General features: G+C 37.5%; 50 protein-coding genes, 1 tRNA gene and 5 pseudogenes (1 of these 56 running past the window's edge). 24 read left to right on the top strand and 32 right to left on the bottom strand.

Annotated features, from left to right (window positions below):
* A protein-coding gene (locus QLH32_RS00270; protein WP_283267514.1) for a hypothetical protein crosses the window boundary here: on the top strand, positions 1 to 607 show its 3' portion. Its footprint begins 254 nt before the window's first position; the window shows 607 of its 861 coding nt (coding positions 255-861); its start codon lies off the left edge, out of view; its stop codon occupies positions 605 to 607.
* A gap of 170 nt (positions 608 to 777) precedes the next feature.
* Here QLH32_RS00270 and QLH32_RS00265 read toward each other — a convergent pair whose 3' ends face one another.
* The 9 genes from QLH32_RS00265 to QLH32_RS00225 form a co-directional block, all read right to left on the bottom strand.
* A complete protein-coding gene (locus QLH32_RS00265) occupies positions 778 to 1,392 on the bottom strand; it encodes a TetR/AcrR family transcriptional regulator (RefSeq protein WP_283267512.1) in 615 nt (204 codons plus the stop codon).
* A gap of 65 nt (positions 1,393 to 1,457) precedes the next feature.
* Positions 1,458 to 2,285, bottom strand: a complete 828-nt coding sequence (locus QLH32_RS00260) for a lysophospholipid acyltransferase family protein (RefSeq protein ID WP_283267510.1) — start codon at positions 2,283 to 2,285, stop codon at positions 1,458 to 1,460.
* Positions 2,286 to 2,387: 102 nt separating this feature from the next.
* On the bottom strand, positions 2,388 to 3,236 hold the full coding sequence (locus tag QLH32_RS00255; RefSeq protein ID WP_283267509.1) for an SDR family oxidoreductase: 849 nt from the start codon (positions 3,234 to 3,236) through the stop codon (positions 2,388 to 2,390).
* 4 nt (positions 3,237 to 3,240) lie between these two features.
* A complete protein-coding gene (gene dmpG / locus QLH32_RS00250) occupies positions 3,241 to 4,266 on the bottom strand; it encodes a 4-hydroxy-2-oxovalerate aldolase (protein WP_283267508.1) in 1,026 nt (341 codons plus the stop codon).
* A gap of 3 nt (positions 4,267 to 4,269) precedes the next feature.
* Positions 4,270 to 5,229 (bottom strand): acetaldehyde dehydrogenase (acetylating), encoded by a 960-nt coding sequence (locus QLH32_RS00245; protein ID WP_283267507.1) that lies wholly within the window; start codon positions 5,227 to 5,229, stop codon positions 4,270 to 4,272.
* Positions 5,230 to 5,238: 9 nt separating this feature from the next.
* Positions 5,239 to 6,018 (bottom strand): 2-keto-4-pentenoate hydratase, encoded by a 780-nt coding sequence (locus QLH32_RS00240; RefSeq protein WP_283267506.1) that lies wholly within the window; start codon positions 6,016 to 6,018, stop codon positions 5,239 to 5,241.
* Positions 6,015 to 7,751, bottom strand: a complete 1,737-nt coding sequence (gene mhpA, locus QLH32_RS00235; RefSeq protein WP_283267505.1) for a bifunctional 3-(3-hydroxy-phenyl)propionate/3-hydroxycinnamic acid hydroxylase MhpA — start codon at positions 7,749 to 7,751, stop codon at positions 6,015 to 6,017. The genes QLH32_RS00240 and mhpA overlap by 4 nt, the downstream gene beginning before the upstream one ends.
* Positions 7,752 to 7,768: 17 nt before the next feature.
* On the bottom strand, positions 7,769 to 8,773 hold the full coding sequence (locus tag QLH32_RS00230; protein ID WP_283267503.1) for a VOC family protein: 1,005 nt from the start codon (positions 8,771 to 8,773) through the stop codon (positions 7,769 to 7,771).
* 12 nt (positions 8,774 to 8,785) lie between these two features.
* A complete protein-coding gene (locus tag QLH32_RS00225) occupies positions 8,786 to 9,646 on the bottom strand; it encodes an alpha/beta fold hydrolase (RefSeq protein WP_283267502.1) in 861 nt (286 codons plus the stop codon).
* Positions 9,647 to 9,866: 220 nt separating this feature from the next.
* On the opposite strand from QLH32_RS00225, the gene QLH32_RS00220 reads away from it, so the two are divergent.
* Positions 9,867 to 11,150: an OmpP1/FadL family transporter gene (locus QLH32_RS00220; RefSeq protein WP_283267501.1), complete on the top strand. Its 1,284-nt coding sequence runs from the start codon at positions 9,867 to 9,869 to the stop codon at positions 11,148 to 11,150.
* A 51-nt stretch (positions 11,151 to 11,201) separates the two neighbouring features.
* On the opposite strand, the gene QLH32_RS00215 is transcribed toward QLH32_RS00220, so the two are convergent.
* Positions 11,202 to 11,666: a DUF2147 domain-containing protein gene (locus tag QLH32_RS00215; protein WP_283267500.1), complete on the bottom strand. Its 465-nt coding sequence runs from the start codon at positions 11,664 to 11,666 to the stop codon at positions 11,202 to 11,204.
* Positions 11,667 to 11,853: 187 nt separating this feature from the next.
* Here QLH32_RS00215 and QLH32_RS00210 point away from each other — a divergent pair, with 187 nt between their 5' ends.
* The 8 genes and pseudogenes from QLH32_RS00210 to QLH32_RS00175 all read left to right on the top strand — a co-directional run bounded on the left by QLH32_RS00210 (position 11,854) and on the right by QLH32_RS00175 (position 18,527).
* Positions 11,854 to 12,933 carry an amidohydrolase family protein gene (locus QLH32_RS00210; protein ID WP_283267499.1) on the top strand — a complete coding sequence of 360 codons (1,080 nt, stop codon included), beginning with the start codon at positions 11,854 to 11,856 and terminating at the stop codon, positions 12,931 to 12,933.
* 18 nt (positions 12,934 to 12,951) lie between these two features.
* Positions 12,952 to 13,905 carry a fumarylacetoacetate hydrolase family protein gene (locus QLH32_RS00205; RefSeq protein ID WP_283267498.1) on the top strand — a complete coding sequence of 318 codons (954 nt, stop codon included), beginning with the start codon at positions 12,952 to 12,954 and terminating at the stop codon, positions 13,903 to 13,905.
* Between the two features lie 33 nt (positions 13,906 to 13,938).
* Entirely contained in the window at positions 13,939 to 14,730 is a 792-nt protein-coding gene (locus QLH32_RS00200) for an enoyl-CoA hydratase (RefSeq protein WP_283267496.1), read from the top strand.
* Between the two features lie 27 nt (positions 14,731 to 14,757).
* Positions 14,758 to 15,195, top strand: a complete 438-nt coding sequence (locus QLH32_RS00195) for a DUF2147 domain-containing protein (protein WP_283267494.1) — start codon at positions 14,758 to 14,760, stop codon at positions 15,193 to 15,195.
* Between the two features lie 170 nt (positions 15,196 to 15,365).
* Positions 15,366 to 15,500 (top strand): annotated as a pseudogene (locus QLH32_RS00190) (transposase); the annotation flags it as partial.
* A gap of 340 nt (positions 15,501 to 15,840) precedes the next feature.
* Positions 15,841 to 16,991: pseudogene (locus QLH32_RS00185) on the top strand (IS3 family transposase).
* A gap of 17 nt (positions 16,992 to 17,008) precedes the next feature.
* Positions 17,009 to 17,080: pseudogene (locus QLH32_RS00180) on the top strand (site-specific integrase); the annotation flags it as partial.
* 178 nt (positions 17,081 to 17,258) lie between these two features.
* Entirely contained in the window at positions 17,259 to 18,527 is a 1,269-nt protein-coding gene (locus QLH32_RS00175; protein WP_283267492.1) for a tyrosine-type recombinase/integrase, read from the top strand.
* 66 nt (positions 18,528 to 18,593) lie between these two features.
* On the opposite strand, the gene QLH32_RS00170 is transcribed toward QLH32_RS00175, so the two are convergent.
* Positions 18,594 to 19,592, bottom strand: a complete 999-nt coding sequence (locus QLH32_RS00170) for a hypothetical protein (RefSeq protein ID WP_283267490.1) — start codon at positions 19,590 to 19,592, stop codon at positions 18,594 to 18,596.
* 284 nt (positions 19,593 to 19,876) lie between these two features.
* On the opposite strand from QLH32_RS00170, the pseudogene QLH32_RS00165 reads away from it, so the two are divergent.
* Both QLH32_RS00165 and QLH32_RS00160 read left to right on the top strand, forming a co-directional pair.
* Positions 19,877 to 20,074 (top strand): annotated as a pseudogene (locus QLH32_RS00165) (tyrosine-type recombinase/integrase); the annotation flags it as partial.
* Between the two features lie 369 nt (positions 20,075 to 20,443).
* Complete coding sequence (locus QLH32_RS00160; protein WP_283266581.1) at positions 20,444 to 21,313, top strand: IS982 family transposase; 870 nt, start codon at positions 20,444 to 20,446, stop codon at positions 21,311 to 21,313.
* Here the strand turns inward: QLH32_RS00160 and QLH32_RS00155 are convergent.
* From QLH32_RS00155 to QLH32_RS00135, 5 genes are all read right to left on the bottom strand, one after another.
* Positions 21,294 to 24,158 carry a DEAD/DEAH box helicase gene (locus QLH32_RS00155; protein ID WP_283267488.1) on the bottom strand — a complete coding sequence of 955 codons (2,865 nt, stop codon included), beginning with the start codon at positions 24,156 to 24,158 and terminating at the stop codon, positions 21,294 to 21,296. The genes QLH32_RS00160 and QLH32_RS00155 overlap by 20 nt on opposite strands.
* A gap of 291 nt (positions 24,159 to 24,449) precedes the next feature.
* Entirely contained in the window at positions 24,450 to 24,974 is a 525-nt protein-coding gene (locus tag QLH32_RS00150) for a hypothetical protein (protein ID WP_283267486.1), read from the bottom strand.
* An 11-nt stretch (positions 24,975 to 24,985) separates the two neighbouring features.
* Positions 24,986 to 26,191 carry an AAA family ATPase gene (locus tag QLH32_RS00145; protein ID WP_283267484.1) on the bottom strand — a complete coding sequence of 402 codons (1,206 nt, stop codon included), beginning with the start codon at positions 26,189 to 26,191 and terminating at the stop codon, positions 24,986 to 24,988.
* Between the two features lie 490 nt (positions 26,192 to 26,681).
* On the bottom strand, positions 26,682 to 28,046 hold the full coding sequence (locus QLH32_RS00140; protein ID WP_283267482.1) for a hypothetical protein: 1,365 nt from the start codon (positions 28,044 to 28,046) through the stop codon (positions 26,682 to 26,684).
* Between the two features lie 4 nt (positions 28,047 to 28,050).
* Positions 28,051 to 33,036 carry an AAA domain-containing protein gene (locus tag QLH32_RS00135; protein ID WP_283267480.1) on the bottom strand — a complete coding sequence of 1,662 codons (4,986 nt, stop codon included), beginning with the start codon at positions 33,034 to 33,036 and terminating at the stop codon, positions 28,051 to 28,053.
* 756 nt (positions 33,037 to 33,792) lie between these two features.
* On the opposite strand from QLH32_RS00135, the gene QLH32_RS00130 reads away from it, so the two are divergent.
* From QLH32_RS00130 to QLH32_RS00115, 4 genes are read left to right on the top strand one after another with little or no spacing between them, the layout of a single operon-like run.
* Positions 33,793 to 34,050 (top strand): hypothetical protein, encoded by a 258-nt coding sequence (locus tag QLH32_RS00130; protein WP_283267479.1) that lies wholly within the window; start codon positions 33,793 to 33,795, stop codon positions 34,048 to 34,050.
* Positions 34,051 to 34,053: 3 nt separating this feature from the next.
* Positions 34,054 to 34,185: a hypothetical protein gene (locus QLH32_RS00125; protein ID WP_004677576.1), complete on the top strand. Its 132-nt coding sequence runs from the start codon at positions 34,054 to 34,056 to the stop codon at positions 34,183 to 34,185.
* Positions 34,185 to 34,409, top strand: coding sequence for a hypothetical protein (locus QLH32_RS00120; protein ID WP_283267478.1), 225 nt, complete (start codon positions 34,185 to 34,187; stop codon positions 34,407 to 34,409). The genes QLH32_RS00125 and QLH32_RS00120 overlap by 1 nt, the downstream gene beginning before the upstream one ends.
* 29 nt (positions 34,410 to 34,438) lie before the next feature.
* Complete coding sequence (locus QLH32_RS00115) at positions 34,439 to 34,945, top strand: DUF7738 domain-containing protein (RefSeq protein ID WP_283267477.1); 507 nt, start codon at positions 34,439 to 34,441, stop codon at positions 34,943 to 34,945.
* Positions 34,946 to 35,213: 268 nt separating this feature from the next.
* On the opposite strand, the gene QLH32_RS19835 is transcribed toward QLH32_RS00115, so the two are convergent.
* The 3 genes and pseudogenes from QLH32_RS19835 to QLH32_RS00105 form a co-directional block, all read right to left on the bottom strand.
* The gene (locus tag QLH32_RS19835) at positions 35,214 to 35,288 is read right to left on the bottom strand and encodes a hypothetical protein (RefSeq protein ID WP_432442320.1); all 75 of its coding nucleotides are present in this window, start codon (positions 35,286 to 35,288) and stop codon (positions 35,214 to 35,216) included.
* The gene (locus QLH32_RS00110) at positions 35,255 to 35,938 is read right to left on the bottom strand and encodes a hypothetical protein (protein ID WP_283267476.1); all 684 of its coding nucleotides are present in this window, start codon (positions 35,936 to 35,938) and stop codon (positions 35,255 to 35,257) included. Before QLH32_RS00110 ends, QLH32_RS19835 begins: the two co-directional genes overlap by 34 nt.
* Before the next feature lie 204 nt (positions 35,939 to 36,142).
* A pseudogene (locus QLH32_RS00105) lies at positions 36,143 to 36,421 on the bottom strand (recombination directionality factor); the annotation flags it as partial.
* Positions 36,422 to 36,734: 313 nt separating this feature from the next.
* Here QLH32_RS00105 and QLH32_RS00100 point away from each other — a divergent pair.
* A complete protein-coding gene (locus QLH32_RS00100; RefSeq protein WP_283267475.1) occupies positions 36,735 to 37,004 on the top strand; it encodes a hypothetical protein in 270 nt (89 codons plus the stop codon).
* Positions 36,998 to 37,735 carry an alpha/beta fold hydrolase gene (locus tag QLH32_RS00095; protein WP_283267473.1) on the top strand — a complete coding sequence of 246 codons (738 nt, stop codon included), beginning with the start codon at positions 36,998 to 37,000 and terminating at the stop codon, positions 37,733 to 37,735. The genes QLH32_RS00100 and QLH32_RS00095 overlap by 7 nt, the downstream gene beginning before the upstream one ends.
* Positions 37,736 to 38,003: 268 nt before the next feature.
* On the opposite strand, the gene QLH32_RS00090 is transcribed toward QLH32_RS00095, so the two are convergent.
* Entirely contained in the window at positions 38,004 to 38,873 is an 870-nt protein-coding gene (locus tag QLH32_RS00090) for an IS982 family transposase (RefSeq protein ID WP_283266581.1), read from the bottom strand.
* Between the two features lie 740 nt (positions 38,874 to 39,613).
* On the opposite strand from QLH32_RS00090, the gene QLH32_RS00085 reads away from it, so the two are divergent.
* On the top strand, positions 39,614 to 40,408 hold the full coding sequence (locus QLH32_RS00085) for an SDR family NAD(P)-dependent oxidoreductase (protein ID WP_283267471.1): 795 nt from the start codon (positions 39,614 to 39,616) through the stop codon (positions 40,406 to 40,408).
* 52 nt (positions 40,409 to 40,460) lie between these two features.
* Here the strand turns inward: QLH32_RS00085 and QLH32_RS00080 are convergent, their stop codons facing one another.
* The 9 genes from QLH32_RS00080 to QLH32_RS00040 form a co-directional block, all read right to left on the bottom strand.
* Positions 40,461 to 41,357, bottom strand: coding sequence for a recombination directionality factor (locus QLH32_RS00080; RefSeq protein WP_283267470.1), 897 nt, complete (start codon positions 41,355 to 41,357; stop codon positions 40,461 to 40,463).
* Between the two features lie 287 nt (positions 41,358 to 41,644).
* Positions 41,645 to 42,694 (bottom strand): YqaJ viral recombinase family nuclease, encoded by a 1,050-nt coding sequence (locus QLH32_RS00075; protein WP_283267468.1) that lies wholly within the window; start codon positions 42,692 to 42,694, stop codon positions 41,645 to 41,647.
* A gap of 155 nt (positions 42,695 to 42,849) precedes the next feature.
* Positions 42,850 to 43,884, bottom strand: coding sequence for a DUF932 domain-containing protein (locus QLH32_RS00070; RefSeq protein ID WP_244015348.1), 1,035 nt, complete (start codon positions 43,882 to 43,884; stop codon positions 42,850 to 42,852).
* Between the two features lie 18 nt (positions 43,885 to 43,902).
* Complete coding sequence (locus tag QLH32_RS00065; protein ID WP_283267467.1) at positions 43,903 to 44,169, bottom strand: hypothetical protein; 267 nt, start codon at positions 44,167 to 44,169, stop codon at positions 43,903 to 43,905.
* 168 nt (positions 44,170 to 44,337) lie between these two features.
* Positions 44,338 to 44,568 (bottom strand): helix-turn-helix transcriptional regulator, encoded by a 231-nt coding sequence (locus QLH32_RS00060; RefSeq protein WP_005157513.1) that lies wholly within the window; start codon positions 44,566 to 44,568, stop codon positions 44,338 to 44,340.
* A gap of 186 nt (positions 44,569 to 44,754) precedes the next feature.
* On the bottom strand, positions 44,755 to 45,594 hold the full coding sequence (locus QLH32_RS00055) for a YagK/YfjJ domain-containing protein (RefSeq protein ID WP_283267466.1): 840 nt from the start codon (positions 45,592 to 45,594) through the stop codon (positions 44,755 to 44,757).
* 489 nt (positions 45,595 to 46,083) lie between these two features.
* The gene (locus tag QLH32_RS00050; protein WP_283267464.1) at positions 46,084 to 47,589 is read right to left on the bottom strand and encodes a hypothetical protein; all 1,506 of its coding nucleotides are present in this window, start codon (positions 47,587 to 47,589) and stop codon (positions 46,084 to 46,086) included.
* Positions 47,590 to 48,092: 503 nt separating this feature from the next.
* Positions 48,093 to 48,182: transfer RNA gene (locus QLH32_RS00045), tRNA-Ser, on the bottom strand.
* An 86-nt stretch (positions 48,183 to 48,268) separates the two neighbouring features.
* The gene (locus tag QLH32_RS00040; RefSeq protein ID WP_283267462.1) at positions 48,269 to 50,299 is read right to left on the bottom strand and encodes an FAD-dependent oxidoreductase; all 2,031 of its coding nucleotides are present in this window, start codon (positions 50,297 to 50,299) and stop codon (positions 48,269 to 48,271) included.
* A 291-nt stretch (positions 50,300 to 50,590) separates the two neighbouring features.
* Here QLH32_RS00040 and argG point away from each other — a divergent pair, with 291 nt between their 5' ends.
* Together argG and QLH32_RS00030 are read left to right on the top strand one after the other, a co-directional pair.
* Positions 50,591 to 51,934, top strand: a complete 1,344-nt coding sequence (gene argG, locus QLH32_RS00035; RefSeq protein WP_283267461.1) for an argininosuccinate synthase — start codon at positions 50,591 to 50,593, stop codon at positions 51,932 to 51,934.
* Positions 51,935 to 52,125: 191 nt separating this feature from the next.
* Entirely contained in the window at positions 52,126 to 52,809 is a 684-nt protein-coding gene (locus QLH32_RS00030) for a pirin family protein (RefSeq protein ID WP_267979105.1), read from the top strand.
* Between the two features lie 44 nt (positions 52,810 to 52,853).
* On the opposite strand, the gene QLH32_RS00025 is transcribed toward QLH32_RS00030, so the two are convergent.
* Positions 52,854 to 53,084 carry a hypothetical protein gene (locus QLH32_RS00025; RefSeq protein ID WP_283267460.1) on the bottom strand — a complete coding sequence of 77 codons (231 nt, stop codon included), beginning with the start codon at positions 53,082 to 53,084 and terminating at the stop codon, positions 52,854 to 52,856.
* A gap of 689 nt (positions 53,085 to 53,773) precedes the next feature.
* Positions 53,774 to 53,881: a hypothetical protein gene (locus QLH32_RS19785; protein ID WP_333661182.1), complete on the bottom strand. Its 108-nt coding sequence runs from the start codon at positions 53,879 to 53,881 to the stop codon at positions 53,774 to 53,776.
* 619 nt (positions 53,882 to 54,500) lie between these two features.
* On the opposite strand from QLH32_RS19785, the gene QLH32_RS00020 reads away from it, so the two are divergent.
* The 3 genes from QLH32_RS00020 (at position 54,501) to QLH32_RS00010 (ending at position 56,349) form a co-directional block, all read left to right on the top strand.
* Positions 54,501 to 55,067, top strand: a complete 567-nt coding sequence (locus QLH32_RS00020) for a nuclear transport factor 2 family protein (RefSeq protein WP_283267458.1) — start codon at positions 54,501 to 54,503, stop codon at positions 55,065 to 55,067.
* Between the two features lie 76 nt (positions 55,068 to 55,143).
* Complete coding sequence (locus tag QLH32_RS00015) at positions 55,144 to 55,638, top strand: chalcone isomerase family protein (RefSeq protein WP_283267457.1); 495 nt, start codon at positions 55,144 to 55,146, stop codon at positions 55,636 to 55,638.
* A 15-nt stretch (positions 55,639 to 55,653) separates the two neighbouring features.
* Positions 55,654 to 56,349 (top strand): response regulator transcription factor, encoded by a 696-nt coding sequence (locus tag QLH32_RS00010; RefSeq protein WP_283267456.1) that lies wholly within the window; start codon positions 55,654 to 55,656, stop codon positions 56,347 to 56,349.
* Here the strand turns inward: QLH32_RS00010 and QLH32_RS00005 are convergent.
* A complete protein-coding gene (locus QLH32_RS00005; protein ID WP_283267455.1) occupies positions 56,346 to 57,671 on the bottom strand; it encodes a sensor histidine kinase in 1,326 nt (441 codons plus the stop codon). The genes QLH32_RS00010 and QLH32_RS00005 overlap by 4 nt on opposite strands.

Genomic DNA, 57,671 nt, shown 5'->3' with positions numbered 1-57,671 from the left:
ACTCATGGCACAATTCCAGACCAGACAGCTTGAACCCCGTCTTGAATCTGGTTCCAAAATGTTTCCCCGTTTCCTGTTGACGTTAAACATTCTGGATGAGTTTGGTTTCCGCCCTGGTTTGGATCAGGATGGTTATTATTCAGGCAACCCTGAATACGCTCACTATCCTTTGTTTGAAGATGTGTTAAATGACTTTGGAATTAGTGAAACTGAGCGTAATACCTACCAGCCATCCTTAATTGCAGAGAAAGTACGAACATATCTAGAAAATTCATTTAGTGATTACAAGGCTGTTGCAGCACTTCTAGCCGTGGCAGAGGAAGAGGTTATTTTGTTTAGTCCAGCTTTACGTCAGGCAACACATGCTGTTGGCTTTGATGTGGATAGTGGCTATTACTATGTTCATGGGGTTTCTCATGATGAAACTGCTGAAGCAGCAGATGATGATCATGAAGATGACTTGTGGTTCGTTCTGGCTCAGGCATGTACTGAAAATGACTATGAACTGATTGCTAAAATAAGTTTTGAATATTGTGATTTATGGCAACAATTCTGGGATAAGCAAATTGCGGATCTTCAATATGAACCATATCAAAAATTAGCCTAACTTAATACGTCCCAATGTGCTTAAGACATAATGGGACGTTTTTTAATTCAAAGCCTGAACTGACTGCTGCAACCCTTTCTGAATATCTTTCAATATATTAGTTTAAATAAATAGAAATTTTTTCAGATAAAAAAGCCTGAAATAAAATTTCAGGCTTTTTTAGATATTCTTTATAACTCTAATAAAGGTGGTAATTCTCTTCTTGCAATCCCGTAGGCTTCATCACGATCTATGCCCATTGCATATAGCAATAACTCAGCAATTTCAGTACCTGCATCTCTCCAAGTTTTATGCCCCTCTAATACGAGAAAAATAGATGTCAAAACAGAGCCCGCAATCAAAGACATGATGGAAAGCAGTTGGTCCTCACGGAATGTATATCGCTTGCTGTCTAAACCAGCCATTACATCTGGCAGTGGTGAATCATGGCTTGACCATAAGGCCATTAATGATTTTGAACTGAAAGCAAAACGGCATATAAATCGTCCCCAATCCGACTCTTCATGGGCTCTACGAATATACATACGAACGCCAGTAGCAAGGCGAATAGCCGAATCTGGTTCATCCCCGAGTGTTTTAATAACACGTGCATTCATTTCTTCCGCGAGCTGAGATGCGATGTCTTCAAATAATGTATCAGGATCTAGCTGATTATTATAAATTGTGCCACGAGCCACACCAGAAGCTGAAGCCAATTCACTGATACTAATATTAGTCGAACCTTTTTCAGCAAAAAGTTTTAATGCTGTCTTATGAATTCTTTGCTGTGATGAAGATAAACGCACAATTTAAACCTTTTGAACAAGAATGCAGTATTTGAACAATTTCAACTATTATTATACAAATTATACTATTCATCAAAACCTTTTGTGAGTTTCTTACGCAACCAGCCCCAGTTCTGATCCTTATCGGACTCTCGATACTGTTTCAGGTCTAGAATCTGTTTTTCAATCGACTGTGCCACCCGTTCACGTATATCCCAGATCTCTTGTTCGTTATTTTCCACCTGCGCTGTAGAGATTCGTTCCCCAAAACTAAAGTAAAACCGTTGCGGTTTGGGAATCGGTAAGTAGCCCACTCCAGCGGGTATAGGCGGCAATATATCCCCATCTCTCAGTTTATCACTGAGTTTCAATGTGTTTAGGAGTTTTTGCGCAGTGTTATTTTGCTGAATATCATTGGCATCGATCACAATATCAAAGCAATCATCTGCCCCGACAGAAGCAAAAGGAATAATGTCATAGCCATGTTCTATTGCAAGGCGGGCAAAACCAGTACGCTTTTTCCAGATGAGTTGATATTTTTCACCTTTACGGCGCATGACTTCTCTTGCACCACCAGGAAACACCATGATGGACTGACCACTCGACATCAGTGCATGACAGTTTTCTGGCGATCCCAATACCATACCACCTTTTGTGAGTATATCTTTCCATACTGGAATATGAAAATGCATACGATCACCCAATGAACGCAAGTGAACACCATGTTGATCTCGTAAATGTTCCAGAATCAACGGCACATCCAACAAACCATACAGCGTATGATTGCCAACAAATAAAGCGGGTTTGGACATATTGAGTTGATCCGAGTTTAAAAACACGGGATTAAAATACCAACGTTCTAAATCACGTCCCCACTTACCGTAGTTTTCTTCTGGGGGTACAAAGTTATCCATCTTATTCTCCTCTTTAAATTAAGATACGTCCTTGTATCTTAAATTTTAGATTTATGTTGTTTTAGCCTGTAACGCAAGGCATGGATAAAATATCAACAGCCCCTACTGTTTGACCCAAGTGAGGCTTTTTTCCCATAGCGCATTGGCTAAATTGATATTTTGAGCAGCATGAGAGGATACTTTCACTTTACAGTCTTCATAATAGAAACCTGTATCGCCAGCAAGCTGTGGTTGGGTAGCACAATACAGTGTGGTTTTTGCGCCATCTTCAGGACTAATCATAAAACGTCCCATAAGCTTGACCAAAGGTTTTGGCAAACTCCGCCATACATTGGTAGACACCACCCCAGGATGTACTGCATAAGTGGTCACACCTGTACCATATAAACGACGCCCCATTTCTTTTGCAAATAGAATATTGGCGAGTTTAGCAACGGCATATTCTTTTAAGCCACCAAAACTTTTGGTCGATTTCAATACAGCATTAAAATCAATGTCCTGAGCATGGCGATGCGCTTTACTTGACACCACCACCACCCGTGCAGGTTTGGACTCAATTAGTTTTTCAGTCAATAACTGTGTTAAAAGGAAATGTCCCACATGGCAGACACCAAAGGTCAGTTCAAATCCTGAAGTGGTCATGCCTTTCTGCCCAGCTAAACCTGCATTGGCAATCAGTAAATTCAAAGGCAAATTTCGGGAAAGAAACTGCGTTGCACATTGACGCACAGAATCTAAATCCGCTAAATCCATCTCAATAAATTCTGCCTTTGCCTGACCATGACTGAGGCTTTGAATTTCCTGAATGACAAGTTGCGCCTTTTGCTGCGAGCGACATGCCAAGAATACATGGTAGCCTTGTAATGCCAATTCTTTTGCGGTCACTGCACCAATCCCTGAATTTGCACCCGTCACTAACGCCACTTTGCCATTTAATTTAAATTGGGACATGCTGTTATCCTGCGTGTTGCTGTTTTAATAGGTCTAAAGCGACATCGACAATCATATCTTCCTGTCCACCGACCATACGACGACGACCCAATTCCACTAAAATATCAACCGTGCTTAAACCATAACGTTTAGAGGCAATTTCGGCATGACGCAGGAAACTTGAATAAACACCTGCATAACCGAGTGCCAGTGTTTCACGATCTACACGCACAGGACGGTCTTGTAATGGTCGAACCAGTTCATCAGCAGCATTCATGAGGGTAAATAAGTCTGTACCATGATGCCAACCCAAGCGTTCCGCAGCCGCAATAAAGACTTCCAACGGTGCATTGCCTGCGCCTGCGCCCATACCTGCCAAACTCGCATCAATACGGTCACAGCCCTCTTCCACAGCCACGATGGAGTTTGCAACACCCAAACTTAAATTATGGTGTGCATGAATCCCTGTCTGTGTTTCGGGTTTAAGTACATCTTTCATGGCACGGAAGCGGTCACGAATATCATTCATCGACATCGCACCGCCTGAATCCACCACATAGATACATTCGGCACCGTAGGATTCCATTAACTTACCCTGTTGTGCCAATGCCTCAGGTGTGGTCATGTGGCTCATCATCAGGAAGCCCACTGTATCCATGCCCAATTCTCTGGCATATTCGATATGCTGTTTGGAAATGTCAGCTTCGGTACAATGCGTTGCCACACGAACAACTCGAGCACCAGCATTATAAGCCGCCTTGAGGTCGTGAATGGTGCCAATACCCGGCAACAACAAAGTCGCAATTTGGGAATGCGTCAGCACATCAGCGGCTGCTTCAATCCATTCCAGATCAGTATGTGCGCCAAAGCCATAGTTAAAGCTTGAACCTTGCAATCCATCACCGTGCGCAATTTCGATACTGTCTACTTTTGCTTCATCTAAGGCTTTGGCAATGTCCTGTACATTTTGGATGGAGTACTGATGACGAACTGCATGACTGCCATCACGTAAAGTCACATCGGAAATATATAATTTTTTGATCTTATCCATCGCTTAGCCCTCAACCGATGCACGTTGTGATTGGAGTGATGCCGCCATTTTCTCGCCTGTTGCCAACGCTGCCGAAGTCATAATATCCAGATTACCAGCATAGGCAGGTAAATAATGTGCTGCACCCTCAACTTCTAAAAACACACTGGTTTTTAGCCCAGAAAATTTCCCTAATCCTGCAATATTGAGTGGGGCAGATTCTGGAATTACCTCAAACTGGACTTTTTGTTTTAAGCGATAGCCAGCCACATATTTTTGAACCTCAGCCACCATTTGCTCAATTGAGGCTTCAACCGCAGCCTGATCCGCAGCTTCAGATAGCACATACACCGTATCACGCATCAATAATGGTGGTTCGGCTGGATTCAGTACAATCATCGCCTTGCCTTTTGCTGCACCGCCCACAGTTTCTAGTGCCTTTGATGTGGTTTCGGTAAATTCATCAATGTTTGCCCTTGTTCCCGGACCTGCCGATTTACTGGAAATAGACGCCACAATTTCAGCATAATGAACTTTGGCAACTTTCGAGACTGCCGCAACCATTGGAATAGTCGCCTGTCCACCACACGTCACCATATTGACATTAAGCTGATCAATGTGTTGTTCCAGATTCACCACAGGTACGCAATAAGGACCAATTGCCGCAGGGGTTAAATCCACCATACGGATATTCGGCTTATGTTGTCGTAATAAGGCATCATTTTTAATATGCGCCCCAGCAGAGGTTGCATCAAATACAATATCAATGTCTTTAAATTCAGGTAAATCAATCAGTCCCTGTACGCCCTGATGGGTGGTAGCGACATTCATACGTTTGGCACGAGCTAAACCGTCCGATTCAGGGTCAATCCCGACCATGGCCGCAATTTCAAGATGTTGCCCGTAACGCATCATTTTGATCATTAAATCACTGCCAATATTGCCACTACCGATAATGGCTGCTTTTATTTTTGGAGTACTCATCACTGCTTCCTATACCAACTGGCAACTGATTGTGCCTAAACTGCCAATACGTGCGCTCACAAGATCACCTGCTTTCACATTCACCATTGGGCCCAACGCACCTGATAGAATGACCTCACCCGATTTTAAGGAGATGCCCCGTTCTGCCATGGTTTTGGCTAACCACCATGCTGCCTTGAGCGGATGCCCCAGACAGGCTGCCCCCGAACCCACAGAACGTGTTTCACCATTAACATCAAGCTGCATACCTGTTTCAGCAAAATTCACTGAACCAATCGCCACAGGCTGGCTTCCGAGCAGATACAGCCCACAAGAAGCATTATCTGCAACGGTATCTTCTAGGGTAATTTTCCAGTCCTGAATAGCACTATCCACAATTTCAAGTGCAGGTACTGCATAAGCTAAGGCAGCCAGAAACTCTCCCCAAGATGGGGCTTGACCTGATAAATCTTTACCGAGAATAAAGGCAATTTCTGCTTCGATTTTAGGCTGCATGAGTTGGCTGACTGGAACGGCATCACCGTCCAGATATTCCATATCATCGAACAAAATCCCAAAATCTGGCTGATCTACGCCTAGCTGCTGTTGCACTGCTTTTGAGGTCAGACCGACTTTTTTACCAATGATTCTTGCACCCTGACTGACTTTATATTCCGTGTTGATTTGTGCCACAGCATAGGCTTCATCCAAACCAGAGACTTGATAAGTCTTGGTGATCGGGGCAATCGTTTGTCTAGATTGACGTGCCTGTCTCAGTGCTTCGGCTGCGGCATTTAAATTTATGCTCATACGATCACCTCTTTGTATTGCGTAGTCTGATGACTAAATTCTAATTGCTGTTGTAATTGTTGAATCACCGCATTTATTTCTGCCTGATTGGCAACAGCAAAGGTAAATCGGTCTGGACGTAATAAAGCGACTGGTTGATTGTGACCTGTTTTGCGTAACCAATTGACCATATTGCCCTCAATATCTTCCACTTCCAGCACATCAGGGTTTAGGCTGGCTGAAGTATGGTTTTGTGGACGTTCCGCATACGGATACAGCGTAATAAATTGACAACCCAACTGTTTAAGCAATTGTTTAGAGGTCTGAGACAAGGCTTGGCTTGGATCTACACCCAGACCAATGAGGGCATAGCCATCTCCTAACAAAGAATCCAGTAAGATTTGTTTGCCATCAAAGCCTCTGACCTTTGGCTGTGGGGATAGACTGCCCTCTGGGCTAGAACGATACTGACGTGGTAAACCAAAATACTGACCTTTGGTATAGACAGGTTTTGGCTTAAAACCGCCCTCTTGTCCCCATTCTTTGAGTTTAGGCGTTGCAAGCACCCCTTTAATTACGCCATCACGGATTTTTCCAACCACTGGATTGGTCATTGAAACAAGGTCTTTTAATAACACTGAACCCTGAATCATGGCTTTGGCATGGTCACGGCGTTCACTTTCATAACTATCCAGTAGTTTATCGCCTGCCTGACCATTCAGTACCGCACTGAGCTTCCAACCTAAATTGCCTGCATCACGAATGCCTGAACTTGCGCCTTGCCCCATAAATTGTGGGGTCATATGTGCGGCATCACCTGCTAAAAGCACACGTTTATCACGCCATTGATTGGCAACCAAAGCATTAAAGGTATAGACCAGTTTACGCTTTACCTCAAAATCATCAGGATTGACGAATTTGGATAACAACATGCGCACTGTTTCAGGTTGTTCCATATATTCTTTGGTTTGACCTTTTTTCAGCATAAACTCAAAGCGATGGAAACCATCAGGCTGCACACAACTCACCACAGGCAAATCGGGGTCTACCACAAAATTAAAATAAGGTAAGTGACGTAAGCCTTTATTGCGGTCTTTTTGCTTTAAATCCACCACCAGCCACGGTTCTGGGAAGTTTTTCCCTGACATTTCAATACCAAGCTTGGCACGAACGGTACTACGTCCACCATCTGAGCCGACCAAATAACGAGCGGTGACTTGCTGAATATCGCTATCACCCTGTGCTTCGGTTTTGACATCAGACTCATCACTAAAACGATAAATTTGTGTGGCTTGATGAATCACCGTTACGCTGTCTGCATCCTGACTAAAATTAATCAGTTCACGTCCACGCAAAATTTTAACGTTTGGATATTTGGCTAAGGCATTGGTTAAAGAGGTCTCTAAATACGGCTGATAATAGAAATTCACCACCGACCAACCGAATGGACGTTTTAGGGGTTTGTATTGTGCAATCACGGTGCCATCTGGGCGCACTAATTGCACAGGTGTATCCAACAGCATATCTTTTTGCAGTTCTTCTGCCATATCAATCGACTGGAAAATACGCATACACTCATCATCGGTATATACCGCGCGAGCATTACCATAAAACACTGGCTCACGTTCCAACACCAACACCTGATGTCCACGTTTGCCTAAAATATGTGCCAATACCAATCCAGTTGGTCCTAGTCCTGCAATCACCACATCTACATTTTCTGATGTTGATTTTTTTGTTTTCTGACCTGTCATGTTTAGAACCTCTAAAGCTAGATGGGAGAATATTCAGGATGAATCACGGTAGAGATTCCCTGCTTTAAATTACCTAAATTGGTCGAGAGCATATAAATTTTGCTCGGATTCTCAGGTTTATGTCCCCATGAACTGATGGCAAAATATTTCGTGATTTGCCATGTTTTTTCATCGACCACCAACGGTGCCCAACCCAACTCAATTTCAAAACCTGATGGGCCAATCACATAAAAAGACAATTCCTTGTCATTTGGATGCTGCCCAATCTCATGCGCCATTTCATAGCCAAGTTGCTTACAACGCTGAAATGCATTGGATAAATCATCTAAAGACGCACCCTGTAAATTCATGTGCTGTACTTTAGTACGAATCGGGTCAAGATTAACTTCACGTGTGGTGGCAATCGCAACGGAATGGTGACGTTCATTTAGGCGCAAGAAAGTTACATCCAGTGTTACACCACTAATGACTTGCTCAATATAATCACTGACACGGGCATCAAAAATTTCCTGCCAGAAACGCTGCATTTTTACAGGCTTGCGTGAGGTAATTGCCACATGCCCCATCCCCCCAGCACCTGTGACAAAACCACTCGACAACATATTCAGGGGTTCATCACTCAGATTGGCTTCAACAAATAGCTCAATATTCTGTTTTTTAGGACCAATAATACGCCAAAACTGTTTAACGCCTCTTTGCTCGGCCTCAGCCAGCGTACTTTTCTCAACGGCAATATCACGTTCAGCCAAGCGACCAAGAATAATATCTAGCGTGTTTTGATCCTTAACCTGCCAACCCAGTGCAATAAAATCTTCCGAACTTCCTTTTTGCACCATCAAACGTTTAGCATGATCATCCATGCGAAAGCTGAGTTCATTGATTAACTTTTCGTCCGCATTGAAATGCAGTCCCAGCCCTTGTTGCAGAAAAGTTTTCCATTCTTGTAATTTATTAGATTCAATCACCGCATAACCCATGCGTACTGAACCAAAAATATCCTGATCTACTGTGGTGCTATTCATATGCTCACCTTTTCAAACATTGCTCTGTCTGGCAAAGAAATTTAGACTCAACTGGTTAAATTCGTCCGCTCTTTCCCACTGCACCCAGTGACCTGTATTGGCAAATAAATACACGTCACAATTCGGCATGATTTTCTGTAAAGTGAGTGCGCCACTTGGACGATTAACCAAATCATTCGCTCCCCAAACCACCAAAGTCGGGACTTTGCATTTCTTAAGTCGGGAATCACGGGTGAAGTCCATGCGAATCGCCCCTTTTAATCCCGTAGGTCGTCTTAATGGTGGCGCTGCAACAACCTCTGGATCAAGACTGGCTTGGAAACGTTCACGAATGACACTTTCAGGCACCTGACTACCATCAAAGACCAGATATTCACGGATAAATGTTCTGAGCTTATCCATACTTGGACCTTTGCCACCGTAGTAATTTAATAGGCAGTTCAGACCTTTAGTCGGTAGACCTTTAGTAGTATTGATGCCGCCTGGTCCCATAAGCACCAGACTTGCAACTCGTTGTGGCTGTTCTAATGCCATGCGTAAACCACATGCACCGCCCAATGAATTGCCAATGATATGGACTTGCTTAATTTTTAAAGCATCCAGTAAACCCAGCATGGCATCCGCCAAATCACCAAATGGATCATCACGATTTACCCCTTTTGAAGATTGCCCATAACCCTGCATATCAGGAATCAGCACACGATATTTTTTTGCCAGTGCGTCAATATTTTTGGAGTAATTCGATAAGCCAGAAGCACCTGGACCACCACCATGTAACATCAGGATCGGAAAGCCCTCACCCTGTTCACTTAAAAAAATCTGTCTTTGACCAAATTTAACCACTTGGGATGTCAATGTATTAGCGTTTGTCATGTTGTCTTTCTCAAATACGTCATAGCATCAATTTGAACATAACTGTTCAAATTAATCAATATGTGTTCATGTTTTTAAAATCTATAGATTTCAAAGGGATAAATTTTTTATAAAAAAATATTCAAATAGAGCATGGCAAAATATAAATTTTACAAATAAATTGCATTTTGAACATATTTGTTTAATATTTTATATTCATGTAAATTTCAAGGATGTTATCGTGATTGGATCACTTAAATCAAAAATATATATTGCACTACTCAGTCCTGCCTCTTTAACCTATGCATCTGGCGTTTTTGTCGATACGCAGACTGCTGCTGGGGTTGGCTATGCCTTTGCAGGTTCATCAGCGCTTGCCCAAAATGCCAGTGTGGTCGCCTATAACCCTGCCGCCATGATGGGCTTGAGTTCAGGTCATCATCTATCAGGTTCAGTTTCCTACGTGGAGGCTAAAACTGACTTCAAAGGCGAAAATAATTCATCTATTTCTCCCATTGTTCCAACAGGTAGCATAGAAGCCAGTATTGATCGAAAATTTGCCACTCCAAGTGCTCAATATGTCTATCGTAGTGAGCAACCATTTGCCGTGGGGATGAGTGTCTCTCCGCTTTATGGTAATAAAGGCGAATGGGATGAGGACTTTGTTGGACGTTATAAAGGACTAAAAACCGAAGTGACTGGGGTGAATGTAAATACCTCACTGGCGTATGAAATCAATCCTCAGGTCATGATTGGATTAGGACTTAATTATCTCGATTTTGATGCCACCCTCACCAGAAAAGCCGCTCCCCTGATCAATACTAATCCACCCGCTTATCTGGGCGATGCACAAGGTGAGCTCAAAGGTGATGGCGATGGCTGGGCGGGAAATATTGGCGTATTTCTAAGGCCTACAGACAATCTGGATCTAGGTTTGACCTATCGTTCTGAAACACGTCTCAAGCTGGATGGTGCACTGACCGTCACCACGCCAGTTGCAAAGCTCAATACGCCTGCAACAGTAGAGGTGAAAATGCCGCAAAGTGCAAGTTTGGCTGGTGCTTATCGTTTGACCCCAAAATTGACCGGTCTTGCAGAATTCACTTGGTATGATTGGTCAGTCTTGCCAGAATTTAGTGCCATCAACTCTGAGACTAATGCGGTTGTCTATGAAGAACAACTCAATTTTAAAGATGGTCTAAGATCGAGTATTGGTGCGCTCTACCAAATCACCCCTGCGACACAGCTTCGCTTCGGTATGGCTTATGATAAATCTGTGGTTGAGTCATCCGCTGATCGAACGGTTCGTTTTCCAGATACCGACCGAATCTGGCTTTCTTTGGGTGCAGGCTTTCAAGTGACGCAAAACCTAAGTATGGATGTGGGTTATTCACATATCTTTGCCAATGAGGCAAGCATAGAAAGTCCAACAGTGGTGACGGGTAAGCCAACTATGCAAACCCTAAAAGGGTCTTTTGACACAAAAGGCGATATCGTTTCACTGCAATTAAATTATAAATTTTAATAACATAAACCCGCATAAAATAATGCGGGTTTTCTCTTTATCAATTAAATCCTAGTCCATTCTCATCCAGACCTGTGTTCGGCCTAATGCGGACGTGCCGATATAGCCACGTAAATTAATTCTTGTGACACTGGCATTAGTTTTAATTTTACCCTTATAAATATTGCCGCTAATAGGATCAATGACATTACCTCCACTATATTCCTCAGGTTTATCGATATTTCTTTTAAGACCATAAAGGATTCTCATCCCGATTACAGGTGTATCCTTTAACTCACCTTTACATCGAAAACATTTATTTGAAAATGGTGCACTTTGCCCAGGCAAAGGATAAACCTCCTCAATTTTGCCCTCATAACTACCATCATTGCTTTTATAAATATTGACTTTCGCTCTAGCATAGCCACTCTTGTCATCAATTACTTTCCACATCCCTGTAATATCTTGAGCCCAAGTTTTTGAAATGAATAAATTGGATAGAACAATATAGATAAAAATAATACTCATTGATTTCATAATCTTATTTCTCCCTGAAAGTTAAAAATTGTCTGTAAAAAGTAAGCAATTAAAATATTACAAAAATAAATTAAACACATATGTTCAATTTTAATCACTATTGATCTAATATAAGCATATTGAAATTTGTTGTCTAGAAATACTAGCGACCAAGCAAAAAATTTAAGGCTCTTTTTGAGGATCAATTATGACCAACACAGTATTTCAACAAGGAAGAATTGACGTACATCATCACATTGTTCCTCCAGTTTTTAGAGAAGCCATGCTTAACAAAGGCATTGATAAAGTTGCTGGTGCACCATTGCCTGTCTGGACACCCGCTCAATCGATTGACATTATGGATCAGATCGGTACAGAAACTGCGATTGTCTCCTTATCTGCGCCAGGCGTTTATTTTGGCGATGTGCAGGAAGCATGCGGTTTAGCACGTCAATGCAATGAATATACGGCTGAAATGCGTCAAAACTTTCCAAACAGATTTGGTTTCTTTGCTGTGCTACCGATGCCATTAACAGCTGAAGCCTGCAAAGAAGCCATCTATGCTTTAGAGGTGCTTAAAGCGGATGGGATTGTGTTATTGGGCAGTACCAATGGTATTTTTCTTGGAGACAGTCGTTTTGAAGAACTCATGTTTGAGCTTAACAAACGTAAAGCCATTGTGTTTATTCATCCAAATTTGCATCAGACTAGTGAAAATTTAGGTCTCAGCACACCTGGATTTATTCTGGAATTTTTACCCGATACCACACGTGCAGCAGTCAATCTAATTACCTCTGGTGTGATGGAACGTTTCCCAGATATCCAGTTTATTTTAGCACATGCGGGCGGTTTCCTGCCTTATATTGCATGGCGAGTTTCGCTCGGCAACCTGATGTCTGACATGAATAAAAATGCGCCTCAAGGCATCATGACCTATATCAAGCGTTTTTATTTTGATACCGCTTTATCGCCCTCTCCTTATGCCATGTCAGCATTAAAAGAGCTTGTTGGTACAGAAAGAATTTTATTTGGCAGTGATTTTCCATTTGCACCTGCGCCTGCCTCCTATATGCAAGTACAGTCTCTTGGAAAACTGAGCATTTTTAATGAAACCGATCACTATAAAATTCAAAGAGGCAATGCGCTGAGTTTATTCCCACAGTACAAAAAAGCCAATGAAGAAGTCAGCCCTCGCCCAATTTATCAACAGGAATCTTTTGGCAATAAATTTAAACGCTGGATGACCCAGCCGATTATTGCCATCGCAGAAAAGAAACGTTCGCAATAGAATTGGGGGGCATTTGCTATGGCTTTACATATTGTTCATTTTATTGATCCTCAACACAAAAAACGTTGGGGACTCATTCAGGACGATCAAATTACTGCCTTTCAGCATAATTTTGAAAATACTCAAGAAATCATTAAATATGGCATGTTGCAACTGGCAAAACTGGTGACTGAAAGTAAAGAAAAATACTTAATTGATCAAGTTGAACTTCTTAGCCCTATCACCCATCCATCGCAGATACTCTGTCAGGGTGCCAATTACCGCCAGCATATGCTTGATTCGGGCATCAATCCTGATACCCAGTCATTTAATATGTTTTTTACCAAATCATTGGCATCCCTGCATGAACCCACAGGATGGATTGAAAAACCAAGCCATGTTGAGTTATTGGATTATGAAATTGAATTGACACTGGTATTAGGCAAAAAAACGCAAGGCTGTGTCAGTGTCACCACAGAAAACCTACATGAATATATTGCAGGTATCTGTATTGGTAATGATGTTTCAGCACGTGATATCCAGATTCCACAAATGCAGTTTTATAAAGGCAAAAGCTACCGCACTTTCTGCCCGCTTGGACCCATTTTGTGTTTACTGAATCAAGCTGAAATGCATTATCTCAATAAGTTACAGCTTTGCCTAAAAGTCAATGGTGAAATCCGTCAGCAAGATTCAACCGAGAATCTGGTGTTTAAGCCTGCTGAAACATTGACTGAATTTTCCCAGATTACCAATTTTGAAGTGGGTGATATCCTCATGACGGGTACGCCATCAGGATGTGCATTAGGATTACCCTCCGCTACTCTGATTAAAATGACGGGTCTTTTACCTGAAAAATTGAAATGGCATTTGTTTAATAAAAGCCAATCCAGACGTTCCCAATATCTAAAAATTGGTGATCAGGTCGAATCTCATATTTTTAGTGCTGATGGCAAGATCAATTTAGGCTATCAGCGACATCGCATTTCTTAACATTGAATAAATTCACTTTTTACTGGATTTTATATGAGCTTAGCCAATTTAAAACACATTCATCCTGAACTTGATGTTAATTTCAGGAATGGCGTTCTTAGCCTGATGATCAACAGACCTAAACGCAAAAATGCGCTTCATAGTAGTCTCTATTTAGCACTTGAAACAGCACTTATTCAAGCAGATCAAATTTCAGAAGTTAAGGTTGTCATTCTTAGAGGCATTGATAAAGACTTTACAGCAGGCAACGATTTACAAGACTTTGATAAGATTGTAAAACTCGGTTTAGAAGCCCCTGCTTTTAAGCTGCTTAGGGCTGCACATCAATTTAAAAAACCATTGATTATGGCTGTAAAAGGTGTAGCAATTGGTATTGGAACTACAATCTTATTACACGCAGACCTTGTTTATTGTGATCCAACTTCCCATTTTCAGCTTCCATTTACCAGTCTGGGCTTAAGCCCAGAGGGTGCTTCAAGTCTACTGTTACCAAGACAAATTGGATACTTGCGTGCATCTGAACTTTTAATGATGGCGACACCGTTTGATGCTGTATTCGCTAAAGATATTGGTCTAGTGAATGATGTTGTGATCACGGATGTTTATGACTATGCATTGCAAAAAGCAAACAAGCTTGCCTCTCTACCGAATACATCATTGCAAATTACCAAAGCCATGCTTAAGCAATCAGAACGTTACTCTGTGCTTGATTGTATTGACAAAGAGGGAGAATTTTTTTTGCAGCGTTTGCAGTCACCTGAATTTAGGGAAGCTTTAGCTGCTTTTTCTCAAAAGCGTCAACCCAATTTCAACCAATTTAATTAATCATTTTTCAGCAGGAAATTTATAGTGATGAAAAAGTTTTTCTTTTTGCTTCTACTCGGTTCTTACTCTATTCATTCATTTGCATCAGATCAATTAAATGGTACTGTTTGGAAAACAATTGATGATGAAACCAACCAACCAAGAGCTCTTGTAAGATTTAATGAAGATAAAAATGGTGCCCTATCAGCAACGATTGAAAAAATTCTCGTTTCTAGTGAAGCAAATAAATGTACTAAGTGTGTAGGAACCTATCAAAACAAATCATTAGTTGGTCTGACTATCGTCAAAAATCTAAAAAGTTCAGGTGAAAAAAAATATTCAAATGGCTCAATTTTAGATCCTAAGACAGGTAAAACCTATAGCTTTAATGCGACCTTATCTCCTGATGGTAACAAGCTTAGTGGTCGCGGTTATATCGGTATTTCTGCACTTGGTAGAAGTCAGACTTGGTATCGCATCAAATAAGAAAAAATAATCTTGTTATTTATGGATTGAATCTTATTCGATCCATAAATATATTTAAAGGAAATAAATTATAATCCATCTAAATTAGTTCAAAGTCTGCACCGACGAGACTGTAAATAAAACTGTGTAAACGCTTAAACTACCCCTCAACGCTGTTGAGGGCAACACAGGTGTTTACAAGGTGCGACATAACAACACAGTCATCAACAAGGCTGTATTTTTTGGGTGTAAATACTGATGGTCAGAAAGATTTGCTTGGGCTATGGATGGCTGAAAACGAGGGAGCGAAGTTCTGGTTATCGGTTTACCATAACTACATTAGTGTTTGATTTCTTAGAAGTTGGCGACGTTTTAGAATCATTAATTTCTGAACTAATTGGAAAATCATACTCCTTCTTGTAAATTGTTGCTCGACTTCTAATATCAGAATACATTATATCTGGATCACTTATAGTATCTTCTCTCAACTTTTTAACATCAATATCTTTATCATATCTAGTACGATTTTGATTTGCAGTTGAATCACTTGTTTCACTATATGAGTGGACTGCCACCACTCTCCTAGACAAATATCGTCTATTTGAATAGCCACTAATTTTGTAGACACCTTTTAGTTAGATAAAATGGCTAATAAACGAGGTGCTTATGAGCAGTAGCAAACGATACCCTGAAGAATTCAAAATTGAAGCAGTAAAACAAGTGACTGAGAAAGGTCATAGTGTGGCTGAAGTTGCCTCACGTTTAGGTACAACCACGCATAGCCTATATGCTTGGATTAAGCGTTATGATCCGCAGCAGCCTAATATCACAGAATCTAATGATCCAAGTGTAGAACTAGCAAAGCTAAAAAAAGAACTGCAACGAGTTACCGAAGAAAGGGACATTCTAAAAAAGGCCGCGGTGTACTTCGCAAGCCACTCCAAATGAGGTACGCCTTTATTCAGGACAACCAGCGTATCTGGTCGATCCGTCGCTTATGTTCAACTTTAGATGTCCATCACAGCGGCTATTACGCTTGGTTGAAGCGTCCCTATAGTAAGACTTCTAAGAGACAGGAACAGCTTGTAGGTCTCATTAAACAGTTTTGGTTGGAATCTGGTGGAGTTTATGGTTATCGTAAGATTTACTGTGATTTGAAAGATGTTGGTGAAAGTTGCGGAATTAATCGAGTACACCGACTCATGAAAGCGAATGGCCTAAAATCACAGCGTGGTTATCGTAAACCTAGAGTTCATGCAGGTATTCCATCTGTCGTTGCTGCAAATACGTTAGATCGGCAGTTTAACCCAGCTCATCCCAACCGTTTATGGGTTACTGATATTACTTATATTCGTACTCATGAGGGATGGTTATATCTTGCGGTAGTGATTGATTTATTCTCACGCCTTGTGGTTGGCTGGTCTATGAAATCAAGAATGACTACAGAACTAGTTTTAGATGCATTATTGATGGCTTTGTGGTGAAGAAAACCAGAGAACAAAGTGCTGATTCATTCTGATCAAGGTAGCCAATACACTAGCTATGAATGGCGGACATTTCTCGAACATCATAATCTTGAAAGCAGTATGAGCAGACGAGGAAATTGTCATGATAATGCTGTTGCCGAGAGCTTCTTTCAACTACTAAAGCGAGAGAAGATCAAGAAGAAAATTTATTCATCTAGAGCTGAAGCACGATCCGATATCTTTGAATATATTGAGATGTTCTATAATTCAAAACGAAGACATGGTTCTAATGGTCAACGTTCTCCATTAGATTATGAAAAGACCCATCAAAAGATGGTTATATGTGTCTAGAATTTTGGTGGCTATTCAAAGAGATCGCTAAAATTTCGAATAGTGCCAAAATTGTGCCAAATAAAAAGGGAATCAAACTATGTATTTGATTCCCTTTAAGATATTTGGCGGAAGCGGTGTCCGTCTAACAGGCATCCTATACCGTCCAACACAATATTTTAATTTTATTATTATCAATAGATTACAAAAATACTTGTCTGATACTGTTGGATAGGATAGAGTCTAATCTGCAACTTTATGTGGGTTTTAATGTGGGACAATATATCTATGCCCAAGAAAGCAAAAGAGCTATCTGCTCTTAGTGTAGCAAAAATCAAAGAAAATGGTAGACATGCTGTTGGCGGTGTTGATGGCTTACATTTGCGTATCGTAGATGGTTCTCGTGCGTGGGTACTTCGAGTTGCTGTCGGTAACAGAATTAATGATCAAGGCGAAGTTAAAATTCATCGTAGAGATATTGGGCTTGGGTCTTTTCCAGAGGTTTCATTATCAGAAGCACGAGAAAAAGCTCGTGAATTAAAGAAAAAAATTCGAGATGGGATTGATCCACTACAAGAAAAACAGGAACGTCTTAATGCTTTAAAAATACAGAAACAGCGTGCCAAAACATTCCGTGAATGTGCAGAAGTCGTTATTGCCAAGAAAACACTTGAACTCAAAAATCAGAAGCATATTGGGCAATGGTCATCAACCCTTGAAACTTATATCTATCCCACTCTAGGGGACTTAATTGTTGGAACAATTACCAAAGTAGATATTGCTACAGTTCTTGAACCAATCTGGATTGAAAAAAATGAAACCGCCAAACGTATTCGTGGTCGGATAGAAACCATTTTTGATTATGCTAAGGCTATGGCTTATTTTGAGGGTGACAACCCTGCTGAATGGAAAGGTAATCTTGAACCTATACTTGGTAACTTAAAACAGGAATCACGCCCTCACCCATCTTTACCTTATGAACAGGTTACTGGATTTATCCAGCACTTGAGGCAGAAAAAAGGGATTTCGCCTAAAGCTCTGGAATTTGCAATTTTAACTGCTTGTCGTTCTGGTGAAATTTTCGGAGCTAAATGGCAGGAAATTGATTTTAAGAATAGGGTTTGGATCATTCCCAAAGAGCGGATGAAAGCAGAAAAGGAACATCGTGTACCATTGTCTCAACAGGCAATTAATTTGCTTGAATCAATCCAAGATCATACTCAAGCACAAGATTTCATTTTCCCTGCCCCACGTACTGGTGAAATGCTTTCTGATATGTCCTTAACAACATTAATCAAACGAATGCATGAACAGAAACTAAAAGAAAATCAATTAGGCTACATTGATCCTAAACAAAATCGTATCATTACCACACACGGTTTTCGCTCTACGTTCCGTGATTGGTCAGCCGATAAGACAGATTATTCTAGAGAAGTCTGTGAGCATGTTCTAGCCCACAAACTTCCTGATGAAGTTGAAGCTGCTTATTTACGTGGGGCTTATCTTGAGAAACGTAAAAGCCTAATGAGTGATTGGGCTAATTTTTGTACTCTTTAGCTCATATGACAAATACTTATTTCTATCAAAGATATAAAGTGTGACTTCTCACCTTTTGGAGAGAAGTCACTCAATATCATCTATATAAATAGAACCCAAATCTCTGTTAAAAACTTTCGTATACTCCAAAAGATCTATTTCTGAATTAAATTTCTTTAATTCAGGTTCTATCTCTCCTAATTTCCATAAAAATGAATGGGATACATTTGCTTCAACATCTTTAGAGCCCATTATGTCATATTCATTTGGGTCGTTAATTTCCAAATGAAAGGATACTGAACTAATATTTTTCTTCTTTTTCATCATTGCCAGAAGATTTCGAAACTCACCCCAAGCTTTCTTATCAACCTCTTGAACTTTAGAATTGAAATAATAAATTAATGCTTTTTCAATAACTAAACCTTCCTTGTCTAAAGGGATGTCATAAATCATTGAGTTAGTTGATATTATATCTATGTTTCTCTCTTCAATTTTAGTAAATGATCCAACTTTGAATGTATTAACTGTTAAAAAAATATCATTTTCTGATGTAGGTACTTTATAAAGTATCTCTGTCAAGCCTCTGTGTTTCAAGCCCAATGCTCGCTCTACAGGATCTTCAGTTATACCAACATAATGTACTTCACTTGCAATCCCCAAATTGATCCCAAACTCTCTTAGGAAATAATGAATGGGATAAGCTAAAGATTCAAAAACTTCACTGTAAAAATAAATAAACTTTTCATCTACAGTTATGTTAGTTGGAATTTCATTTGGGAAATAAATTTCAATTTTCGTTTTATCTTTATTTCCTATTAATAAATAAATAGTTAACTTTCGTCTATCGAAGAATGAAAATTTCGGTTGCTTTTTTACATCGAAACGAACTTTCTTTCGTGAAGTGACAAAATAGATAAATCTTTTTTCATTAGTGCATTCAACATACTCTTTAAAATTATTCAGTATTTCTTTAAGCTCATTTTTAGCTTCATCAAATGGCGGATCAATAATCAAGTCGTACCAAAGAAAGTATGATGAGTCTATTGTAATGTGCCAACTTTTCTCAGCATCATTATACTCAGGCATTTCCTGTATCGAATTATAGAGGCCTCTTGTCATATACTTTCTACTAAAAATTATACTAATCAATTAAAACTATAAAGTTAACTCAATATAGTCAACTAGAGTACGCCATGAAATGACGCGTAAAAGACTAACTAGTTATAATCAGCTTTTTATGCTTAATTATTTACAGTAAACTTCACTACCGACTCTGACAGAAAGACAACTGATCAGTACTGGTATAGGTTGAGGTGAATCGAAAAGGCTATTCAGCACTGTTCCTATCACAGCACCTACAATACCTCTCAGGCGATATTGATCCAAAACAAAATTGCGTGGTTACACATAATTTCTGTTCCACACTCCATGACTGGTCTACTGATAAAACTTATTACCCTAGAAAAGTCTGTGAGCATGTGTTGGTACATAAGCTACCTGATGAAGTTGAAGCTGCTTATTTACAAGGGGCTTATCTGGAAAAAAGGAAAAGTCTAATGGAGGATTGACCAAAACATTGTATCTACAATTCATTTTAATATTTTCTGTGATATAAAAAGTGGCGACTAGAAAAGTAAAATGATGTTTAGAGTTAAGTTTGGAGTTCCTATTTATTATAAGATACCCCATCAAATTTGATGGGGTATGAAAATCACTTAATAATATAATAAGTTTCAGCATGTAAAGTTTGCTTTATAATACATGCTAACTGACCCAATACAGATTCGACCCGAGAATTAAGTGCAGAGTAGTCTAGACTTGGCTGAACTAATACCATTTCTATAGTAACCTGAATCACGGATAAGCCATAGACTTGAAAAAGAGAAGGACTAGAGCCATCAGTTAGTTACCACACAAAACTTACGACTCTAGTCCTTATGTTCGATAGTACCCAATTATTCTGTATAATTGATGATTTCTTTCTAAAATTTGAATCAGTTTACTGGAAATTCTTAAAGCAAAATCTTAAATGCCTAAGAATTCGCCCTGCACAGCTCAGTATTTCTGAAATTGTCTTTATTGCAATTTGGTATAAACATTCACATTTCAATAACTTTAAAGCATTCTTTACGGCACTGAGACATAACTATCTTCATTTATTCAAAAGCCTGCCTTGTTACCAACGTATGATTTACCTGATCAATACTCATCAACTGGCTTTACATGCCTTACATTTCGCCCTGATGAAAGATCAGCAAAGTTCTTATTTATGGATCGATTCAACGACATTGGCTGTCTGTAAAAATCAGCGAATAAAAAGACATAAATCGCTAGCAGCAATTGCAACTCGTGGTAAAAGTTCTATGGGTTGGTTCTTTGGTTGTAAGTTGCATGTACTTATGAATCAGTCAGGTGAAATACTCAGCACAGCTTTATCAAATGGGCATACAGCAGATATAAAAATGGTTGAACAGTTAGTCAAAGGAATGACTGCTAAATTGTATGCTGATCGTGGCTATATTAGTCATGAATTAAAGAGTAAATTAAGAGTACAAGATATTGATTTAATTACCTATCACCGAAAGAACATGAAATCTATACAGTTATCAAAAGCAGATGAATACCATCTGAAACAACGCAATAAAATAGAAACTTTATTCAGTTTGCTGAAGGGGGCGTACAATCTAGTGACGACTAGAGCGAGAAGTGTTGCAGGCTATTTAGCTGGTATTTATGCATCTTTATGTGCTTATCAAATATGTCATCAAAACAAGCCGATGATTCGTATTATGGAAATATCGGCTTAAACAAGATTCGGGTTATAGTAATATCATAAGTTCTATACTTTTTAATGAGAGCATCTAAATCAGGCATTTCACCTAATATGAATCTAGATTTTTTTGTTTTTTTATAAGTATTATTCTCTCTAATTTTTAATTGTTTTAATGCTTTTATTGCATCAGACAATTTGTCACAAGTCGAAAGAGTTTGTTGAACCAATTCATTCACAGCTCCAATTGAAGATTTTTCACCAATAGCATATTTACAATGATATAAACGCATACATACTTTTTTCTGCTCTTCATCAACCCAAAAACCTATTAAATCAGCTAGTTCATTACTACCGTCATCATAAAACAAGATATTGGGTTTATTCTCTTGAGATTGAACTAAATCAATAATTTTTCCTTGAACAGAATTACTAACTTTTCCAAAATTCCAACTTTCTTTATTTGTTTCGACCCCAGTCCAATCCAATTCTGTTACTTTATCTTTAACTAATGTATAAGAATATTTAGTCTTATAACCTGTTTTTTCATTTAGACTAATTACCTCAAAACTTGAAGTCCAAGCAACAAGTCCAAGTTTTAAAGGTAACTCTTTTATAAAATCCACCTCACAATTTAACTTTATTCCATTATAACTCTCAGAAATCAAAGTAAATCCAACAGCTAAATCATACAAATAATCAAATGTACAAAAATAATCATCCTCAAAATAAATTTTTATAGAAAAATTTATTTTTTCTTTATCTTGCTTAATATTTACAATTTCATAAAAACTAAAGCTTAATACCTTTAACCCCAACTCCCCTCTAATCCGAATCAAATTAACAGCCTTAGATATTAAATCTACTGGTGAAATGGCAAGAATATTAAAGTTAGCCAAATCATCAACACTAAATGGTTCAAGCATATTATTAATAAATGAATTAAGAGGAATCTTTTCATTATGAATTTTTTCAGATAAAGATTCACACCATTTGACCCATTGATATATATTAGCACTAGACATTGACCATGTAATACCTTTTCTCGAGCATCCTAAACTAGCTTTCTTACCATCTATGTAACCATGACCAAATAAGTTTGATAGCGCATTATTATTTAAATCTTGTTGTGTTAATTCTTTATAGACATCTGTACCAGTAAACATTCTAAATCTTATATTTCTAGATGTTGATAACATACCTAAATTCGCAAAAGCGGAACGCTCTAAATTATAAAATATTCTAAATAAATCAGGAAAACCATAATTAACAAAACCCAACTCTTTTGCTAAATTCTGGACTAAATCCTTATTACTACCATGAATAAATAAGTCAGCATCTTTTTTCAAAAATATGAATATATCGTACAAATCGAATTGTAGCTCATCACTAGATACCCACATTGGGGTTACTTTCTTTCTTGACAATATAATTCCTAAATTTTCATCCTTAAAAATTGCAGAAATATATTTATCAGATAACTTATTGAAAAATTTTTTAAGATTGTTTTTTTCGAAAATATCATTAATATCAACATCAATTTCTTTATAAATTGTAGCACTATTTTTAATATAGAATGAATTTGATGAAAACAACTTTCTTATAAGCTCATGATTATACTCACCATCAATAGAAGAGCTAAAAAACTCCTCAACCATTTTTTCTTTACTTAAATTTCCAATTAATAAATTCCAATCTGCATCAGCCTGATAAAGCTCTTGAAACTGTTCACAAATATCATCTGCAACAACATTCGAAATGATTGTTGCCTGACCCAATTTTTTTGTATTATTGACCCTTGTGAAACGACCAACTAATTGCATAAATATTGGTAAGCTTTTACATTTTTTATGTAAAGCTAATATTTTTAGATTAGGTAAATCATAACCCTCTCCAAACATATCAACACACACTACTATTTTTGTTTTTCCTTTCTTTAACTTATCCTTGTCCTCTTCATCTATCCCATCACGGCTAGTTGCTAATAAGACTTCCATTTTTTTAGGAAAGTATTCTTTTAATAATGATGTATATATTTTTTTTAACTCTCTGGCATGTTTAATAGTAGAAGTCTTTACCATCAGAACATGTTCCAACCCTGCTAAGCTATCTTTTTGCAATACTTCTAAGGCTCTCCTTGCAACAACTTCATCAGATTTATCATCATAATATTCACTTACCGCTTCAAATTGAATTTTCTCAAATATTCCTTCACCAAAAGCTTTTGCAATTGAATATTGATATATGAGTTTTCCTTCTAATTTTTTACCATCTCCTCTATAAGGAGTTGCAGTAAATTGAAATATTTTTTTCTTTCTTTGAATAAAATTATTACGAAGTTTTTTCCATGTTGGAGCTTCACTATGATGAGCCTCATCAAAAATCAATCTATCAAATTGGTTTAGAAAAACTTCTAATTTTTCATCTTGAAATGAATTAAAAATTTGTGATGTTGCAACTACAATAAATTGTTTTTTTAAGTCATGCTCAGAAATTCTATCAATATCTTGTGGTTCTAGTCTTGAAATAATAGGTTGCTCACTGTTTTCTGGAATAACTTTCCAATCAATATATTTTTTCAGATCAACTAGATCATCACCTATTTGTTTTCGCAGAGAATCTGATGGAACAACGATTAGTGTCCTCTTGAAGATTGTTTTAAATAGTAATGATGCAATAACTCCCGTCTTTCCTGTCCCTGTAGGCATATTAATTATGACTGGCTTTTCTTCATCATTTAGATCATAGTCTAAACATTTAAAAAGTGCCGACTTTTGGGGTAGCCTTAGGTCTGTTTCATGAATAGCTAGTGTTGATTTCCACGATGAAATTATCTCTTCTTTTGACTTATTGCTTACAGCATCAACTCTAACTAAACCCATATATGACCTATTAAATTTATTAAATTTCATTCTGAAATGATGGCAGTATTTTCAAAAACAAGGGTTAGTACTGATAAAATTATATTGTTACAATTATATATCTCTATCATTTTAAGTCTCCAGCTTCTGCAATACTTTAACAATCTTCCTAATTTCAAGGCTTATAGTAATGACACATAAGAACAATAAACTAATATTTGTAAGTCTCATTCAACAAATTTTTACTCGATGAATAAACGTCTACAATTTAGCCAAACTATACTGAATATACTCTCATTGATTATTTTACCCTCATGCTTTTTTAATTTTCTTTACTTGATTGATAAGAAGAGTCCTTAAATCAACAATCGCCTGTTTTGTAGTAACATCAAGAACAGACTGTGGAAAAAGTACAATATAGCTCCTAGCCTCAGTTGGCTGTCCTGCCAACTGAGGGTGTAAAGCTCTTTTACATAATTCTGAATTTTCAGGAATTCTTTGCCCTAAAATATCAAGCAGCATACCTTCTAAACATAAAGGTTCGGATAGTAAAACAATAATATTATTTTTCTTTGCCAAACTTAAATCTTGCTGCTTTATAGCAACATCACTATCCATAAAAATGTATTTTTGATCGTAGGCGGCATGGCTGGTCTTTTTAATTGCTGTCTTAATTACATCATGAGGTGAACCACCATCTGCTGAATTAATCGTAACTTTTTGACCAGAATCCCGATGGTCATAAAGACTTTTCATGTGGTCTAAAAAGGCTTTATCGTGTGCCCCCTCTGCAACAATGATGAGTGTGGTTTTTTTAATGTGACGAGTTTTAGCCATGATCGACAACCTCACACATTTGGAACAGCATCAAATGCACCAGCCATGTACTTCGCATATAGATTATCATCTGCTCGTACACCAACTACCTCATCTAAACGCCATGCTTCCGATTCCTGATTCTCTTTCTGCACTAAATAAATTTGATGTTTCTTTAGAATATTCAGGACTTCAGGAGTATGGCAACTAAATATAAGTTGTGCTTGGTGTGGATTGGTATGCTCAAATTTAAATAGATCAATTAAATGTGGTAAAAGATGTGGATGTAGATCATTGTCAATTTCATCAATGATTGCCATTCCTCCACTTTCTAATACTGGTAAAATCATACCTAATAAAATAAAAGCTGAACGTGTACCATTGGATTCATCAGTAAATAAGAACTCTAAAGACTCACCGTCATGTTGATGCACACCCATTGGCATTAAGACTTCTTTCTGTTTTTTATTCTCATCTACCATGATGACAGGTGCAAAATTAATCTTGGAAATTCCCGTATCAAACTGACATAAAATTTGTTCAGCCTGCTGCTTTAAGGATGCACGCTTTGAAAATAATTCAGCCATTCTATAAAGGTCAGTATCGGAACTCTCTCTACGACCAGCCGTATGTAGATTAAATGTCATTTGACTGAAAAATTGAATAATACGAACCGCAATTGGATTGTCTAGTAAAAAAGCATAAGCAAGTAATGAGACATTATCGTTCACGTCATCAGCCAACGCTGGAGCAAGGAAAGACCGATGCTTATAATTTTTTAGCTCATCTTGATGAGTTCGTTCAAAAATATAACTAAAACTACGGCTTGTTTTCTGATATAAGGCTTCACGCTGTACGACTTTAGAAGTCATCGTAACTTCATAACGAAATTCTTCATCAATACCTTGTTCATTTTTTAGAGTAAAACCAACTTCAAAATTAGAGGATTGGTTTTCTTTTGTTGTAAATGCCTCAAAGTAAATTTCGTCATCTGCACTTAGAGTCCGTGCAGAACTAACAATAAACCAGCTTATAAATGGAATAACTTTTAATAATTGTGTTTTACCAGACCCATTCGCTCCTAGAACTGCCGCCACTTTATTTAAACGTAACTCATCCTGAGCTGTTTTTAGATGAATGTCATACAAGGAGGGAGCTGCTTGTTTTCCCACTTTGAAAGATAACTCTGCCTGTTCTGCAAATGAGTAGAAGTTATTAAAACGGATGTAAAGCAGCATAGAAACGCCTTTCAAACAAAATTTTGTTGATTGTTTATTAATATAGCATACTCTCCATGCTTTACTACCTTATGTTAGAGTTGATCAACTTATCTCCTACAAAACATTTACAGGCATTGAAGCGGACTAAAGTGATCATTCGGGACTAACTATTTATAGATAAGAGATTTTTGGACGTAATTTTTCAGAACCACTGAGCATCTCTCAGACTGTAAAAATTGGTTCAAAAATTAGAATTTCCACATCCTGTAAATCTGACAAAGCAAATTCTATTTTTGGTTTTACATCTTGCCAGTTTAATCCACCATTGCCAGCACACATCATACTGTATTTACAGTATTCACCAATGCTTCTACTGGGGCATCCAGTAAGTTTCCAGTCGGATAACGAATCATTAAAAATATACTCCTGACCTTACATAAATAGCTATTTCAATATTTTCCTGCTGCAATTATTGAACTGAAAATATTTAATTTTCACATAAAGTCTTCTAGTTTAACAATCTTTGGCTATCTTCTATTATCTGATTAAAAATACCAAAAATTTTCCTGTTTATTATATTAATAGAATTTTCATTTTCTTTTAAAAATGAAACAGGAATAGGAATCAAAAATTTATTCGGGTCTGTGATATGGTAAGTACCAATACAAAGATTACTATCAACAATAATACATTCAAATGATTTCATTTCATCAGATTCTATAAAGAATTTTATATCTTTTTCTAAAGAATAATCTTGAAAAATTTTAGTAAAATTATCTTTAGTCCTATGATGATTTTTATTAGCAATAGGAATAAAAAAATTTATAGATAATTTTTTATCTTGCTTTAATAAATTCATCAAATCATTTAAAGAATTATAAAAACTGTCAGATTTCAACCAAAGATCATGATTTGATGGAAAAATCCAATTTAACTCAACCTCTTTCTTAGATCCTATAACTTTCAATAATCTATTATAAAAATTTTTCCAATTATCTTTTAATACTAGAGAACCCAAGAAATAATTATCTTTATTAATAAATTTATTAAAATTCAGATTATTTTCTACAAATTCAACAACTCCATCATCTTGTATATCAGTAGCAAATTTTACAATTTCAACTTGATTATTTATTTTTACAATATCACCAAGTTTCATATCTCTTTTTTCTAAATAATTAGATGAATCAATTAATTTCCCCAAGATATCATCTTCTGATTTCTTAAAGTAAATATGATTATTAGATATATCTACTACAACTTGCTCTGTAATACCAAGATAAATATCCCGTCTTTTCTCTATGTCAGAAATTTTATATAATTCTGGCTTTGTATCACTATCTTGTTGTTTATCACTACTATCCCATTGTTGATATATTTTATCTCGATAATCTCTTTGGAAAGATGACTTGGCTTTTTCTATAGATTTTGAACGAGCTTCTAACCCCACATCTAATACTATACTTTGATTCATTTTATGCATAGTAGCTCGACTACCATGACACATAAAGTTTATTAAATCAAAAATATAATTTTTTCTATATTCGATTTTATTTTTAGAGTTTGGGCTATCCTGTGTATCAATAAATAAACCTTTTCCTTTAGTTGTCAAAATAAACATATTATTTGAATCTGTCTCTATAAAGCCTGCCTCCATAAGAGGTTCTATTGCGACTTTTAAGTCTTTTTTACTAAAATTAAAATATTGTGCTAAATCTTTTGGATAAAAAGGACAAACATTTAATAATCGTAAAATAAACTCTGGAACAAATGGAAGTCCTGCATTTTCTATTAATGTATATTCAATTCTAAACTCCTGTGCAGGAATATTGATATTTAATTCAAAAAATTGGATTGTTTGATGATTTGACATAATTCTATCCCTCAACAGTAATGATGCTATATTCAGATTTATTATTTTGAGGATTTTTAATATATCTTAATACCTGTCCAAGGGGTAAATTTATATTTTTTTCATTTTCCCACATTGTTTTATTCCCAATAATTACTAAACGATCTTTAGCACGGGATAAAGCAACATTAATCCGATTTGGTTTAAATAAAAAACCAACCTTATTTTCTTCATTTGATCTAACTAAAGAAACAATAATAATCCTATTCTCTTTCCCTTGATAACTATCAACAGTATCAATTTTTACTAATTTTTTTAGATCTTCAGACCAGTTTAAAGCATTAAATTTCTGCAAAATTAATTTTTTTTGCTCAGCATACATGCAAATAATACCAATTAAAGGGACAGAATCCCTTTCATATTCATCTAACAATGATTGTATAAAGGTTTCATTTTCGCTAATATTTTTTAAAAGATTGATGACTTCTTGTGCTTCACAAGCATTAGAAAACTTATTACCAATCTTTTCTAATTCCATATTCTGTTTCTTTTTACTAGTATCTACCCATGTTACAATAGATTTAATTTTGTCAGGAATATAGTCAAAATAATCAGGAGTTTCCCTTTTACCTGTGAAAAGTTTTTTGGGATAAAAAACATCTGACACTAAATTACCAATAGGGGCTTGCATCCTATATTGTGTTGATAACATGGCATGAACTTGCTCACCATAAGGACTTGTATAACCACGTTCAAAATCGCTTTGCATAATTTGCTCAAATTCAGATGATTTATGGAAAACTCCTAAACTTCGAGCAATCGCTTGCAAATGTTCTTCTTGATATGTTGGTGGTAATTGATGATGATCGCCAACCAGTAATACTCGTTTACCTACCTGCATAGCAATAGCAAGTTCTGTTGGCGATGAACGTGCAGCCTCATCAATAATCACCCAATCGAATCGATTATTTGATAAACCTATATGATTCAACCCCAAACCAACACAAGTACCACATACAACTGTGCGAGAACGCATTAGAAATTCATCAAAATTTGAATAACTACTACTTAATCTTGGTGTAAAATCATTGGATATTTCGATGATAGAAACTGATTTCTTTAATTGATGAGGATTTACACCATGCTTATTCGCTAAATAATATTGTGCTTGTTGAATAATATTATCAAATAAATGTATATTAAATACCAATTCGTATTTTTTACATTCATCATCAATAATATCAGATAAATCTTTTTTCTGTTTAACCAACTCTTTTCTTAAATCATTATTATTTTGATCTTGCAAATCCTTATTTATTCTGCGTAATTTTTTAATAAATAAAGCAAGTGTTTGATCTAGATATACAAGATCTTTTAAAAATTCTTTTGATACACCAATAGATGCAGAGAGCTGAATAATACGATTTTTATATTCAGCTTCAAATGTTTGATATTGCTTTGTCAGTAAAGTTCCTGAATACACATCTAACAAACTATCTGAAACAACCTGCTCCCTATTACTAAACCTTACCATATCCAAATCAATATTATTTTTACGACATAATTCACGAATACGCTCTGATGCAGTATTCACTGCTTCATGTGATTGACTAGTCAGTAAGATATTCTTAACACCAAGTTTTGAAATTAGAAAATGTGTAAATGCACCTATAAACTCTGTCTTACCTGTCCCTGGTGGCCCTTGTAAAAATCCAATTGGACCATAATTTAAAAGCTTACAAAAAGCTTCTTTTTGTGCATCATTTAATCCATAACCTCTTGATTCATTTTCATAAACTTTAAAATCTTCTTCTGTAACATTAATATTATAGTAAGTTGGTTTTAAATTGCATCCTCTATCAAAGTAATCTAAAAGATTAGAGATAACTGACTGTCCCTCTAAAATTCTATCCATTGCATTTTTTCTACGAATAAATGATGACTTATTCTTTTTACTTTGTAATGTATACTCTTGGTCTAACTTTATTCTATTTTTGTTGGTCTCATTGAAATACTCCAATACAAGAATTTCTGCTGTGCTCCTTTGTAAATTTACTTTACCTAAGGAAGTAAACCTATCACCTACAATTATTCCAAATCTAACATCATCATCATTCCCAAAATTTTCTAATAAAGCTGTTTCTGAAATATACTTCAATTTATGCAAATTACCATCTTTTATGACTTTATCATCACTTAACTCAAGTATAGGCAAAGCCTCTAGTTCTGTATCCAATATTGACTTCCATATTTTTGATATGGAATATTTTTTATAAAAATTATTTTGTGCTAAATTATTTTTTTCACTACTTTCAATAATACTTATTTCTTCATTTATAGAAATTTCTACATCATTTATAGTATAAATAGATGTTTCCTCCACTTCCTTAAAAGAATTATCTTCTTTAATACTATTAACAAACTGTTTAATTAAATTTAAAAAATCCTCACTTTCATGCAAATATAAATTCAAGTCATCTAAATTTGAATATTTTTGTTTTATTAATTTAAATGAAATATTATCTAGTTCTAAAACAGCATCTCTCACAATCCTATTATTAACATATTCTTGCTGTCTAATATTTTGAGTTTTCAATAGTTTCTTTGTACTTTCATCATAAATACAACTAAAACTTCCACCTATACCATAAAAACTTACAAAAATATCTTTATTATAATTTATATCCAAATATATTTTACCATTATCAGGAAAAATTTCATAATTACTAAGATTTAAAAAATCTGGAAAACCAATATTAATAACTTTTATATCTTGCACAGGTGACAAGATACCCTTGTAACTATCTTGTATTCTATCTAAAGAAATATATTTACTTTCACTTAAATTTTCTATATTAAAAGCTTTTTTAATAACATCATTTTTAATTGAATTTATATTATTAACATCATACCCAAGCAAATCAAAACTTAACCTAAGTGCTGCATAATTATCTCGTTGATTGAGTGTTGGATTATCAAATAATGGACTATACTTATGGTTAAAACTCTCTGTTCCTGAGGCATCTATATCTACGATATCAAGCAAATATATCTCATAGTCTTCTATTCTATCACTCTTCATAATTAAAATATTTTCTGGATGCAAATCACCATGAAAAATATTTTGCTCATGTAAATTTTGAAGTATCTGAAATAAGCTTATAGATAACTTAATGGCATCTTCAAAAGAAAGAAGATTTATCTTATCCCATGTTTCTGCCTCAATAAATCTTTGTACTAAAAATGGTGTATTACGTTTATCTAGCCCAAAATCTTCAATTTTAGGTATAAAATTATAGTCCAAATCTTTTAACAATTGAATTTTTTCAAAAAACTGATATAACCTATAAGACTGATTTAAGTCATACAAATTATCAACTACCCATGTTTTTACACATAAATTTTCAGATGATAAATAAATCTCCTTATGTTTTTTAGATGGTAATAAATCCCTTACCCAAGGATATACTCTATCAACAATTTTATCATGACGATAAACATTTAATCGAACTTGATCAAATTCAAAATTTATTTCTGACTTTGGTACTGTATCATTTAATCTATCTAGAAGCTGTGATGCTGTATTAAACCTATCTTGAGGATTATCACTTAAACACTTTTCTAAAACCCCATCATACCAATTATGATATTCAGCTAATTTGGATCGAATATTTTTTATATATTCTAGAGTTAGGAAAAGTGGTAAAGATTGACCATTTAAGATATGCCATCCAACAACACCCAATGCAAAAACATCCCGTGTGAAAGGTGTACCTTGAAGTTTTTTGTTTAGATCTTTTGGCAACTGAATTGCCGAAATACTTAAATTATCTCTTAATTTCCCTACTGTTCCTTTAGGTTGATAATAAGCTGCAATAAAGTTAGATAAACGTATTTTTAACTGAGGTGAAAACCAAATACTATGATCACCTATATCCCTATGAGCTACTTGTAAATTATGAAGATCAGAAAATTGTTTAAAAAGTATTTTAACAAAATTTACTCTATCTTCTAATTCATAACTTACAATATATCTATTAATAAATTCATTAAGACGAGAATACCCCATTGGCAAAACAAAAAGTTGCGCATATTGCTGCATAATAGATTTAGGGTCAGGATTACTCATGGCACCTAAACAATTTTCACTTAATGATTCATTTAATGATTTCAGATGAACAATAACATCCTTTTCTCGTGAGATAATTTTATATCGTCCCTCGGGATTTAATAAAGCATTATCTTTTGCTTCTAACTTCGAGAAATCCCAATTTCGTAATAGAGCCTTATCATCTTTGTTATACCTACTTTCTGCTTCATACTCTCGATATATTTCTGTTGGATGTCTAAATATTTCATCTCTTGCAATATAACCATCAACTATGTGTTCTTTAGGTTTAATATTTCCTTTATTCATGAATTTATCAAATTCAGGAATACAATTATTTAAACCTGCTTTTCTCCATGGTTCTTGTGAAAAAACTTTATTAAACACATTAGAATTGGTAACTTTTACAAAGTCATCTATATGTATTACATGATTTTTTTCATCTTCAGGTAATTCACTAAAATCACATTGAGCCGTAAAAACCACTTTAAATTGAATAAAAGGTACTTTTTTATTCAGAAAAATATCTTTCACTTTTTCCAATTTTTTCATCAATAGATAAACTTTTTCTTGCGTATTAACAACAGCACTTCGTCCTCTATCTTCACCATTTTGATACCATGTCCCATCGCATTGGGTAATCTTGCCATACCAATGTTTGAGTTCTACTATTACGATGATTTTATGTGTAATAATGATTAAATCAAATTCACCATCTCTACTTGTATCACTAAACCTAAAACCAGCATAACCTTTCCAAGGAAAAATATTTGATTCTGTGTATGACTTAAATTTTGGGTTCTGTTTTTGATTCACAGTTGTTTGTTGAAAAACCTTTTGTAATCTTTGAATTGCAGTAATTTCATAAGGTTGTAAGCCACCCTGCCAAAATTTAACATCCATAAAACCCACCAGAAAATTATATAAAAATTAATATTCTATTGATTATTTCAACTTAAAAAATTATAACAACCAATACATTTATTAGCTTTAAGGTGATAATAACAATATTCAAATCGTAAGGCCATTCATTAAAAAAGCCATATTTAAGAGTTTCAAGAATTTGATCAATCATAACCTATAACTATGAATTTTTTGAACTTTCTTTAAAAATTTTACTTATAAACCCAAATATTACACATCACATGCCTATCTTTTTCAAGAATTAATTCTATTTTTTCAATTGACTAACCCCCATCTCCCAATTATCCTTTCCCTGCTGACCCTCATGGTCAGTCGGTTTTGACAGACCGTTACAAAAGGCCGCACAACAACGCAATTATGGTTTTGTGCGTTCTCCTAAGTCACACCTTTATGGTGAGGCTAGGAGGGGCACGCTTGCGTGCGCTGATTTCCTTTTGTATCAGTCTGTCAACCCTTCTAGTCTTGCCACCATTATTTGACAGTATATTGGTAAGGCTCTCTTTAATACAAAAGGAGTCAATCATGACAAATCTATTCTCACCCCCACTCTTGCCCCCAAGACATTTCATTTCGATTCAGCCATTTCCTTCGGCTTAATTGTTGAATTATTCAGCCTGAATATTTCTAGGATACCCAAGCGTATCAAGGGTTACTTTTGCCTGTTTTTCTATGGCTTAGCTCACGCTGAATATAACAACAAGAATGATTTCAAAAAATTAAATGACGGGGGTCATCATGAAAACTTATTTAACAATCCTATCTATCCTCTTCCTTACTGGGGCGATATCAGGCTGTGCCAGCAAATCTGAACGTGAATTCGTTAAGGGCTGCAAAATGGGTGGTGCTGATAGCTCTACCTGTGAATGTGTCTATGAAAAAATTGAAGATAAATATGGCGCAGATCGACTGGAAGAGAAATTTTACATCATTAGCCAAACAGCCGAATTTCAGGATGAGATTGTACGGTATGGCATGCAATGTATGCAGGAGTAAGCCATGCGAGCAATTGCAGGAATTATCGTTGTCATCATTGCTATTGCGTTTCTGGGCTTACCCTTTATTGGATTTATGATTTTACTGGGGCTGTTCATGCTACTGGTGAACTTTGCAACAGGGGGAGATAAATAATGAAAGAAAACATTAAGGCGTGGGTAATCGGTGGCTATTTTATTATTGGCTTCTTTTTTACGGTTTACCAGAACTTCTGGGGTCAATACAGCTACAAGTCATTCGCCTATCACATTGGTCGGGGAATCGTCTGGCCTGCGGTGATGTTCCCATCCGTAGGTAAATTTATTGGTGGCGTTTTAATACTGGCCATTATTGGTGCACTGGTATTGCGTTCCAAATAATTCAACCATTTATATTCAAGGAAAGACTCATGAAAAAATTAATCATCACTGCTTTACTCACCGCATCTACAAGCTCTGCCTTTGCCATTGACCACATGCTCATTAATGGTAAGAAGATTACGATGGAAGATACACGTAGCACTTTAACCCAAAAGCTAGGTAAACCCTCTTCCAATGGCAAGGGATACAATGAATGGAAATTGGGTAGCACTCAAGTTTATGCAGCCTATAACCAGTACGGTTTGCAAAAACTGAGTGCCATGACCACAGGCAATACATCCAGTTTGGTTGCTGTAGTTAATGACAAACGCATTCAACTCAAAAAAGACACATTTAATAATGTGAAAGCAAAGCTCAAACGTGGCTGTACTGATATTCAGGAACTGCGCTATGCAGACCAATATACTTTCTCGACTCGAATTGGAGCAGAGGGTGAATATAATGCAGTCTTTGAAGCCGAGGGAAAAACTGATCCTGTCTACAGCATTACATTCACCTATGAAGATGCTGAATATAATCAGGGCTGTAATTACTGATCAAGAGTATCCATATATTTCCTATCTGATCATTCAGGTAAGCAGAATCAATCACCTGTCACGATCAGTAGGAAATAATACCTATTTAACAGCTATTATCAGGACCGCATTGTTAACATAGTATATTTTTCAACAACTATTTAAAAATAGTAGAAATATACTTAACGATGTATTGATCACGCTCTGATCTTTTGAGTGCCTTGACTTGCTGCTTAGGCCGATAAATATTTGCATTGGCTTCGACCTCTATTTCATCTAGTAAAAATGATTAAATGCTTGTTGCATCTATTACAACTTCAAAATCCACGCCTAGCGCATCAAAATGCGCCTGCCCACACTGGATTTTTTCCTTTTCGCTAGGTCTTTGGCTTGCTCAATCTCTTTGGCGGCCTGATCATATTCGCGCCACGCTTGGTCGCGCTCAGACTCACATTTCTTCCGCACTTTTTCCAACTTGAGCTTTTCGGGCAAGTTTGGCGCACTGCGAGCCTGTTTTTTCAACTCTTTAATCTGATCATCCAGATCCTTGAGATTGATTTTGAGCGAACTTCGGCGGTCTTCGCCCCAATGATCGAGCTTTTCTAACTCCTGATCAAAAAATACGCCGTTACGCTCACTGGTATGATTGACCAAACGGGCGCGTTGCGCGGCAATGGCCGTGTGCAATTGCGTCTGTAGCGTATGATTGAAAGCTGCACTTTGCAATGGCTGTGCCATTGCGGGCAGGGAAAACAGCCGTGAACCTACCTCAGCACTCAGCTCAGGCTCTAACAGCGTCCCATGATCGGTCACGAGGGCAAATAGCACATGGTCTTCGGCCTCAAAACTGGATACGGTGAGTGAGGTTGCCAACAACCAACCCGATTGCCCCAGCAGTGGCTCAAGAATACTGATTTTTTTGGGCGAGGTCTGGTAATCAAATACCAAGTGCGATACGGGCAACTGCTGGGCTTTACAGGCATCAATAATCTGCCCTGCCAATGGGTGACTCATACGGTAAACCAGCAAACTTTTCTCGGCAGGACACCAAGGGCTTTCTATAGATGGTGCTGGAGGTCGCCTGACACCCGACGCGAGCTTTAGGAATACCTCTATCGTGGCCACCACTGAGGTAGGAAAAACCACCAGCTTTATTTTAGATGCACTTAGGACAAAAAAATAAGGGCATTGGATTCCCTCATTTTTCAATAACTCGATCTAATTTACAGCCCGCACAATTTGTCTAAGCCCCAGTTTTATGCCTGCGGCATCTTCCATCACCTGATGAACAGATACTGATTCAGGCGGTGCATCAACCGCATTTTGCTGGTCATTATAAAACTCCTCCACAATATCCAGCCCCTCATCGCCACCCACCTCAAAGCTGGCATTGCCATAGCCCTGCCGTGCCACAAAGTCCAGTGCCTCCTGATAAAAGCCTGCTGCCTTGCTTTATTCATCTATCTGTTTTGCGCAGACAATTGCTTCTTGCAAGTTAGTCTAACAACATAATGTTGAATCCCGCTAGTAAAGCAGCGTTTGATAACTTGCCGTGATATTTTGATTTTACTAATAACCAAACATGAATTTAATAATGGTCATATTAGCAAGTTTAGTGATTCAAATTGCCATTGACTTTATTTAATCACTTTAATAACTTGAGATAGGATTTTTTGTAGCAAGCTATCTTATTGAATTAATTCAAAACCATATTTCCTATATGTTACATATTCAAATCATAATTTGGTTATTTAACTACATACACGAGAAGTAATTAATTTAGTCAAAATAAATTGGAGGCAACAAAACGATGAGTAAAAATGAATTAGAAACTGTTTTGAATCAGCCCATTATTGATGTTAAAGAATTATATCAACGATGGGGAGTATCAACTCCTTGGCGTTCAACAGGTAGATTCGAACCTTTACAGATATTTGCTGGTAAGCTTTTGTATCGACAAACCTTATATAATGAAAGTCGGCTATATGGATTTAAACTTCACCATCATCAAATTGATGGCTTCCAAGTACATTGGTTAAGTAATAAAAAAATAAGAAATCAAAGGGATCAATATTGTTAATTCATGGATTAAGTGCGGATAAATCACATTGGGTGCGATTCGCGCGTTATCTTGCTAAGGACTATCATGTCATCATTCCTGATTTACCTGCACATGGTCAGACTGGCTATTTATCAAATGCTGATTACAGTGTGGAGAGACAAGCTCGACGAATGATCGAGTTATTGGATCATTTAGGTATAAATCAAGTTCACGTACTTGGAAATTCAATGGGAGGTTTTATAAGTATTTTCATGGCTCACAAATGGTCTCATCGAATAGCTAGCTTAGGACTTTTAAATTCTGCGGGTTTAAAACCAAGAACTCACAGTGTATTGGAAGCAGCATTTCATGGAGCTAAAAATCCATTTATTGTAAATTCAGTTTCAGAATTTAATGACTTATTATCATTAGCTGCATCAAAGCAGCAATGGATGCCCTATTCTGTAAGATTAATGCTTGCTAAGCAGTTAGCTGATCGACGAGAGCGCTTGTTTAAATTATCTTTACAAGTAATTCAGGAAATAACTGAGTTTAATTGCGCAGAGAAAAGTAAAGATGCCTTTAAGATGTCAACACTTGTAATTTGGGGTGAAGAAGACAAATTACTTGATGTAGATATGTTAGAGCATTTTGTTGAGATTATTCCACATGCCCATTCAGTGAAATTACCTAATACTGGCCATATGCCAATGCTTGAATGTCCTAAGATAGCAGCAAAGCATTATAAAAGATTCATTAATACTTTATAACATCCATTCTGATGATCAGATATGAATAACTTTGCCAAACCTTTAAGGTAGAATTCAGCTGCATGAAATGAACAATTAAAGAGCAATGAGTAACCATAAATTTATAAATAAATTTCGAGCATAAAAAAACCACGTTGGGAAAACGCGGTTGAGGTGTCACTTTGCTTAAAGTGTTATGGTCATATACTTCAGTTAATTTAAAAGCCCTTATTGAAACTATATTTAACAACTCATATTAAATCATTATTATAAATAACCCGAATCTTGTTTAAGCCGATATTTCCATAATACGAATCATCGGCTTGTTTTGATGACATATTTGATAAGCACATAAAGATGCATAAATACCAGCTAAATAGCCTGCAACACTTCTCGCTCTAGTCGTCACTAGATTGTACGCCCCCTTCAGCAAACTGAATAAAGTTTCTATTTTATTGCGTTGTTTCAGATGGTATTCATCTGCTTTTGATAACTGTATAGATTTCATGTTCTTTCGGTGATAGGTAATTAAATCAATATCTTGTACTCTTAATTTACTCTTTAATTCATGACTAATATAGCCACGATCAGCATACAATTTAGCAGTCATTCCTTTGACTAACTGTTCAACCATTTTTATATCTGCTGTATGCCCATTTGATAAAGCTGTGCTGAGTATTTCACCTGACTGATTCATAAGTACATGCAACTTACAACCAAAGAACCAACCCATAGAACTTTTACCACGAGTTGCAATTGCTGCTAGCGATTTATGTCTTTTTATTCGCTGATTTTTACAGACAGCCAATGTCGTTGAATCGATCCATAAATAAGAACTTTGCTGATCTTTCATCAGGGCGAAATGTAAGGCATGTAAAGCCAGTTGATGAGTATTGATCAGGTAAATCATACGTTGGTAACAAGGCAGGCTTTTGAATAAATGAAGATAGTTATGTCTCAGTGCCGTAAAGAATGCTTTAAAGTTATTGAAATGTGAATGTTTATACCAAATTGCAATAAAGACAATTTCAGAAATACTGAGCTGTGCAGGGCGAATTCTTAGGCATTTAAGATTTTGCTTTAAGAATTTCCAGTAAACTGATTCAAATTTTAGAAAGAAATCATCAATTATACAGAATAATTGGGTACTATCGAACATAAGGACTAGAGTCGTAAGTTTTGTGTGGTAACTAACTGATGGCTCTAGTCCTTCTCTTTTTCAAGTCTATGGCTTATCCGTGATTCAGGTTATAAATAATAATTTAGTATCTCGTAACCATTTTTCAGTTAAAAGCATTCCCTCAACAAGATTAATTTTGGGTTCATAACCCACCTGAGTTCGAATTTTATCAATTGAATAGCCGCTGTTTATCGTTAACATCGCAAGAGAACTGCTACTAATTTCTGTGTTTTGTTTCAGTATATTTGATAATAGCCATTCACTGCTTTTGGTTAATCTTTTAGCTAAGCCCGTTTCCAATAAAACTGGTTTTCTTTTTTTCCTGCCCACCGCCAATGATGGCTAAAGAAATCCAAACAGCTCACATCTATCCCATCAGTAATATTATAAATTTGCCCTGATGTATGAGACTGTGTCGCTACTCCAAAAATACCATCCAATAAATTATCGATATATACAGGGCTAAAAATCCCCTGACCTTTTGCAGGTAAAATAAATTGATTTTTTTTTAATAAGTGAAAGCGGGATAGTGACACAAGGTCTCGAACCTGGTCCGTACACATCCCCTGGACGAATAATACTACATCCTATTTCACCGCTACTATGTGCAGCAAGTGCTGCATGTTCACTCGCAGTCTTCGCATCACAATATGAATGTCCTGTAGTTTAGAGTTTGGTCACTTAACTCTTCCGAAAAGATAATAAAAAAGGATGATCAAATGAGTACGGTATTTCCTATTACAGGTGCAGCTTCAGGGATTGGGCTAGCTTTAAGCCATCGTCTTTTACAAAATGGGCATCAAGTATGCGTCTGCGATATTAATTTTGAAAGCTTACGCAATTTGTATAAAAGTTATAGTTCCAAGCAGATATTAATACAGAAGTTAGATGTTCGTGATTTCGATAATTGGCAAAAAACTATCAATCAAGTTCTAATGAAATGGAACAAACTTGATGTTTTATGCAATGTGGCGGGTGTCTTAAAAGAAAATTGGGTTATTGATAGCTCGCCACAAGAAGTCGATTTACACTTTGATATTAATCTTAAAGGTACAATATTGGGTACTCAATCTGTTCTACAAACGATGAAAGCCCAAGGTAGCGGACATATTATAAATATTGTATCTCTAGCAGCTTTATCGCCTGTGCCAGGATTATCTTTATATAGCGCCAGTAAATTTGCAGTGCGTAGTTACTCAATAGCAGCAGGAATGGAGTTGGCTGAATTAGGGATATCTGTCACTGCAATTTGTCCAGATGCCGTGCAGACTCCAATATTAGATCAGCAGAAAGATAAAGTACAAGCTGCATTAACCTTTTCAGGTCGTCGTGCATTAACGGTTGATGAAGTAGTAGATGCGATTGTAAATGTCGCTTTGGTAAAAAAAACTTTAGAAATTATACTTCCACAAATGCGTGGTATTTTGGCTAAACTTGCAAACTCGTTTCCATCTGTTGCAGCGACACAAATGAACACTTGGCGTAGAAAAGGAATTAAGCAACAAAACTTATAGAAAAAAAAGAGTAATATGAATATAGTTGGAGGCTTGTAGCCTCCAACTATATTTAATTTAATGCCTGCACTGACTGCTGCAAGCCTTTCTGGATATCCTGAACATGAGTTAAATCATGCCTTTGCTGATGTTGCTCAGATTTCGCTTCCTCTGTATAAAACTCCTCCACAATATCCATTCCCTCATCACCACCCACCTCAAAGCTGGCATTGCCATAGCCTTGTCTTGCCACAAAGTCCAGTGCCTCCTGATAAAATCCTACTGCCTTGCTTTGTTCATCTATCTGCTTAGCTGAGGTAATCGCATCCTGTAAATTCACGCCATCACGTAAAGTTAAGTCCACGTAGTAGATTGGAGTACGATAGCTTTGTGTGGTGCTTTTCCCTCGTAAAGTAAGCTGTAATGGTAAACAGGACAATAAGTTACCCGATGCCGCATAGTAGTAACTCAGCCGTGCTGCCAGCGTCCGAATACTGTTAAAACCTGTGGTTCTAAAAATGAATGTGCCAAACTCATCCGATTCATCCAGATTGACATACAATCTGCCATAAGGTTTACACAGCCCACCTTGTGCGAGTGGGCATAAATCAGGTGATGGGCATGGATGTTGTTCAATGCCGTTCTGTCCAAGACGCTGACAGGTTTCACCATTGCCTGTACACACTGGTCGCCCAGTCTGGCGGTCAAACAAGCTATATTCTGCTCTCAGATTCAGTTCAGGTTCATTAAAAATCATCCGCACTGGAATGGTTCTCAATTTTTGGTTTTGTGCCTTTGCCCGAAGCTGCTCATCCAGTGGATGTTTCACCCAACCATCCTTAGTCTGGATTTGGCTAGTGATGGTAAACTGGTCATCCTTTTCAGGCAGACGCTTGCCATTCTTTTCAACGATCTTGCCAATACTGATACGCCCCAATACAGGTGGGGTAATTGCTAAACCTTTAATCATGGTGATTATCCTTTATTGCATTTATTTACGGATTCCCCAAATCCATTGAATGCACCGCTCCCTCACCTCAAAATTGATGAAATAAAAAAACCTGTTGAATATTCGGTCATGGGAGAAACTGTAGTGCGATGTTCAAGTGTTTCATGCAAAGCTGCTCCACCGCCCTTTCTTCATCACTGGAGAAAGGGCAAACGGGGTGGCTTTGCACAAATTTTAAATTTAGGGAAATAAAATGGGTTGATGTGGTGTGTGATGGAAATAGGTCTAAAACGGTTTAGTCAGGTGATTTAGGTTGTTGCAGGATAAACATTAAATCGTCTGCTGCCTTGTCGGGGTTGTGGGTACTGTTGCAGTAGTTCAGGCTGTGCCTGTAACAATGCTTTTTGATCCAGTACCACACTGTCTTTCGACTTCTTCCATGTCACAGTGCCTTGAGTGAATATGGCTTTCTCGGCATCTTTCATTAATGCCTGAATCCGATGCTTGAGATAGTCATATTTGGTCTGGTGCTGTGCCAGTTGTTTTTCCTCATGCAGTAGGTCGGTAAACAGTTGATCGACACCCTCTAGTGTAGAAAAATCAACGGTCTGTAAAGGGATGTGTTGTGGGTAAAGTAGTTGCAAGGCTTTGGCTGCCGATTCACTGGCATCAACACTCGGTGGCGTGTCATTTTCTACACAGTTCCAGAATATCCGTTCAGAAGCTATGATTCGATTGATCACAATTTCATTGCGTTCCACCTTAAAAATCTTGGCTTCATGTCCACAGATCAAGGCACAGATATGTGCTGCCTGTTTGCCTGTGACTGCCAGTTGGTGCTGTACCTGAATAATCACGTATAAAGGCACACCATCACGCCACAGTTTGGTTCCCCATTCACCGACAGATTTACATTCCAATATCTGTACTTCATCACAGCCCACAACGGCATAGTCCAGATTGGCCAACATAAAGTGCTTGTCAGGATCAGGATGCTGTAACACCGCATTGACCTTACGTACCTTATGACCTGTCTTGTGCTGGTAATAATTGGCAATCAGGGGTTCAAGCTGATTGCCCCAATATAAGGGTGAATAACTGTTTTGAGTTGGTTGATCTGGTTGGTTCTGCATCCGTCCTGTTTTAATCATCCATAGTTCCAGCATGCTCATGTTCGGATTAAGCCCACAGGCTGCTGCGGCATCACTACTACCAATCCCCTGTTTTCTGACTTGTAGCCATTGTTCACGGCTCATACCTTTGGTTTTAGCAAGCCGTTTGGCACGACTGGGATTAGGTTTAGCTAACGGTAAATGTGGTATGGATTTACTGCTTTGTGGTTCAACGATATGGTTCATGAGATACTCCATGTCTGTAAAAATTAAAATTGCGGCATAAAAAAAGCCACATCAGGGCGATGTGGCAAAAGGGAGTTTTGGGTAGAGGGAAATATAGGATTTAAGCAATGGGTATATTCCTTAGGCTAATTTGATTAGCTCAAATCCAACCAAAGTTAGACCACCATTCTGAGTGCCTGTTCCAGACCTCGCTGTTTCATGGCTGCACCTGTACCAAACCATGCTGAATCCAGTCGGTGATCGGTACTCATGGCTCGACGTTCGTGATCGACAAACTCTGTGATGCTACACAGCAAGCCATAGGCTGTACCTTGGGCTGAACTGAGTTCTGCACCCCGTCCCTGACCATTAAACATATCCATGACTTTCGACATGGCTCGTCCATTCGGTTCAGTTTTATTGGTTGCATTGGCTTCATTTGCCACATTGCGGTAGAACTGGATAATGCTGTCATCCTGTTCAGCAATGCTTAGACTGGTATTATTAAACACCGCATCAAAGTAAGCAGCCGCTTCCTGTTGGGTGACTTTACGCTGACTCAGTTGTTTCATTTCATACATATGCTCATCCCATGCACGAACGGAAATACCCAGTTGCTGTTTGACCTTTTCCGCATCAAATCGGGTACTGTGTGGAACTTTCACCACCCCTGCACTGGTACTGCCATTGCGTAAGGCGATTGCCAAAGTGTTGTTACACACCACACGGATTGAAGTAAATTGTGCCGTTGTGGCAAGCGTACCATCACAGGCTGTAGCGAGAAGAATATAGCCATTGCTGACATCCTTTCCCTTGAGCGCTGTACTTTGTCCTGTACGTGCCAAAGCCCAGAACTTTTTACCACCTTTGAGTACCCCTGCGGTTTCCAGTTCAAAGCCTGATTGCTCGGTCAGATCACGATAGAATTCAAGGATTTCTTTGGGTTGAACTTCCTGAAAGCGTTGGCTGACCACCGATAAAGGTGCATGGGTATCAGAACGGTATAAGACACGTTGTTCCTCATACGGCAGGATGATGCTTTGTCCCCGATCATTCTTTGCCATGTAACTGACATTGGATGATTCAATACGCCAATCCATGCCTGCCTGCTGTGCCCAGACTTCAATCGGTTGATGTGGACTGAGTTGATTACCCAGACCATGCCACGGAGTTTCACCGACATACGCCATTTGTTCAAGTTGATGTGCCATGATGATTTCCTCCTGTCCCTAGTTGAAATTGTGCTGGCAATTGTTGCAATGGAAATAAGCGGTAGGCTGCTGTGGTTGGGATGGTTGAACCAAACTATCAATCAAGCCACCCACCACTGCACCAGCTAGCCCACCCAGTAATGGTGAAAATGGTGTAGGCAAACTTTTGGCAAGGCTTGCACCAATTCCTGCACCTGCCATTGAAGAAAAACTGTTATTGCCTGATGGCTGTGTAGTTGCACGGCTAACATTGGCTGAATAGCAATATGGGCATGTAATATTCATAGGATAATCCTCATTAAATGAAAAAAGGCTTACCAATCGGCAAGCCTATGTTTTTGAATGTAAGGGAAAAAGAAAACATTCAATCTTCATGTTAATGATGTATATCTGTGATTTTTTGGGATCATGCCAGTTCGTTGCGATTCAACCATGTAGCCGTATCAGGGTGGATCAGTGTGCCTCTGATCGTTGGGCGATTTTTGATTCAAGCCAATCATAGATTTCCTGCGATACCCAGCCAACCCGATTCTGGGTTAAATGAATCGGCTTGGGAAAATTGGCATCGTAATAGTTCGATTTCGGATTGATCATTTCATAGATGGTTGAACGACTCAGTGCAGTAATCTCAATCACTGCTTTGATGTTCAGGATACGATATTGGTATTCAACGAGATTGGTCATGTGGGTACTCCCAGTAATGTAGTTGAGAGGGGTCTTCCTCAATACAAATCGGCATACCGTATTTTTTTACTGCAACCCATGAGATGAATTGACCCAACATCCCCACATGACTCAAGCCAAAAAATGAATATATGAAATAAACATTCATGTTTATAGTGTGTGGCTTTGATTTTTTGGAATCAACATTTATCCAAAGCAACGCATTCCCTTAATTTTTGCTCGTAAATGCTGATCTTCCTTATCCGCACTTGCCAAGTAACCAATAGCATTCAAGGCTTTTTCCACGTCCTTACGTTGAATCGTGCCAATACCCAAAGTGCCTTGTCTGAGATAATTGTCCTTGTGGCTTTTGCGATTACAACTAAAGTAACAGCCATCATCATCGGTAACATCTAACCAAGTTTTACTTATCTGTTCAGCAAAGTATCCATCACGCATGTGTTTTGAACCGTTATAAATAAAAAGAAAATGACAGTGATAGCCTTTGTTCCGTCCCTGTTCAATTGCCCATGAATAATCCAGTACATGCTCAAAGTAATCCTGCCGAAGATGAATAAGACGACGGAAAGTATGCAGGTCAGCATCAAACTGGCGAATATCCTTATTAGCATCATATAAATAACTCACATCCACACGTACCAATAACAGTTTGCAATGCTGATCCAATAAGTCCTCAAAATTCTTCTTTAATACCTTGAAATTGCGTTTGCGTTGTCGCTTATGCCTACTGATAAAATGATCATGCTCATCCAGCAAGCCATCACAGAAATCTATAAAATCAGTCCTTGAACGGAATAACGAACTATCTCTTTTTGTTCTGCCATGTAAATCTAATGAACGGCTAATCGACATCAAATCAAAGTAGCCTTGGAGCATGGGTGAATATTCAAGGTCAGGATCATAAATATCAGTAGCAACTTCCCGATAATCCTCAAGCTCGTATTCAGCTTCTTGCCAATGATATTTTCCTGAACAAACATCCAGCATCAAGTCTTCAATCTGAATCAGGATTTCATTACGGTTCATGTATGTATCTCCTATGGGTTAGAACCATAGGAAAGATGACTCTGTAATAAATTACCCAAAGGCATGATGAATCAGTTATGAAAATTCTTAAATTTCAATCGTTAAATTTTTGGATAGTAAAGTTTTTATGAATGAATATTTTATGGTTACACTCTTATGATTGTTCGATTGATATACTTTTTAAGTAAGGAATTTATTAGATAGATTTTTTATAAGTAATTGATTTATGAGTAATCTAATAATAATTAATTAAATTATAATCCTAGCAAAATCTTCAGATCATGAGTATGGAAAATGACTGATGACATAGACTGGAAAAGGCTTATGCTATAAGGCTTTGAACCCATTCGATGATATTATTCCTGCACTACAATTTAAGCTGAAATGCAAGTGAGAGTTACGGTTTCCTTGGTAAATTTAAACCAGCATACCTATTGTATGCAGTCACTACATAAACTTTGCCTTATCCTATCAAATCCCATGAACAGCTTAACTCTTCTGCCCTCGCTTAAAACGATTTTTAATGTCATCAGAATAATCTACATCAAATATTTCCATATACACGAAGTAAGGCAAAATATGATTCTCAAAAAATGCCCTTTTTTCCTTATCACCTGTTTCGATCATGAGTTCTGCTGGCATATTCCAAACCTTACCTTGCATAACAGGAATAGGATAAAGCTCTAAAACAGGTTTCTGATCTCCAAAAATTACGGAATTCTCATTTAGAGTCATTCGCATGTATTCAAAGAATTCAGCAGGAATGTCCCGAAGCTTTGCTTTTTGATCATCTTGTTCAGGTATATCTATGAGAGAACTAGCATCAAGAATAATAATCATATCCTGTATAAGGTCTTGGGTAATAAAATTTTCTTTCCAAAAGTACAAGAAATCCAAATACCCTTTGAACCCCTGTGGTCTAACTGCTTTCTTATTTACTATGCCAAAAAACTTCTGGAATTGCTCATAAGGCACTTTACTATTTTTAAGTTCTAACTGTATTTGAAAACGATATAGAACAATATTTTTTTGTTTATACCTTCTGAAATAGTCAATAGCCTCCCGCAGTTGTTGTGACCGTTTAATCCAGTCTTTAGTCATCGCAATAGAGCTTGGTTTGACGATTTCAGCAACAGGTTCAACGACTCCAGCTCTTGGACGGTTATCCATTATATTAGGTTGAAACTTACCTCTTCGAGCAAACTCTACAAGCTTAATGAACAGATTACTTAACTCTTCTAATGACTCGGGATTTGCGTCCCTTTTTATGATTTTAAATCCACTAAATTTTTTGATTGAAGGATCTTGGTGCCAAAAGAAATCTGCAAGAAGCTGCACATTGCGGGTAAAGTAACCTCCGTTCAATTGTTTTATAAAGTCCATTTCGCTCCAAAGAAATAAAAACTCTCGACCTAAACGAGTCACTCTTTGTTCTAACTGTTTGGAACTTTCAAGCTTTATCTGTGGCATTTGCTCTTTAGAATATAAAAATGCAGGCGTACTTTGCTGTAATAAAGTCAGCATAAAAACTTCTATCCGCATTAAAGTCTGCAAGTTCCAGCTATCACCCACTAGAAGCCGTTGTAGATAAGGATTTGTTTTATGATGTTTAACTGGAAAATCATCATACTCTGCTTCAAGTTCCCGATATAAAATATCGACAACCTGTAAATATTCTTTCGCAAATTGGTCAGTCTTGATACTCAATGCTAGACCATTATTATCTTGGGCAACTAAGTCCTCTAGTAATAAATGTTGCTGTTCCTTATTTTTTTGCCTTCCGAACATTCGTCGGTTTCTTCGTTGATCATTGTTCTGAGGTCGATTGAACAACTTTTTTAGGCGTTCATCCCCTAATAATTGCTCAATGATTGCCTCAGCAACATCATCAATAGATTGGCTAACTGATTTAAATGGGGTACTATTTAAGTCACTACTTGCACCATCCTTATCCATCTCAGGTGCATCAGTTTGTATTATGTTTTCGTCATCCATTACATTATGCTCGCAAGGGTCATGGCTAACCAACTAAAATTACGATAACAATTCCCAGTCAGCAAACCATTAATTCTCATTTATTTTCCTTTCAATTCTCGGATATTTTGACATTAATTCCAAGCCTATATTCTTATTTACCAGCAAAATTTAGTCTAACCATCATGCGAATATAGATCAGAAAATATATAGTTAGATATGGATAACAGAAGTTGATTGTCTGTTAGATCAGGCTCAATGACTCAATATCTGATTACATATCTTGAGCAAGATAGTTAGACCAGATCACAACTTTCGAAAGGGTCAAAATTTTATGGGAATGGGAAAATTATTTTTATTTTGAAGTACGATGAAGAACTCAGAACTTTAAGCAACTATCCAAAGGCTACCGATTTCATCCAGTTACAATTGATCTAATCAGAATTTTAATGTGGGTTGCAATGTGGGATAAAACCATAAACAAAAAATAAGCCCTTGTAAAAACAAGGGCTTATTTAAATATTTGGCGGAAGCGGTGAGATTCGAACTCACGGAGGACTCACACCCTCGTCGGTTTTCAAGACCGGTGCATTAAACCGCTCTGCCACGCTTCCATGTGCCTAAGAATACAAAGCTTGTTTCCTTTATTCAAGAAAAATTTAACTGCAATGTATTCAAATGCATATTGTTTCATCAATTGTTAAAGTTTAGCCGCCAGTTCAGCACCTTCACGGATCGCACGCTTGGCATCCAGCTCACCTGCTAACTTTGCCCCGCCAATCACATGATATTTTGCCAATGTAGTTTCATTTTCACGTGGTACTAAATCTTTTACAGACTCCTGGCCTGCACACACAACAATGGTATCCACACGCAATAACTGGTCATGGCCATTATGCTCAACCCATAGGCCTTCGTCAGTTACAGCCTTGTACTGTACGCCACGCAACATACGCACAGCATGCTTTTTCAACTGTGCACGATGCACCCAGCCTGAAGTTTTACCCAAGCCAATACCCAACGGCGTTGTTTTACGTTGCAATAAATAAATCTGACGTACTGGCATTTCAACCTCTGGACGTTGCGTACCACCTTCGGAAATATAGTTAGGGTTTGGATCAACACCCCATTCGCGTTGCCATTCTGCCAATGGTTGTGGCTGTGGTTGATGTGGTGGTTTTAGCAAAAACTCTGACACATCAAAACCAATACCACCCGCCCCTATCACAGCAACCTTATGTCCAACCTTAGCGCCTTTTAGCACTTCTGCATAAGACAGGACTTGTGGTGCATCACTACCCTGAATTTTTAGGGCACGTGGCACCACACCTGTTGCAATCACAACCTCATCAAAACCCTCACGTTCCAACTGTTCACGATTGACCTTGGTATTTAAGCGAACATCCACACCTGTCTGCTTTAATTGGACTTTAAAATAACGAATAGTTTCATGGAACTCTTCTTTTCCAGGAACAACTTTCGCTAAATTAAACTGACCACCCACATCATTATTTGCTTCGAATAATGTCACAGCATGGCCACGGCTGGCAGCAACTGTTGCAGCCGACATCCCTGCCACACCGCCCCCGACAACCGCAACACGTTTTGGTTTCTTGGTTTTGATATATACCAGTTCCGTTTCAAAACAGGCTTGCGGATTAACCAGACAGCTGACCCGTTGATTTTTAAAAGCATGGTCTAAACAGGCTTGGTTACAGGCGATACAGGTATTGATTTCATCTACACGGTTGGTGGCCGTTTTATTGACCCAATACGGATCGGCCAGAAATGGTCGTGCCATTTGCACCATATCCGCCTGTCCTGAAGCAACAATCTCTTCGGCAACATCTGGCATATTGATACGGTTTGAGGCAATGACAGGCACTGAAATATGCTGTTTAACCACAGCGGTATATTCAACAAATGCAGCTCGTGGGACTGATGTTACAATGGTTGGGATACGCGCCTCATGCCAACCAATCCCTGTATTTAGAAGTGTGATTCCCGCTTTTTCCAATGCTTTGGCAATAACGATTACTTCCTGCATGGTGTTGCCATCATGCACTAAATCAAGCATGGACAGGCGGAAACAAATAATGAATTTTTCACCGACTTTGGCACGAATCGCCTTGACGATTTCCACGGGAAAACGCATACGGTTTTCAATATCGCCACCCCAACGGTCTGTGCGCTTATTGACATGGTTGCTCAGGAACTGATTGATTAAATAACCCTCAGAACCCATGATTTCCACACCATCGTAGCCTGCCTTTTTTGCCAGGCTTGCACAACGGGCATAATCTTCAATGGTGGCCAAAATCTGGCTATCCGACATTTGACGTGGTTTAAAAGGATTAATTGGTGCCTGAATTGGCGAAGAAGAAACCGAAAATGGATGATAACCATAACGACCTGAATGCAGAATTTGCATCAGGATTTTTGCGCCATGCTTATGCACAGCATGTGTGACCAGACGGTGATGAGGAATATCTGCCAGACTGTTCATGGTACCGCCCGCAGGTAATAACCAGCCTTGACGGTTTGGTGAAATCCCACCCGTGATGATTAAGCCAACTCCACCTTTGGCACGCTCACCAAAATAAGCAGCAAGTTTAGGATAATTAAAAAAACGATCCTCCAAGCCTGAATGCATCGACCCCATGACCACACGGTTTTTAATGGTCGTAAATCCGAGATGTAATGGCTTTAAAATATTTGCATAGCTAGTCATGATATTCCTTCTATATTTTTGGCTTTGCAACTTGTTGCATAATACTCTAACTGAATTTTTATGCGTGTTTATGGCTTTTTTTGAGAAAGTGCTGACACTAAAGTCAAAACACTTGTAACAATCATGTTTTCAATCTTAAAACTAAAAAACTGAACCCATTAGAGCATAAATTTTCTGGATAGTTTTTCTTTGAAGAAAACAAGCTTAATGAAAAGTGTTACAATGCTTCCGATTTTTGATTCTCCAAGACTACCTGTTCGGGGTCTTTACTCATAAAAGTTAGGACAAGCAATGACTGATAATGCAACTATCTTGCAGCACGTACCTGTAGGCAAAAAAGTTGGGATTGCCTTTTCTGGTGGTCTCGATACTTCAGCAGCTTTATTGTGGATGAAGCAGAAAGGTGCACAACCTTATGCCTATACAGCGAATCTGGGTCAACCTGATGAGGATGACTATGATGCGATTCCAAAGAAAGCTGAACAATACGGCGCAGTCAAAGCTCGATTAATCGATTGTCGTTTACAACTTGCGCTTGAAGGTATTGCTGCAATTCAATGTGGCGCTTTCCACATTAGCACTGGTGGTGTTCCTTATTTCAACACCACACCACTAGGTCGTGCAGTAACAGGTACCATGCTTGTGACTGCAATGAAAGAAGATGATGTTAACATCTGGGGTGACGGCTCTACCTATAAAGGTAACGATATTGAACGTTTCTATCGTTATGGTTTATTGACCAACCCTGCCCTTAAAATCTATAAGCCTTGGTTAGACCAAACCTTTATTGATGAGTTGGGTGGTCGTGCCGAAATGTCGCAGTTCCTGATCGACAATGGTTTTGACTACAAAATGTCAAAAGAAAAAGCCTACTCGACTGACTCAAATATGTTGGGCGCAACCCACGAGGCGAAAGATCTGGAATACCTCAATGCAGGTATTAAAATCGTTGAGCCAATCATGGGCGTTGCATTCTGGAAAGAAGATGTAAAAATTGATGCTGAAGAAGTATCGATCACCTTTGAGGAAGGCTTCCCTGTTGCGTTAAATGGCCAACGTATTGAAGATCCAGTGGAATTCATTCTAGAAGCAAACCGTATCGGCGGTCGTCATGGTTTAGGTATGTCTGACCAGATCGAAAACCGTATTATCGAAGCGAAATCTCGTGGTATTTATGAAGCACCAGGCATGGCATTGTTACACATCGCCTATGAGCGTTTGGTAACAGGTATCCATAACGAAGATACCATTGAGCAATACCGCATTAACGGTTTACGTTTAGGTCGCCTACTTTACCAAGGCCGTTGGTTTGATTCACAAGCACTTATGTTACGTGAAACAGCACAACGTTGGGTAGCTAAAGCGATTACAGGCACTGTGACTTTAGAATTACGTCGTGGTAATGATTACACCATCATGAACACTGAATCTCCAAACCTCACCTATGAGGCTGAGCGTTTGACCATGGAGAAAGGTGATTCTATGTTTACACCTATGGATCGTATTGGTCAGCTCACCATGCGTAACCTCGACATTACTGATACGCGTGCAAAACTCGGTATCTATACTGAAACGGGTTTGCTTTCTGTAGGTCAAGGCTCTGCCATTCCACAATTGGAAAATAAATCAAAATAAGCGTTTGATCATTTAATTGTCTCACCTGAAAAGGCTGAATCAAATATTCAGCCTTTTTATTGACCAAGAAAAACCCAGAACAACAAACCATTCCATTTATAGAACAATATGTCGCAATAAAAGACTATTTATCACCATTATGAATCGATAATATAACAATCAAGCAGAACATAATAACTGGGAGATGAAAGATGAATGCTTATCTACATCGTAGTGAAAACCGTGGTCATGTCAAAGCAGGCTGGTTAGATACCTACCACAGCTTTTCATTTGGTAGCTGGTACAACCCGAAATATATGGGTGTCAGTGCACTCCGCGTGATCAATGATGATACGGTTGCCGCCCATAACGGTTTCGGCACACATCCCCATGACAATATGGAGATCCTGACCTGTGTGCTTGATGGCACCATTTCCCATAAGGACAGCATGGGCAATGAGGGACAAATCAATGCGGGTGAATGGCAGTTGATGAGTGCGGGTACAGGTGTCACCCATAGTGAAATGAACAAGCATGACAAGGCAGTGCATCTATTACAGATCTGGATTCAACCCAATGTACAGGATGCTGAACCGACTTATCAGCAAATTCAGCTGAATCCGAAAGATCACCCAAACCAATGGCATTTGATCGCAGGTGATGAATCCGCACCAATGCTGATCCGTCAAAATGCTGAGGTGAAAACGGCGGTGATTGAGAAAGATCAACACTTGGAGATTACTGCAAAGAAAAAAGTGAACTATGTTCATGTGATTTCTGGTGAAGTGATGATTGCTGATCACCTGGTTAAAGCGGGTGATGCATTATTATTTGATGAGACCGCGACCGTTACTGCATCGCAGGATAGCCAAATGATCTGGTTTGACCTACCTTAATCATCCGTTTAACTCATACCTCTTCTCCTAGGGGTACGAGCTTTTTAATCATTGCTGCTACTATCACAACCACTTGAATCTGAACTGGAGTCATCATTTGAATGACAATGATCAGAATATCCTGAATCATCATTTCTGGATGATTCACATGGGGAAATATTTGAGTAATAATGTGGTGAATGATCAAGAGAGTCTGAAGTGGAATCTGTCCTTTTTGCGAAAAATGTAAACAGGACAAAGCCAATTGCTAAAAGTACGATAATCAATATCAGCATAACAATCCCCTGTTGTTAATCCAATTTTTATAGACTATACCCCAAATTCGCTTTAAAAATTATAGGCATTAAAAAAGCCCGATTAACGGGCTTTTCTACAACCTTGAACATTTTTAAAAACGATCTGAACCGTTTCGTTCGTTGTTAGCTGTGTATTCGGGTCATCATATCTTTGTTCATTTAGGCAAGATATCTCTTAAATCCTAAAATAGTATATGACTTCCTTATAGTCTAAATTATCACCAATTCAGTAGATGGTCAAGTGGTTTGAATTGATACTTAATTAGACCTAGAGCACTATTTAGTTCCCCGAAAATACCCCTAAAATCCCCGAAACGAAAAAACCGCCAATTACGGCGGTTTTCTAAGCTACTGATTTAAAAGCTAATCTTGGTAGGATATCCAGACTCGAACTGGAGACCTCTACGATGTCAACGTATTATTTCCAAATAAAAATCATATACTTAATATCAATTGGTGCTTATATGGTGTCGCCGATTATTTGTAACAGAGCATTACACTTGTGTTATGCCTTAAATAGGATACAGTAATTGACACACATCACAAAGATAGAGTTCTCCCCTGATATTAGGTATATACATCAATCAGTACAGCACCACGTAATACCAATCCCCAAGATCGACATATCATAAATTAGTTATCGCGCGTTGATGCACCACTTCAGGTAGTCAAACGGCTGCCCAGTCGCCTGTTCGATCCAGCAAAGTAATACTATGTATCATATGCACTGGAATACGTTTGAGAATACTAATCGCTTCGACAGTATGGTGGGCCATATTCAATACACACCTAACCACCATAGCTGGTAGGCCTTTTAATGCTAAAGTCTTGGCTTATTTCTCACAATATCCCGATGAAGACAAAACGTTTGACGCTATAACAAACATAATAAAAAACAAAATACCATAGACAAAAAAACAAGCTCCTGTAAAAACAAGGGCTTATTTAGATATTTGGCAGAAGCGGTGAGATTCAAACTCTCTAAATAACCTTTTAATAGATTCTATCTAGGTTTAATCCATTATTTATCAAATAATTAAAATCTAATAGAATCTTATAGATTTTATAATTTGTGCCAAATTTTGTGACAATGCCTTTTTTTAAGCAATGCATTTTATAACAAAAAATTTGGTGGAGATGGCGTCAGTTGAACTAAATCAATAAAACCATGTTTTATATATATTTTATTTCTATAAAACTTAAATTTACCCAATCTAGACCCTTTACCTTTCAGACTGCTCTGAAGATGGGTCAATTCGAAGGTAAACCAATTCTGTTCTTATCATAGATTCATTTGGAAGAAGTTGCTTTAGCTAAAACCATCTATATTGCATTTCACATCCTATTCACGCTTGCTCTTTTAAGCTAACTTTAAAATGATGTGAGTTTAGCAAAATGACATTTCTAAGAAGTGTAACAGTTTCAACACTGGCATTACTTTCATTGGTTAGTTGTAAAAGTATACCAAGTTATAGCACTGACTTTGATAAAGCAAATAAGCACATCTCAGGAATTATGTTGAATGATCAACAAGCTCAGCTTGTCGGGCAGCGCTTTGTAGCTGCATTTAATACAATGGGAACTGTTGATTTTGTTAAAAACACAAGTCAACTCTATGCAGATCATTTATACATCAATGATACTCTTTCTCAATTTTCTACTAAAAATGAGCTCGTTAAACATTTTGAAGGAATGAACAAGCGTGTCAGCAATGTTACTGTAAAATTAATGAGTGCAACGCACACAGATGATTCGGCCTATATTCATTGGCATATGGTGTATGACTTCAAAATGTTTGGCCGTATGAAAACTATGTCCTCATATGGAGTTAGCCAAATCAAAATTAATGACAAGGGTTTGATCATTTTTCAGCAAGATTATTGGGACCCTGCTAATGGTTTATATCGTTCTCTGCCCTATGTAGGAAATGCTTATTCTTTGCTTTTACCATTTAAAAAATAGTTTAAATTCGGCCTAGTGAATAAGCTTCATGAACAGCTATAGATTGTTGAATTAAATATAAAAGTAGAGGTGCGAAATGCTTAATTATTTAAGAAAAATTGGACTCAGTGTCACATGTCTTATCACGCCTTTAAGCTTAGTACATGCAAATACACAACTATGTAATACAGCTCCCCTCATCGTCACATCAAAAAATGTAGGATCAGTTAGCTATTACGCCAATAATTGCAGTCAAAACTGGGAAAATCAAAATATTAGATTAGATTTTTCTTATAACCAAAATATTCGAGAATGGGCATTTAAAAAAGCGGCGACTTACTACCTTAAGAAAAATGTGACTAATTTTTCAGACGAATCAGTTTTAAACAGAATTACTGCATTATATCACCCCGTAAAAAGGGGCGATCTCTATACTTTAAATTATGACCAAACGAGCAAACAGTTAAGCTTGTCTCTGAACCAAAAGCGCTTAGGTGCAATTACTGATTCTCAAGCGAATCAATACTTTAAAATATGGTTTGGGAACTCACCATTTAATGCTAAATTAAAGCAACAATTACTAAATCTATAACTTGATCGAATTATTATGAACAATCAATTTATTCTTATGGTAGAAGATCACTTCGAGCTTGCTGCAACAGTCTGTGAGTTTCTAGAACAACATGGCTTTGTCATTGATCATGCCCGTAATTTAGATGCTGCACGCAATTTTTTAAAAACGAACCCTTATCATTTACTTTTACTCGACATTAATTTACCCGATGGTTCAGGCTATGATTTATGTGAATGGCTGAGAACTGATCAAGGCAAAGATATTCCAATTCTGATGTTAACGGCCAGAGACACATTGGATGATAAACTAAAGGGTTTCACCGCAGGAACTGATGATTATTTAATCAAACCTTTTGATTTTAATGAATTGGTGATGCGAATTCGGGCACTTATTAAGCGCTCTCTTGGCGAAGTATCAACAAGTAAAATCAAAATTCATGACCTGATTTTAGACAGTTCGACCCAAACTGTAACACGTGCAGGTCAGTCGATTGAGCTGCCCCGTATCCAATTTAAATTACTTAAAATTTTGATGAGAAACTCTCCCAAAGTCATTACCAAACAAGAAATTGTTATCGAACTATGGGGTGATGAAGAACCTGAAAGTGATGCATTACGCAGTCATATCTACAACTTAAGAAAAATGATCGATAAGCCTTTTCAAGAGAAGTTGATCCATACCATTTCAGGTGTCGGTTTGAAAGTTTCGTTTGATCAGAGTTCACATTAATTCATATACACCACAACAATTAAGCCAGTTGTATTTTCTAATTGTAAATGTGGATGAGTGCTTAAATAATATTGGCGGTCAAATAACTCAACTCTCCATCCCAACTGAGTGCATAACTTTCTAACCAGTTGTAAACCAATCCCATGACCTTTGGCTGTCAGTTGAAATTGAGAACTTAACTCCTGGACTTTACAATCATTCGGCATCTCAATCCCAATCCCATTATCAGCAATCACAATACTATTTTGGCGTTGAATAATATGGATATTAGATCCTTGAGAATAATTCAATGCATTGCGCAGAATGTTACTCAGCACCATTTTAGTCATTGAGGGATAAATGAGTCGAGGAAACTCTTGAGGGTCATAATGAACAAAAACTTGAACACCTTTGCTTTGACTTACAGGCTCTAGATCCTTTAGCAAATCACTAATTATATTGGATAATCGAGTTTGCTCAGCAGTTAAGTTATTGGTGGTATTGCGTGCGATCGCCAATAGCGTTTCGACAAGCAGTTGCATATCCTCAATGGTATTGGAAATACGATGCAGTGCTTTATCTTCCCCATATTTAACCTGACAAAGCTGTACACTACCTTTTAAAATTGTGAGTGGTGTGCGTAATTCATGACTAACATCCCCTGTAAACTCACGTTCTCGGTTGATGAAATCGTTTAAAACTTGATGATACTTTTCTAATGCCTGCTTTAAATATTCAGCTTCCAGATTGCCGTTAGTACTAATCCCTTGAAAGGGAGAAGCTTCTTTATTTTGATGTGCCCAATCAATATGATCTAAAGCGTTTGCTAACCGTGTAATTGGTGAAAAATAACGTTTAGCTCTCCGATTTGAAAACCATAAGATGCTATACAGTACAATTAGGCTGAACATTAACGGTGCTAAACCAAACATCCACACAATTTTGTTGACATTACTTTCACCAAAAACAAGAAGGACATGTTGTCCATTTCTTTCACCATAAACAGTCATTCGATCTTTACCATCGACGAAGACCCGATGAACGCCCTGCTTTAAAGTTTGATTTTTAAACACTAAAGGTGGATCTTTACTTAGCCAGCGATAGCCATATAAATTTTTTGTATCAGGTAAATCAGCATTGGGATTACGATCAACTCGCATCCAATAATGTTCCATTTCTTGCTCAAGCGCTGTTTTGAGCAGTGAGCCTTTAATGACCCAAGCACTGCATGCAATACCGATAATAATCGACAGCGCAATCAAGCCAATTTGCAACCAATAATGACGGTTGAACATCTCACTCAGTGGATGAATATTTTCACCGCTTTTATTGGTTCTAAACAT

It is taken from the genome of Acinetobacter corruptisaponis (genome assembly GCF_030053775.1).
GTDB lineage: Bacteria > Pseudomonadota > Gammaproteobacteria > Pseudomonadales > Moraxellaceae > Acinetobacter > Acinetobacter corruptisaponis.
This window is presented reverse-complemented; position numbering and strand designations above follow the sequence as displayed.

Excerpts from the sequence above, each read along its gene's own strand:
- QLH32_RS00205 (WP_283267498.1), top strand. The coding sequence starts at position 12,952 with ATGGCTTTACATATTGTTCATTTTATTGATCCTCAACACAAAAAACGT.
- QLH32_RS00080 (WP_283267470.1), bottom strand. The coding sequence starts at position 41,357 with ATGATTAAAGGTTTAGCAATTACCCCACCTGTATTGGGGCGTATCAGT.
- QLH32_RS00170 (WP_283267490.1), bottom strand. The coding sequence starts at position 19,592 with ATGCCTGAGTATAATGATGCTGAGAAAAGTTGGCACATTACAATAGAC.
- QLH32_RS00135 (WP_283267480.1), bottom strand. The coding sequence starts at position 33,036 with ATGGATGTTAAATTTTGGCAGGGTGGCTTACAACCTTATGAAATTACT.
- QLH32_RS00125 (WP_004677576.1), top strand. The coding sequence starts at position 34,054 with ATGCGAGCAATTGCAGGAATTATCGTTGTCATCATTGCTATTGCGTTT.
- QLH32_RS00090 (WP_283266581.1), bottom strand. The coding sequence starts at position 38,873 with ATGTTCGATAGTACCCAATTATTCTGTATAATTGATGATTTCTTTCTA.
- QLH32_RS00020 (WP_283267458.1), top strand. The coding sequence starts at position 54,501 with ATGACATTTCTAAGAAGTGTAACAGTTTCAACACTGGCATTACTTTCA.
- QLH32_RS00225 (WP_283267502.1), bottom strand. The coding sequence starts at position 9,646 with ATGACAAACGCTAATACATTGACATCCCAAGTGGTTAAATTTGGTCAA.
- mhpA (WP_283267505.1), bottom strand. The coding sequence starts at position 7,751 with ATGACAGGTCAGAAAACAAAAAAATCAACATCAGAAAATGTAGATGTG.
- QLH32_RS00160 (WP_283266581.1), top strand. The coding sequence starts at position 20,444 with ATGTTCGATAGTACCCAATTATTCTGTATAATTGATGATTTCTTTCTA.
- QLH32_RS00175 (WP_283267492.1), top strand. The coding sequence starts at position 17,259 with ATGCCCAAGAAAGCAAAAGAGCTATCTGCTCTTAGTGTAGCAAAAATC.
- QLH32_RS00010 (WP_283267456.1), top strand. The coding sequence starts at position 55,654 with ATGAACAATCAATTTATTCTTATGGTAGAAGATCACTTCGAGCTTGCT.
- QLH32_RS00215 (WP_283267500.1), bottom strand. The coding sequence starts at position 11,666 with ATGAAATCAATGAGTATTATTTTTATCTATATTGTTCTATCCAATTTA.
- QLH32_RS00150 (WP_283267486.1), bottom strand. The coding sequence starts at position 24,974 with ATGGCTAAAACTCGTCACATTAAAAAAACCACACTCATCATTGTTGCA.
- QLH32_RS19785 (WP_333661182.1), bottom strand. The coding sequence starts at position 53,881 with ATGGCCCACCATACTGTCGAAGCGATTAGTATTCTCAAACGTATTCCA.
- QLH32_RS00130 (WP_283267479.1), top strand. The coding sequence starts at position 33,793 with ATGAAAACTTATTTAACAATCCTATCTATCCTCTTCCTTACTGGGGCG.
- QLH32_RS00145 (WP_283267484.1), bottom strand. The coding sequence starts at position 26,191 with ATGCTGCTTTACATCCGTTTTAATAACTTCTACTCATTTGCAGAACAG.
- QLH32_RS00120 (WP_283267478.1), top strand. The coding sequence starts at position 34,185 with ATGAAAGAAAACATTAAGGCGTGGGTAATCGGTGGCTATTTTATTATT.
- QLH32_RS00240 (WP_283267506.1), bottom strand. The coding sequence starts at position 6,018 with ATGAGCATAAATTTAAATGCCGCAGCCGAAGCACTGAGACAGGCACGT.
- QLH32_RS00085 (WP_283267471.1), top strand. The coding sequence starts at position 39,614 with ATGAGTACGGTATTTCCTATTACAGGTGCAGCTTCAGGGATTGGGCTA.
- QLH32_RS00070 (WP_244015348.1), bottom strand. The coding sequence starts at position 43,884 with ATGGCACATCAACTTGAACAAATGGCGTATGTCGGTGAAACTCCGTGG.
- QLH32_RS00030 (WP_267979105.1), top strand. The coding sequence starts at position 52,126 with ATGAATGCTTATCTACATCGTAGTGAAAACCGTGGTCATGTCAAAGCA.
- QLH32_RS00155 (WP_283267488.1), bottom strand. The coding sequence starts at position 24,158 with ATGGGTTTAGTTAGAGTTGATGCTGTAAGCAATAAGTCAAAAGAAGAG.
- QLH32_RS00060 (WP_005157513.1), bottom strand. The coding sequence starts at position 44,568 with ATGACCAATCTCGTTGAATACCAATATCGTATCCTGAACATCAAAGCA.
- QLH32_RS00050 (WP_283267464.1), bottom strand. The coding sequence starts at position 47,589 with ATGGATGACGAAAACATAATACAAACTGATGCACCTGAGATGGATAAG.
- QLH32_RS00245 (WP_283267507.1), bottom strand. The coding sequence starts at position 5,229 with ATGAGTACTCCAAAAATAAAAGCAGCCATTATCGGTAGTGGCAATATT.
- QLH32_RS00255 (WP_283267509.1), bottom strand. The coding sequence starts at position 3,236 with ATGTCCCAATTTAAATTAAATGGCAAAGTGGCGTTAGTGACGGGTGCA.
- QLH32_RS00200 (WP_283267496.1), top strand. The coding sequence starts at position 13,939 with ATGAGCTTAGCCAATTTAAAACACATTCATCCTGAACTTGATGTTAAT.
- QLH32_RS00210 (WP_283267499.1), top strand. The coding sequence starts at position 11,854 with ATGACCAACACAGTATTTCAACAAGGAAGAATTGACGTACATCATCAC.
- QLH32_RS00115 (WP_283267477.1), top strand. The coding sequence starts at position 34,439 with ATGAAAAAATTAATCATCACTGCTTTACTCACCGCATCTACAAGCTCT.
- QLH32_RS00040 (WP_283267462.1), bottom strand. The coding sequence starts at position 50,299 with ATGACTAGCTATGCAAATATTTTAAAGCCATTACATCTCGGATTTACG.
- QLH32_RS00230 (WP_283267503.1), bottom strand. The coding sequence starts at position 8,773 with ATGAATAGCACCACAGTAGATCAGGATATTTTTGGTTCAGTACGCATG.
- QLH32_RS00075 (WP_283267468.1), bottom strand. The coding sequence starts at position 42,694 with ATGAACCATATCGTTGAACCACAAAGCAGTAAATCCATACCACATTTA.
- QLH32_RS00110 (WP_283267476.1), bottom strand. The coding sequence starts at position 35,938 with ATGAGTCACCCATTGGCAGGGCAGATTATTGATGCCTGTAAAGCCCAG.
- QLH32_RS00260 (WP_283267510.1), bottom strand. The coding sequence starts at position 2,285 with ATGGATAACTTTGTACCCCCAGAAGAAAACTACGGTAAGTGGGGACGT.
- QLH32_RS00055 (WP_283267466.1), bottom strand. The coding sequence starts at position 45,594 with ATGAACCGTAATGAAATCCTGATTCAGATTGAAGACTTGATGCTGGAT.
- QLH32_RS00100 (WP_283267475.1), top strand. The coding sequence starts at position 36,735 with ATGAGTAAAAATGAATTAGAAACTGTTTTGAATCAGCCCATTATTGAT.
- QLH32_RS00005 (WP_283267455.1), bottom strand. The coding sequence starts at position 57,671 with ATGTTTAGAACCAATAAAAGCGGTGAAAATATTCATCCACTGAGTGAG.
- QLH32_RS00015 (WP_283267457.1), top strand. The coding sequence starts at position 55,144 with ATGCTTAATTATTTAAGAAAAATTGGACTCAGTGTCACATGTCTTATC.
- dmpG (WP_283267508.1), bottom strand. The coding sequence starts at position 4,266 with ATGGATAAGATCAAAAAATTATATATTTCCGATGTGACTTTACGTGAT.
- QLH32_RS00195 (WP_283267494.1), top strand. The coding sequence starts at position 14,758 with ATGAAAAAGTTTTTCTTTTTGCTTCTACTCGGTTCTTACTCTATTCAT.
- QLH32_RS00025 (WP_283267460.1), bottom strand. The coding sequence starts at position 53,084 with ATGCTGATATTGATTATCGTACTTTTAGCAATTGGCTTTGTCCTGTTT.
- QLH32_RS00140 (WP_283267482.1), bottom strand. The coding sequence starts at position 28,046 with ATGTCAAATCATCAAACAATCCAATTTTTTGAATTAAATATCAATATT.
- QLH32_RS00065 (WP_283267467.1), bottom strand. The coding sequence starts at position 44,169 with ATGAATATTACATGCCCATATTGCTATTCAGCCAATGTTAGCCGTGCA.
- argG (WP_283267461.1), top strand. The coding sequence starts at position 50,591 with ATGACTGATAATGCAACTATCTTGCAGCACGTACCTGTAGGCAAAAAA.